The sequence below is a fragment of the Candidatus Latescibacterota bacterium genome (assembly GCA_019038625.1).
Lineage (GTDB): Bacteria > Krumholzibacteriota > Krumholzibacteriia > Krumholzibacteriales > Krumholzibacteriaceae > JAGLYV01.
In genome coordinates, this window is record JAHOYU010000012.1 from 1 (window position 1) to 41,670 (window position 41,670).

General features: G+C 51.8%; 28 protein-coding genes. 10 read left to right on the top strand and 18 right to left on the bottom strand.

What is annotated here, in order from left to right:
* The 5 genes from KOO63_00465 to KOO63_00485 all read left to right on the top strand — a co-directional run.
* Nucleotides 1–829 (top strand): S49 family peptidase (locus KOO63_00465; protein MBU8920309.1); only part of this gene is annotated, 829 nt, incomplete at its 5' end.
* A gap of 189 nt (nucleotides 830–1,018) precedes the next feature.
* A complete protein-coding gene (locus tag KOO63_00470) occupies nucleotides 1,019–3,163 on the top strand; it encodes a response regulator (protein ID MBU8920310.1) in 2,145 nt (714 codons plus the stop codon).
* A gap of 149 nt (nucleotides 3,164–3,312) precedes the next feature.
* Complete coding sequence (locus KOO63_00475; GenBank protein ID MBU8920311.1) at nucleotides 3,313–5,409, top strand: S9 family peptidase; 2,097 nt, start codon at nucleotides 3,313–3,315, stop codon at nucleotides 5,407–5,409.
* A gap of 62 nt (nucleotides 5,410–5,471) precedes the next feature.
* Nucleotides 5,472–7,217, top strand: coding sequence for a gamma-glutamyltransferase (gene ggt / locus KOO63_00480; protein ID MBU8920312.1), 1,746 nt, complete (start codon nucleotides 5,472–5,474; stop codon nucleotides 7,215–7,217).
* Between the two features lie 52 nt (nucleotides 7,218–7,269).
* Nucleotides 7,270–7,668 carry an iron-sulfur cluster assembly scaffold protein gene (locus KOO63_00485; GenBank protein ID MBU8920313.1) on the top strand — a complete coding sequence of 133 codons (399 nt, stop codon included), beginning with the start codon at nucleotides 7,270–7,272 and terminating at the stop codon, nucleotides 7,666–7,668.
* Between the two features lie 94 nt (nucleotides 7,669–7,762).
* On the opposite strand, the gene KOO63_00490 is transcribed toward KOO63_00485, so the two are convergent.
* The 14 genes from KOO63_00490 to KOO63_00555 all read right to left on the bottom strand — a co-directional run bounded on the left by KOO63_00490 (nucleotide 7,763) and on the right by KOO63_00555 (nucleotide 27,007).
* Nucleotides 7,763–8,296, bottom strand: coding sequence for a hypothetical protein (locus tag KOO63_00490; GenBank protein MBU8920314.1), 534 nt, complete (start codon nucleotides 8,294–8,296; stop codon nucleotides 7,763–7,765).
* 11 nt (nucleotides 8,297–8,307) lie between these two features.
* Nucleotides 8,308–9,804: an MFS transporter gene (locus tag KOO63_00495; GenBank protein ID MBU8920315.1), complete on the bottom strand. Its 1,497-nt coding sequence runs from the start codon at nucleotides 9,802–9,804 to the stop codon at nucleotides 8,308–8,310.
* A gap of 177 nt (nucleotides 9,805–9,981) precedes the next feature.
* Nucleotides 9,982–10,365, bottom strand: coding sequence for an FHA domain-containing protein (locus KOO63_00500; protein ID MBU8920316.1), 384 nt, complete (start codon nucleotides 10,363–10,365; stop codon nucleotides 9,982–9,984).
* Between the two features lie 363 nt (nucleotides 10,366–10,728).
* Nucleotides 10,729–12,153 carry a PEP-CTERM-box response regulator transcription factor gene (prsR, locus tag KOO63_00505; protein MBU8920317.1) on the bottom strand — a complete coding sequence of 475 codons (1,425 nt, stop codon included), beginning with the start codon at nucleotides 12,151–12,153 and terminating at the stop codon, nucleotides 10,729–10,731.
* A 12-nt stretch (nucleotides 12,154–12,165) separates the two neighbouring features.
* A complete protein-coding gene (gene prsK, locus KOO63_00510; protein ID MBU8920318.1) occupies nucleotides 12,166–14,292 on the bottom strand; it encodes a PEP-CTERM system histidine kinase PrsK in 2,127 nt (708 codons plus the stop codon).
* A complete protein-coding gene (locus tag KOO63_00515) occupies nucleotides 14,289–15,782 on the bottom strand; it encodes a tetratricopeptide repeat protein (protein ID MBU8920319.1) in 1,494 nt (497 codons plus the stop codon). The genes prsK and KOO63_00515 overlap by 4 nt, the downstream gene beginning before the upstream one ends.
* Nucleotides 15,779–16,684 (bottom strand): hypothetical protein, encoded by a 906-nt coding sequence (locus KOO63_00520; GenBank protein MBU8920320.1) that lies wholly within the window; start codon nucleotides 16,682–16,684, stop codon nucleotides 15,779–15,781. The genes KOO63_00515 and KOO63_00520 overlap by 4 nt, the downstream gene beginning before the upstream one ends.
* On the bottom strand, nucleotides 16,685–17,353 hold the full coding sequence (locus tag KOO63_00525) for an EpsI family protein (protein ID MBU8920321.1): 669 nt from the start codon (nucleotides 17,351–17,353) through the stop codon (nucleotides 16,685–16,687).
* Nucleotides 17,341–18,195 (bottom strand): exosortase/archaeosortase family protein, encoded by an 855-nt coding sequence (locus tag KOO63_00530; GenBank protein ID MBU8920322.1) that lies wholly within the window; start codon nucleotides 18,193–18,195, stop codon nucleotides 17,341–17,343. The genes KOO63_00525 and KOO63_00530 overlap by 13 nt, the downstream gene beginning before the upstream one ends.
* A 148-nt stretch (nucleotides 18,196–18,343) precedes the next feature.
* On the bottom strand, nucleotides 18,344–19,072 hold the full coding sequence (locus KOO63_00535) for a choice-of-anchor N protein (GenBank protein MBU8920323.1): 729 nt from the start codon (nucleotides 19,070–19,072) through the stop codon (nucleotides 18,344–18,346).
* Nucleotides 19,073–19,334: 262 nt separating this feature from the next.
* Nucleotides 19,335–19,943, bottom strand: a complete 609-nt coding sequence (locus KOO63_00540; GenBank protein ID MBU8920324.1) for a hypothetical protein — start codon at nucleotides 19,941–19,943, stop codon at nucleotides 19,335–19,337.
* Between the two features lie 211 nt (nucleotides 19,944–20,154).
* Nucleotides 20,155–22,824 carry a carbohydrate binding family 9 domain-containing protein gene (locus KOO63_00545; protein ID MBU8920325.1) on the bottom strand — a complete coding sequence of 890 codons (2,670 nt, stop codon included), beginning with the start codon at nucleotides 22,822–22,824 and terminating at the stop codon, nucleotides 20,155–20,157.
* A gap of 244 nt (nucleotides 22,825–23,068) precedes the next feature.
* Nucleotides 23,069–24,397, bottom strand: a complete 1,329-nt coding sequence (glnA, locus tag KOO63_00550) for a type I glutamate--ammonia ligase (protein ID MBU8920326.1) — start codon at nucleotides 24,395–24,397, stop codon at nucleotides 23,069–23,071.
* Nucleotides 24,398–24,616: 219 nt separating this feature from the next.
* Entirely contained in the window at nucleotides 24,617–27,007 is a 2,391-nt protein-coding gene (locus KOO63_00555) for a T9SS type A sorting domain-containing protein (GenBank protein MBU8920327.1), read from the bottom strand.
* A 152-nt stretch (nucleotides 27,008–27,159) separates the two neighbouring features.
* Here KOO63_00555 and KOO63_00560 point away from each other — a divergent pair, with 152 nt between their 5' ends.
* The 4 genes from KOO63_00560 to KOO63_00575 all read left to right on the top strand — a co-directional run bounded on the left by KOO63_00560 (nucleotide 27,160) and on the right by KOO63_00575 (nucleotide 31,987).
* On the top strand, nucleotides 27,160–28,527 hold the full coding sequence (locus KOO63_00560; protein ID MBU8920328.1) for an alginate export family protein: 1,368 nt from the start codon (nucleotides 27,160–27,162) through the stop codon (nucleotides 28,525–28,527).
* Between the two features lie 46 nt (nucleotides 28,528–28,573).
* The gene (locus KOO63_00565; GenBank protein ID MBU8920329.1) at nucleotides 28,574–28,717 is read left to right on the top strand and encodes a hypothetical protein; all 144 of its coding nucleotides are present in this window, start codon (nucleotides 28,574–28,576) and stop codon (nucleotides 28,715–28,717) included.
* Entirely contained in the window at nucleotides 28,714–30,153 is a 1,440-nt protein-coding gene (locus KOO63_00570) for a sodium/proline symporter (protein MBU8920330.1), read from the top strand. Before KOO63_00565 ends, KOO63_00570 begins: the two co-directional genes overlap by 4 nt.
* 112 nt (nucleotides 30,154–30,265) lie before the next feature.
* Complete coding sequence (locus tag KOO63_00575) at nucleotides 30,266–31,987, top strand: AbgT family transporter (protein MBU8920331.1); 1,722 nt, start codon at nucleotides 30,266–30,268, stop codon at nucleotides 31,985–31,987.
* 1 nt (nucleotide 31,988) lies between these two features.
* Here the strand turns inward: KOO63_00575 and KOO63_00580 are convergent, their stop codons facing one another.
* The 4 genes from KOO63_00580 to KOO63_00595 all read right to left on the bottom strand — a co-directional run bounded on the left by KOO63_00580 (nucleotide 31,989) and on the right by KOO63_00595 (nucleotide 38,774).
* Nucleotides 31,989–33,197: a glycosyltransferase family 39 protein gene (locus tag KOO63_00580; GenBank protein MBU8920332.1), complete on the bottom strand. Its 1,209-nt coding sequence runs from the start codon at nucleotides 33,195–33,197 to the stop codon at nucleotides 31,989–31,991.
* Between the two features lie 6 nt (nucleotides 33,198–33,203).
* The gene (locus KOO63_00585) at nucleotides 33,204–34,475 is read right to left on the bottom strand and encodes a glycosyltransferase family 39 protein (protein MBU8920333.1); all 1,272 of its coding nucleotides are present in this window, start codon (nucleotides 34,473–34,475) and stop codon (nucleotides 33,204–33,206) included.
* A 270-nt stretch (nucleotides 34,476–34,745) separates the two neighbouring features.
* Nucleotides 34,746–38,054, bottom strand: coding sequence for a PDZ domain-containing protein (locus KOO63_00590; GenBank protein MBU8920334.1), 3,309 nt, complete (start codon nucleotides 38,052–38,054; stop codon nucleotides 34,746–34,748).
* A 138-nt stretch (nucleotides 38,055–38,192) separates the two neighbouring features.
* Nucleotides 38,193–38,774, bottom strand: coding sequence for a hypothetical protein (locus tag KOO63_00595; GenBank protein ID MBU8920335.1), 582 nt, complete (start codon nucleotides 38,772–38,774; stop codon nucleotides 38,193–38,195).
* 155 nt (nucleotides 38,775–38,929) lie between these two features.
* Between KOO63_00595 and KOO63_00600 the strand changes: the two genes are divergently transcribed.
* On the top strand, nucleotides 38,930–41,473 hold the full coding sequence (locus KOO63_00600; GenBank protein MBU8920336.1) for a hypothetical protein: 2,544 nt from the start codon (nucleotides 38,930–38,932) through the stop codon (nucleotides 41,471–41,473).
* Nucleotides 41,474–41,670: the final 197 nt, after the last annotated feature.

Consider the following 41,670-nt stretch of genomic DNA (forward strand, 5'->3'; position numbering starts at 1 on the left):
CTATATAGGTGGCAGGAAGAACAGGGTCGATCCTATGCTCGGCCTGATGATGGGACATGAGTCGATCGTGGCTGAATTTAAAAAAGCCTTGAAGGACGATGATGTGGCAGCCATCGTATTCAGAGTGAATAGTGGTGGTGGAGAGAGCCTCGCCAGCGACCTGATGGGGCACCAGGTGGAGATTACCGTTAAGGAGAAGCCAGTCGTCGTCTCGATGGTCGATGTCGCTGCTTCGGGCGGTTACCATATAGCTTATCGCGCGACAAAGATACTTGCGGACAAGTTGACTATTACCGGGTCGATCGGATCGATAAGCGGAAAGATGAATATCGCGGGATTGCATGACAAGATCGGGATATCACATGATTTTGTAACGAAGGGGCCGAACGCCCTCTTCTATTCTCCATACAGGGATTTTACGGCTGAAGAATGGAAGCTGTTCACCGACGATCACTGGGAGGGGTTCAATAACTGGCTCAGGGACGTATCGGAACACAGGGGAATGACTTTCGAGGAGGCCGAGAAACTGGCTCACGGAAGAGTATATTTCGGCAGACAGGCGTTGGAGAACGGTCTGATCGATGAGGTCGGAGGTTTCTACCGGGCGATCGAGGTAGCAAAAGAACTGGCAGAGATACCCGCTGAAGATAATGTGACGATAGCCCATTATCCTGTTAAGAAGGGGTTTTTCGAGGAACTGGTCGGCGGGAATTTCTCGGCCGTTGCCCAGTATGTCGTCTACAGGTATATCAGGGACGATCTGTCGCAGACCTGGAACATGGTTGTGGGTTCCGGGAACGCGGTTATGGAGCCGATAAATATACGGTAGGATGCTCATCGGGAATTCGATTGCGGGGCGTCGCGCGAAAGCGTGGCGCCCTTTTTTCATATATCCGGGGCAGATTGTTTCACCCGCCTCATTTTATATAAAGAATCCTGGTAAATAGACGATAACCTTAAATGGCAGATGAGTTTATACCGAGCCAACACGGCCGGAAGGTCGGCAGATGGAGAAAGAATGCCAGAGCAGCCGAATAGAACGGTCACAGCCGAGGAATACGGATCCGTTGTAGAGGAGCGGGACAAAGCCCTGGGTGAGGTCGAACGTTCGAAGGCGATGATTGAAAAGATAAAAATCGATCGTGACAATGCGCTCAGGAAAGCAGCTTTTCTTGAAATCGAAACCCGGAAAGCCGATATCGCGAAAAGTTATTTTCTGGCGAATATGAGTCACGAGATCAGGACGCCGATGAACGGTGTCATGGGTATGACTACACTTCTGCTCGATACGGAGCTGGATCCGGATCAGAGGGAGTTTGCCGAGACGATAAGCCAGAGTGCCGAAGCTCTTCTGATGATAATCAATGATGTGCTCGATTTTTCCAGGATGGAATCGGGCAATTTCGAGCTTGAGAACGAATCATTTGATCTAAGGAGTGTGATTGACGATATCGGGGAGATGATGGGGTTGAGGGCTCACGAGAAGGGTCTTGAATACGTCAGCATCATCGATAATGAAGTCCCTTATCGGATCAGGGGCGACGCGGAACGGATGCGCCAGGTCATAATCAATCTGATCAATAACTCGATAAAGTTTACACATAAGGGAGAAGTTGTACTGAGAATCGAATCGACCGGATGTGCGGATGGCCGGATGTTAAAATTCGTGGTGACCGACACCGGCATCGGGATTCCTGCCGACAAACTCGACACCTTGTTCGAAGTGTTCACCCAGGTCGACGCGAGTACTACGAAACAGTTCGGGGGAACAGGGTTGGGCCTGTCGATCTCAAAGCAGCTTGTAAAAATGATGGGTGGGGAAATATCGGCGAGGAGTGTCGAAGGAGATGGATCGGAATTCACTTTTACCGCTTCGTTCGAATATGACGAGACGGCAGTAACCGAATCGGCCCGGAAACGAAAAACGATCCGGCCGATGAAAGTGCTGGTGGTGAATGAAAACTCTACAGTTCGCGGATGGATCAGGATGCTCCTCGAAAGCAGAGGATGTACACTTGAGGAAGCCGAAGACCTGGAAAAAGCGGACAGGATCGCAAGAGACGTTATCTCTGCCGGTGGATCTGTAGACATAGTCCTGATCGATGCTCATCTCTATCTCGATCTCGAAAAGGACCCCGCCAGGTTTATTATGGATATTTCCCAGCAGAACAATACGAATATCATATTGATATTTCCTCCGTCCAGGACGGAGGCTCTCAGGAATATCAGCGAGGAGGAGCATCCTTACTATCTTTCGAGGCCGATAAGTGAAAGAAGCCTGTTTGAATGTCTTGAAGCCATCGATGTGATTAAAGGCGAGGTCGAGGATTCAGTGACTGAAAGCGCTGAAAAATCTGAGATCCCGGCTACTGGAAGGTCGGAGCGGAGCATAGAGGATGTGAAAGACGTAAAGATACTGCTTGCTGACGACAACCTTGTCAACCAGATGGTCGCTGTGAAATTTCTCGAGAAAATCGGATATTCGGCCGATGTTGTCACAAATGGACAAGAGGCCCTCGATGCTTTGGCAGAAAAAGTCTATGACCTGGTCCTTATGGATTGCATGATGCCGGTCATGGACGGCTATATAGCAACGGAGATGATAAGAAGTGGAGAGACGCCGGTCCTCGACCCAGCAATCCCGGTGATCGCAATGACGGCCAATGCTATGGACGGTGACAGGGAAAAATGCATCGAATACGGGATGGATGACTATATCGCAAAACCGATCGATATTGAAAAACTCAGGGAAATCCTGGAAAAATGGAGTGTCGATTTAACCGAAGTTCAGCCCGAGGCCGTTTCAGGCCCTCAGGAGGAAGTCGGACAGCCTTTCAGCCGCGAGGAATTCCTGGAAAAGATAGATGGCAGTGAAGAGCTTTTCGAGAGTCTGATTCAGATCTACACAGAAGACACCAGGCGGCAGATAGATGCCATGCGCGAAGGGATGGTAGCGGGCGACGATCCGGCTGTACGCATAGAGGCGCATACACTCAAGGGCGCGTCGGGGACTATCGGTGAGGGCGTGATCCAGGGGCTCGCGTTTCAGATCGAGAAAGCCGCAAAGTCTTCCGATCTGTCGATCGTTCCACTTGTACTGGAGAAGATAGAAACAGAGTTCGAACGTTTTCTGTCCGGTCTGGGACTTACGGAAAAAGTCTGATCCTGTTTCCATCGGTATACGAACATACCAATTGTCACATTCGAAAAACCAGGCTGTTCACGAGCTGACCAAGCTGGGATTGACAGTGTACGTCGGGAAGAGTAATCTGACCTCATAGATCGATCTATCACAGCATTCAGGAGGTCAAATTGAACAGCTCTTCGACAATATTCAGAATCATTGTTTTTGCCAGTGTCCTCTTTGTGTCGGCCGGTTTCCAGCCGACAGGACTTGCTGCAGACGAGGACACGGGAATCGATACAGGACGGGGGAGAATGCCCATCACGGCGACCGACCTGTGGATGATGAAGCGGGTGGGTTCGCTGAGATTGTCCCCGGATGGAAGGCTTGCCGCCATAACGGTCATGGAGTACGATATAGACGAAAACAGCGGGCAAGGTGACATATGGCTGGTAAATACTGACGGATCGGGTTTTCGCCGTTTTACAACAGGGAACACGACGGAGAGTTCGCCAGCCTGGAGTCCTGACGGAACGCGCCTGGCCTTTATCTCGAGACGTGATGGAGAAAAATCTCAGCTTCAGGTCATATCGATGAAAGGCGGAGAGGCCATCGAATTTACCGATATGCCTCTCGGCGTTTCGGACCCTCGCTGGCTTCCCTGCGGCAGGAGGATCGTCTTTTCTTCGAAGACTCTGCCCGGACTCGGAGATGACCGGGACGCGTTGAGAGAGGAATTGAAGAAAAGAGATAAGAGCAAGGTGACAGCGAAGGTCACTGAGGATAGATATTACCGCTACTGGGACCATTGGCTGACAGACGGGTATGTCAGTCATCTATACGTGATAGATCTTGATACAGGGGAAATCACCGATCTGATGCCGGGGTGGGACAAGTATACGAGGAATTCCGGTGGGATCGAGTATGATATAGCGCCAGATGGCGGGGAGATCGCTTTTACAGCTTTCAGAGAAGGATCTCCCTACGATAAGCTTGAGACAGACATTTATCTTCTCGACGTTTCATCACCAGGAAAGGTCAGGAACCTGACGGCCGATAATCCTGCTGATGATTTTGCTCCATACTACACGCCTGACGGGAAATATATCCTGTACGGAAAGCAGCAGATACTCGGGTTCTATGGTGACAGGGTGCGGCTTGTCAGATACAACAGGCGGACTGACGGCAAGAAAGTACTTACGGAATCGTTCGATCGTTCACCTTCAGGTTGGGTGGCCGATCCGAAAAGTAAAAACATATATTTCAGCGCCGAAGACAGGGCGATGGTATCGATCTTTACAATTGGAATGGGCGGAGGAGAAGTAAGAGAGGTCTATCGTGGTGGCGCGAACAGGTCGGTCGATGTAGTTCCTGGCGGTGGCCTCATATTCCTTCACCAGAGCAGTATCGAGCCGAATACCGTTTGTGTCGTGGACAGAAATGGTGGTTCGTTTGAAAGGATCACTTCCTTCAACAATGATATCCTGGCACGTATTGAGATGGGTGTTGTAGAGGACGTCACCTTCACCGGGGCCGAGGGTGAAGATGTACAGATGTTCATCCTCTATCCACCGGGATTCGATCCGGAGATGAAGTACCCTCTCCTTGTTCTTGTGCATGGGGGCCCTCATGGCACCTTCGGTGACATATTCCACCCCAGGTGGAACACGCAGGTCTTCGCGGCGCCGGGCTATGTGACGGCGATGGTGAACTTTCACGGTTCGTCGAGTTTCGGGCAGGATTTTACCGATGCTATAACCGGAGAGAACGGCCGGAAGCCGTATATCGATGTGATGAAAGCGGTCGACTACCTGGTCGCGAAGGGTTTTGTGGCAGAGGACCGCATGGCAGTAGCGGGCGGAAGTTATGGGGGATACCTTGCAAGCTGGATCGGTACGCAGACGGACAGGTTCGCCTGTCTGATCAATCATGCCGGTGTCTTCGATCTCTGTGCCCAGTTCGGTTCGGATATCACATCCGGACGGTCCCGGGGCTATGGTGGCACTCCCTGGGATGATCTCGAGGATGTGATCAGGTGGAGTCCGGCTCACAATATGAAAGACTATGTAACGCCCACTCTCGTGATCCATGGTGAGAAGGACTACAGGGTTCCGGTCGGTAACGGTCTTGAAGCTTACGGTATGCTCAAGGCAAAGGGTGTCCCCGCGCGGTTTATATATTTTCCGGACGAGAATCACTGGGTACTTACTCCGCAGAACTCGATATTCTGGTACAAAGAGTTTCACTCGTGGCTCGACAGGTGGATCGGGACAGAGCCCGAGTGAGGACTGTCGCACGGGGCTGGTTATGGAAATGGGCTTATAAAGTCCTCTAGAGGGAAAAGAGAATGGAGACTGAAATGACGGAATATCTCAGGCATGTGATTGCCATTCTGGCTCTGCCGTTGATTATTCCCATGCTTATGGCGGTATTGCTGCCGGAAGAAGCCGAAGCATATGACCGGCCTGTCGGTGATATGAAGGTTTCGCGATCCGAGGTCGTCGGCAGACATGGCATGGTTTGCGCCGCGCAGCCCCTTGCCGCACAGATAGGGCTGGATATCCTGAAAAAGGGTGGAAACGCAATAGATGCCGCTATAGCTGTTAACGCGGCTCTGGGACTGATGGAGCCGGTATCAAATGGAATCGGTGGTGATCTTTTCGCGATCGTCTGGGACGCAAAATCGAAAAAGCTCTATGGTTTGAATGCCAGCGGCAGGAGTCCATATCTTCTCGATATTGATAAGGTCAGAGAGGCTGGTGTAGAGGCGATCCCTTACACCGGGATGCTACCGCAGACGGTGCCGGGATGTGTGGATGGCTGGTTCGAACTCCATGGGAGATTCGGATCGATGCCGATGAAGGAGATCCTGGCTCCCGCGATCAAATACGCGGAAGAAGGATTCCCCGTGACGGAAGTGATAGCGCATTACTGGGAGCTCGGTTGCAGGCGGCTTCGGGATGAGCCTAATTTTTCCGCCACTTACATGCCTGAGGGCAGGGCGCCTCGTAAGGGAGAGATCTTTCGCAATCCCGATCTGGCAGAGACTTATCGCAGGCTCGCGGCAAAGGGCAGGGACGAATTCTACCGGGGGTCCATCGCAAGGGAGATCGACAGGTTCTGTGACGCGAACGACGGATATTTAAGATTGAAAGATCTGGAGGACCATTCTTCTACGTGGGTCGAACCGGTCGGTGTCGACTACAGGGGGTACGAGGTCTGGGAACTGCCTCCAAACGGGCAGGGAATAGCAGCCCTGCAGATGCTCAACATCCTTGAGAATTACGATATAGCATCGATGGGATTCGGAAGTACTGAGTATATTCATTATCTTGTGGAAGCGAAGAAACTTGCGTTTGAGGATAGAGCGAGGTTCTATGCCGATCCCGACTTCATCGATATTCCGGTCGAAGGCCTTGTCTCGAAGGAATACGCGAGGCAGCGGATGAAGTTGATCGATTCGGGAAGAGCGCTAAGAGAGGTATCGCACGGGGACCCCATGCTGGAGAGTGGAGAGACGACCTACCTGGTCGTGGCAGACAGCGAGAGGAACTTCGTGTCGCTTATCCAGAGCAATTATGCCGGTTTCGGATCGGGGCCGGTGCCGGATGGATTGGGTTTCTGCCTCCAGGACAGGGGCGCACTGTTCAATCTCGATCCGGAACATCCCAACTCTCTTCAGCCCCATAAAAGACCGTTTCATACTATAATCCCCGCCATGGTCACAAAAGACGGCAGGCCGGTCTTCGCGTTCGGTGTGATGGGTGGGTCGATGCAACCACAGGGACATGTGCAGGTCCTCTGCAATATCATCGATTTCGGGATGGGTATCCAGGAAGCGGGCGATGCCCCGAGAGTAAGGCATTACGGATCCTCCCAGCCGACAGGGAGCGTGATGACCGATGGTGGAAAGGTGGCCTTCGAATCGGGATTCGATCTTGAGATCCTGAGGACGCTTACCGACATGGGCCATCTCCTGGTGAAGGAGAACGGCGGGTTTGGAGGGTATCAGGGGATATGGTACGATCACGTTAATGACGTGTTGATCGGTGGCACGGAATCGAGGAAAGATGGTTGCTCTCTTGGCTGGTAGAAATCGAATCGATTTCTGGGCGACCGCATGACAGGGATACAGGCAGGATGGTGTGAGGACAGGTATGGATTTTGTCGATTCAAGATTTTTCGACCACTTCATGGATCCCCGTAATGTGGGGACGATAGAAGATCCCGATGGCATGGGTATGGGTGGCGACCCTGACTGTGGCGACTGGCTCCTGGTTACTATCAGAGTCTCGGATGGGAGCATCGAGGATATCAGGTTTCAGTGCCGTGGCTGCTCGTCGGCTATAGTAACATCGAGTTCGATGACAGAGCTGGCAAAAGGCAGGAGCCTGGAGGAAGCGATGAATATATCGGCAACAGACATCGAAGATTCCGTTGGAGGCCTGAGCGATGAAAAAAGGCATTGTTCACTGCTCGGCGAGCAGGCGCTGAGAGAGGCTATAAAGGATTTCAGGGCGAGGGAGAGGCCGCAGGCCCAGTAGTAGAAAATGAAAACATGGAATCAAAGGGTGTGTCGAAATAATGATCTGTTGCTGTGTTCCGGAGAGAGCGGTTGCCGCCCTCTCCGGGGCCTGGCTATTTTATTCTTTGGTGAAGCTCGTTATGCATATACTGGATATACAATTCGGTTTCAGGGTTTTTCGTTATTCTTCTGAGTGTGATCGACATATCCGTCACCTTGAACCGGTAGGTCTTGTATGCCATCTCGGTCGTGCCATCCGGTGAGGTTGGGTTCACTCCGTAGTCTTCCTCTATCCTGTGCTTCAGAAGATTCAGCTTTGTGACGTTTGTACTCTTCATATAGGCAATGACTTCCATCAACATGTCATCGACGAAGGTCAGTCTGAGGTGGGATATTTCCCTGGAACCGTCGGCAGCTCTTGAGAACTCGTACATTTTACCCCTGTAGCCGGTCCTGGGGTTTTCTGTTTTGTTCCACGAAGTCTTGTTTCGGACCCGTTCGAAAAGATCGCCGGATTTCTCGCCCAGATAAAAACCGTAGACCGGGTCTTCCAGGACTTCGACGGTACCACCGCCCCCGCCTGTGCAGGAGGGCAGGAAAGCAATCAATGCAGCAAGGGCGACGACATATCTATTTTTGACTATCAATGCGTGTCCTCTCAATTTTCGGCTACTTTGTTGCTCTTCTTGAGAGTGTAGAGTCCTCCCATACCGATCAAGAGCATAATCGCAGACTGTATCCAGGTCTTGGGAGGAATGCCGCCACTGGTTGCATTAACGAAAATGACCATGCCGCCTGAAATGAATACTAAAAGACCGTAGATGAAGAACATGACTTTTCTGGCCTTGTTGCGGGTCTCTTCTGTGTCTTCCCCGAACAGTTTGTTGTAAATGATCAGGGCGAACATCGTCACCACTCCGAGAGCGGCGAATACAAGCCAGAAATTCCGCAATGTAGTGGAGACGTCAGGTTTGCCTACAAGAGGAGCAAGGATCGAGTGATACATCTCACCACCGACATTCGAGCCGACGAGAGAACCTATTACTCCATATAGAAAAGCATATCCCATATAGGTAGCCTTTTTGTCCTGCGGGGCTACCAGGCCGATATAGCTGTAGTACTTCGGATGACAGGTCATCTCTCCGATCGAGAATATCGCGATTCCGAGGATGAAGATCCAGGCATGCTGTGAAAACGCGAGAAAGAGGAACCCGGCCGACCCGATCAGGATACCGCCTACCATCGACGGCAGAGGCTTGAAGTTTTTTACGATCATATTCACAAAGATCTGAAGGATCACTATCGTACCCGCGTTTATCACCGTGACGTGCTCGGGGCCGAGTTTGAAGTTCATCCCCATACCGGCAAAGAAATTGTTTATCGGCGCCGGGTCGATGAAGTCCCGGAGATACCAGAGTACCGATCCGAAGTTCTGAAAATAGAGGATCCAGAAACAGGAATAGACGAAGATGAGAAGCATGAAGCGGGCATCCGAGAGTACAGTGAGGGCCCCCGAGAGCACTTCAGCAAAGCTCTTCCGATTCTTCGGTTTCGGCGGATCCCTGTATATGAAGATGGTCGGCAGAAGCATCAGAGCGCAGTAAATCGAACTGATCGTGAACACCCAGCTCCAGGAAAGGGTATCCCTTATATATCCGGCCACGAGGGGTGCTACGAGAGCGCCGAGGTTGATCATCCAGTAATAGACTCCGAACCCGAATCCCGAATTCTTTTCGTTTGTCGTTCTCGCGATTGTACCGGAGATTATCGGTTTAAACAGGCCCGAGCCTGTGGCCATTACGAGCAGTGTGACGAATATCACGCCATAACTGGAAACCTGTCCCGACATGAAGTAACCCGCGGATAGCAGAGAGAAGGCTACGAGAAGCATCTTTCTGTACCCGTACCTGTCCGCAAGGGCGCCGCCAAGGATCGGTACGATGTAAGTCAATGCGTAGACGAAACTCTGCAGGAGTCCGACCATGTCTGCGGTAAAGCCCAGCCCGCCGTTGCGGACATGTTCGGAGAGATAGATGGCCAGAAGGGCGTTCAATCCGTAATATGCTCCCCTTTCGAAGAGCACCATCACGTTCGCTACCCAGAAGGAGCGGGGGAAAGAGCCTGCTCCGGTCTTTAATTCAGGTTGGTTCTCCACTTGTGGTCTGTCCTTTCCGGGTCGATCCCTTTTGTAGAGTCTGCGTACTGTGATCGGCAGCAATACATGCCGCTAATTACTGAACTCGGGGGGGGTTCCCCACAAGATTTTACCTGGGGTTGAATCTAGCAGAAACGAAAGGTTGAATAAATATAAATTACCTGGACGCGAGCCGAATCAGTTCCGAAATCGCAGTTCGAAATTACCGATACCGATCAGATCACCTTTCTTAAGTTTGGTCTTGTGGACTTCGTTTCCGTTTATGGACGTCCCATGCCTGCTGTTAAGGTCCTCCAGGACGTAGTAGTTATCGCTCTTTGTAATCGTAGCGTGTTGATCGGAAACGAACGAGTGGTCGAGACAGACATCACACGATATATCGCTTCCTAGAACGGTAGTGTCTTTCTTCAGAGGGATCTCAAGACCGGAGAAACATCCATTGGTGATCGTGATGCCGGCGCGGCCGTTCTTATGTTTTGAACAGTTATTCCTGCCTGTTTTCGTAGAGTATTTTCTTGGTTTTGTTCCGGTCGAACCGGAACGTATGTTGTTTATTTTCATTATCGGACCTTTCTCAAAGTGAAGGATCGGACCGGATAGTTGATCCACGCGGAGTTTCGCAATTTCCGTACCATTGAGTGTCGGGGCTGGTTCGTTCCACCTTGGGGGTGTACGTGGAAGCGGCCGTTCAGGAAGGATATCGTGCAAGCTCAGGGAATTAAGGGGAACAATAAGGATCATCGGGATATGATTCGGCACAGGTCATGAAGATCAAAAGAAGTTCGGGAAACAGATAAGGATCGGTGGGAGATTAGTCCTCCGCGGTCGGTAGAGATGATCATGGAATACCTCGATGGCGTCGTAAAAAGCACGATTGAGTGGAGTGGGACTCCGTGAGGACAGGGGTGGCAACGGACCCGGGGATTATTTTTTCTTTGCAGGAGGCCTGAATTCCGCCGGGTCGATATTGTGCTTGTTCATCAGATCATGAAGGGTGGGTCGGCTGATATCGAGTTCCTGTGAGGCCGCCGAAACATTACCTGCGCATCTGAGAAGCGTGTTCAGAATCAGCCTTTCCTCGGTGTCATCCCTCGCCTCTTTCAAGGATACAAGTTTATCGGTACAGATCAGGTCAGGGCTCCCCGGAATTCTGATTTCCTCATCCCTGACATCTCCGGTTACCGGGAGATCGAGATCGGCCGGTTGAATGATCTTGCCGGTAGACATTATGACCGCCCGTTTGACCCTGTTCTCAAGTTCACGAACATTTCCCGGCCATGGGTACTTATACAGATTCATCTGTGCGGCCTGGCTGAACCCCCTGACGTTTTTCGAAAATTCGTTGCGATACTGGTACAGAAACCTCATGGCGAGAAGCAGAATATCGTCATCTCTCTCTTTCAACGGGGGAAGAGAGACCGCGATAGTGTTTATCCTGTAGAAAAGGTCTTCCCTGAAGGTCCTTTCCTCGATCATATCGGCCAGATCCCTGTTCGTGGCTGCAACTACACGCACGTCTACCTGAATGGGCTGCTGGCCGCCGACCCGCTCTATGACCTGATCCTGGAGAAATCTCAGTATCTTGACCTGGAGTGCAAGAGGAAGCTCTCCGATCTCGTCCAGAAAAAGGGTGCCGCCGTTCGCTATTTCGAACTTGCCAGGCCTGGACGAATCGGCGCCGGTAAAACTGCCCTTTTCGTGTCCGAACAGTTCGCTTTCGAGCAGGTTTTCCGGTATGGCACCGCAGTTGATAGGGATGAATGGCTTGCCTTTTCTACTGGATCGGTGGTGAATGGCTCTGGCGATCAATTCTTTTCCTGTGCCGCTTTCCCCGGTGATCAGGACCGATACGTCGGTCGTGGCGACTTTTCTGACAGTTTCAAACACCTCCAGCATCGATGGAGACATCGCGATGATTCCTTCGAAATCACCACCCGGCTTGAGGCTTTTTGTCAGCCCGGCCAGCTCGGTTTCGAGGGAATGTATATATGCAGCCCTGTTAAGTATTATCCGGAGTTCCTCGATCTCCACCGGTTTCGAGTAGAAGTCCACAGCTCCGGCTTCGAGAGCCTTCAGTGCGTTTTCACGGTCGTCATGCCCGGTGATGACGATCACCTTCAGCCCGGGTGATATATCGAGCGAATCGTTGAGTACCTGGAACCCCTCCAGGATGCCGGAGCCTGGTGTGAGGGAAAGATCCAGGATCATCAAGGCCGGCGCTTCGGTCCTTACCGTTTCTACCGCTTCTTTGGCGGACACTGCGGTAAGGATCTCATATTCCTTCTTGTATGCCCACTTGAGCTGTTTGAGGATGGCTTCTTCATCATCTACTATAAGGAGTTTCGTCACCAGGATTTCCTTTCATCGGTTTCCCGGAACAAACCGGTCAGGCTCATTTGACGGGGGGAGTATAACCGAAACCCTGGCTCCGTTTCCAGGGATATTGCCAGCGCTGATCTTTCCTCCGTGAGCCTCCACCAGTCCACGGCACAGCACGAGGCCGATTCCCAGGCCGTTCTGTTTCGTGCTGCTGAAGGGCTTGAAAAGACTGGTTTCAAGGTAGCCTGGATCGAACCCGGGCCCGGTGTCGGTCACGTCGATAAAGAGAACACCTTCGTCGTCCACCCTGGTGTCGAGATCGATCTCACCTCCGGGTGGAGTCGATTCTATGGAATTCAAAACGAGATTCTCTACGATACGCTCAAGTGCGGAAGGATCGATTTCCGCGATCTGGGCCTTGGGACAGTCGAACCGTATTTCTATGTCTCTTGCGAGTGCCACATTCGAAATCGCCGATAGTTTCCCGCGGATCACGGATGAAATGTCCGTTTTCTTCCGGACGATCGTGCCGGGTGATTTATGGGCGTTCAGGGAGTCGATCAGAGCACGCATCTTATCCACAGACCGGTTGATCGTGTCTATGGTGTCTTTCTGAAATTCCTTGTCGTCTATATTGTCTTTTGCGTTTTCGGCGGTCAGAGAGAGCATCCCCACCGTGTTTTTCAGGTCGTGGATCACGAACGACGCGAAACGGTTGAATGATTCGATCTGGCTTGATTCGAGTATCTTCTCCTCCATGAGGAGATTTTCCAGTGTTATAGTGGCCTGGTCCGAGACACTGGTCAGAAAGTCGCGGTCTTCCTCAGTGTATGATCTTCCCATATCCTTGCGTCCCAGGGCTATTACGCCACGGCATTCTTCGCCATGGCGGAGGAAGGCGACCGCCTCGACCCAGGTCGCAAGGCCGCTTCGCCTGTTGTTTTCCTCAAGCTGCAGGAGTCTTTTCAGTTCATGGTTTCGGCGTCCGAGGATGACCATCTCCCCGTCCGGTCGGTTCTCGAAAAGGGAGCGGGCCTCTTCCTCGCTCCAGTTGTCCGAAGTAAGACCGTAAGTAGAAGGTCGTTCGTTCTCGATGTCAAACCAGATAATGCCTTTTCTGACCATTACCGTTTCGCAGAGGGAACTGATCGTGTTCGAGGCAAGATCATTCACCGAACTGCTCGAGGCCATCAGCGTGGCGTAATGCCGCCACTCCTTCCTGTAGTTGTATCTTCCGACCAGGAAGTTGTCGTTCATGAATCGTCGCAATCTCCTGCGCGCGTTGCCTGACATCAACGTAGCAGCCAAAAGGAAGATCGCAAAGACCCCTGCCACGTAGAATCCAGACCGGTCGAATGAAAGTCCAGCCAGCGCTGAAATGTAATAGACGAGGGCTATGGACAGGATGTACAGTCCGGCGACTATCACGGATAGAACAGAAGAGTTCTCCGAACGCATCCTCGTTCTGATATCAAACAGCGGATACCTCAGGTCGGCATAGAGAAAAGATGCTGCGACCAGCATCATGCCGCAGGTCTCCAGGACCATCGACTGCAGGTCGACTATCGAAAGGGACAGGGCCTTCCCGATTACGAACAGATTGATGAGGGATGCGGTGAATATGCCGAGTGTCGGGTATTTCAGCGTCACCTTGGCTGGTACGTTGGCAGTCCTGTAAGTGTTTTCGATGCCATAAAGAAAAAAGACGTTGGCTATGATGAAGATCATCCCAAGTGTCTTGCCCGCTCCTGTGATGGTGACGCTCCAGAACAACATCTCCTCTGTAAACGAGATCTCTTTAATGATCATCCTTGCCGGGAGAAACAGCGCGAGCAATCCGAGAAGCAGGCCAAGGGTTATGATCCCCGGCATTCGTTTTCTGGTCGACTCCCGATCGATGCTTCTGGCGAAAAAGAAGAAAAAAGGAATGCCGAAGGTCGGGAATATCATCATCAGGCCGATCATTATCCGGAATTCCGAAAGAGCGATATCGGGCGAAGATGAACGGATCAACAGGCCCTGGGCGAGCATTATCGAGGACATCATCAGCGCAGACAGGATGTAGAAGACTTTCTGAGTGCTGAATCTGCCACGGACCGACGCAGTGAGCACGGACAGCAGGAGCATACCCGAAGCAGCAAGGGAGAAGGTCGAGGGGAGTCTGATCATCTTGAGCTCCTTATCCTCTCTATCTGTTTTTCTGCTTCGGTATCTATTCCCGTGTCCGGATATCTTTCGATGCATTCGGCGAGGATCGCTGTGGCCCTCTCCGTGTCGCCAAGTTCATTCTCGAAAATCGATGCGGCCAGCAGGTAGTTGCCCCTGAACTTGTGATAATCGGGATATTTTTCAGGCAGGCCGAGGAGGTGTTCAGCAGCTTCATTCCACTTGCCGTCTTCTGAATAGGCGCGGACGATATATTCTTCCGCCAGTATTCTTACTCCTTCGTTGTACTGTTCAGAGATGAGTTTTTTGAATTGATCCATGGCTCTGTCAAAGGCGCTTTTGGTGGCTTCTCTTTCACCCAGCTCGCGAAAATGGGTCACGATGCGGAGAGGAGCTTCCATGCCCTGTATCGTTGATGGATAGTTAGTGTATGTCAACTTGTAATGAAGCGCCGCGCTGATCCAGTCGTTTTCCGATTCGGCGATCCTGGCAAGCTGCCATGCAGCTTCAGCCGCCTGGGCTGTGGCCCCGCTGTGTTCTTCGACGATTTCGTTGTAAATGTTTTCAGCCTTCCGCAATTCTCCCTGTTTGAAATAGATGCCGGCGATATCGATCATGGCAGGAAGAGCCTGATGTGAGTCGGGATATTCATCGATGATTTCTTTAAGTAAGGGTATGGCACGCTCGGGCCTGCCCAGGCCTTCTGTCTCGGTCCTGGATTCGAGAAACAACAGGGATGGTATGTCGGAAGGGTTATTGTAAAGTCGTTTCATTCCTGCAATCGTCGTTCGGGCCTCATTCCATCTTTTTCCCTGGAGGAGGGCAGTCAGCAGGTTGTATCGCGTCTCTCTGACCAGAAGGCTGTCTGTGGATGAGGCGATCAGATTGTTAAATATCTTTTCAGCTTTTCCGAGCCACCGGCCCGACTCTATCTCGGCACCAAGCATCGAGTGGATCCCAGCTATTCGTACAGGTGTGACCAGGTAGCGATTATTCATGTGGAACGTAGCCTCAGCCTTGTCGGGGGTCAGGTATTCAGAGACGAACATCTCGAAGAATTTCAGGGAAGAGGCATGGTCGTTCATCTCCAGCGATATGTATCCGGCGGACCAGATCGCATTGGCCCTCGCCTCTGTTATCGTTTCCTTCATGTCGGCGACAACAGCGAAGTCGTCTCGGGCTTCCTCGATCATCCCGGCTCTGAATTCGAGTTCGGCGAGTTCCATCCGGGCCGAAACGACAATCAGTTCCATACCCTCTATTTCACCACGCTGAGGGTCGTATTTCTCCACTATCCCGTTGTATGCGGCCAGTGTCCTGTCGAGGAATTCCCTGTTCATCGATGCTACAACAAGTTCACGATTCAATTTTCTCGCGTTGAACAGATCTTTCTCCGCATTGTAAAGGTCGCTGTCTCCGCCGCAGGAAACACACATGATAGAAAGCATCGCCAGAATAATCGTTGTCGAGATTCCCTGTATCAGGATTTTCATCGTTTTCCCTCCATGGAAGAGGATTCGTGGACTTCTGTCGTCCTGTGGATATAGAAGATCACCGCTCCGGCCGTTATCAGGTAGGTGGCTATAGATTCCATTACAAGGGACGCGATCCTGCTGTGGATCATGAAATCGGGAGCAAGCTGGAGAGCGATCATTTCAGATTTGAGGCTGAGAAATGTCGTTGGCATAGTCACTATAAAAGGAATCAGAACAATAAGCAGTGAAGGGATCGGAAACCTCAGGGCAAACCTGACCGAACCGGGAATGACTTTCCAGAACGGCTGATCCTTGTAAATGATCAATGTGATCGCGTATAGGAACAACACCTGTATAAGAAGAGCCACGACTACGCCCGATCCGCTGATCGCTATCCTCGTCAGGCCATCGAATCCGCTGGACAGGGACCTTGCGATATTGATCGCGGCGAAGACTGCAACAGAACTGATCACGGAGATTCCGACGAGCCTGAAATAGCGACTGCCGGCGAGTCTGAAACTCGCGCCGATCGATGCGCCCTTTTTTCTGAAAGCCGACGCGATCAGCGATACTGTCGCTGCCTGGAATATTATATGGACGAAAGAGTCGAGGAAGATCTCGACCCTTCCCAATATTGGTTGCATGAGGATCAGATGACCCGGGAAATGGCCGAGAGCTTCGCTGCTTATCCCTTGCGCGAATGCGGCCCAGAATGTGGTCCAGGGCTCGGCAAGGCTGTTGACATAAGCTGCCACGAGCAATATCTGCAGCAATAGATACAGCAAGACAGGCAGGATCACCTTGAAATTCTGAAGAAGGGTCACCGAGGTGAAGAAGGCTCTGGATGCTGTCCTTAATCCGACAGAAAAATTGAATCTTTCTCTCGAGTCGGGGTCGTTCTGTATCATGGAACCTGCCATTTAACCATCTTTCCTTTCCGAGCCGGACTTTTCGCCGATCGCAGACATGATCGCCGGAGAAAGCTCCTCCATGAATGGAAGAAGACGTTTCCTGGCGGTTGCTTCCGATCCCTCAGTGATGGGAGTGGAAAACCTGATAAATGCCGCCGCCTGGGAACGCGACAGCAATGCACTTTTCATCTGGTGAAATTTCAGTGCGAACTCATCCGGGATGAATTCGCCGTTCATGCTGAACCAGTATATCACAAGTCGGCGTGATCCGCCGTCTGTGATCACCAACTCTTTCGCACGGTTCTTTTTGCTGCCGACAGCGATGATGACTCCACTTTCGGAAATTATATTCCATCCCGATCCTGGATAGCAATGTTTCGGCGAATGTATCTGCGAGTTTTCCTGCTGCCTGGCAAAATATCCGAGGAAAAGTTCGATGGTCCCTTCTTCTCCCGTATAGGAGCGTGCCAGCGTGGTGTCAGCGCCAAGGAGGCGAAGGGATTCCGGTTCGATATACTCTTCGACAGCGCTATAGCCGATTGTCTGCAGGGGGATGGCTGAGAGGTCGGGAAGTGCGGTGGTCGGTGCTTCCCTGTATCTGAGCACATATGTATAGATAGTGAGCGCGGCCAGTATTGCTGATAGAACGACAAGGCGAGATCTGTTTACTTTATCCATTTCAACACTCCGGCACATAGCATAAGCAGGAGGAGTCCTGCCAGGAAGACGATCAGTCCCGATATCTCATGGAGCGGACCATCGGCAAATCCGGCCCCGACGGTGTATGCGCCGAGAGCCGTTACGACGAGCCTGATCATATTAGCTGCGATTGCTACAGGGACCGAACAGGCGACTAGAATTATTTTTTTTGTTTTCCCAAGGGACGAGAAGTACGCGAATACCATCGAAAGGGTGATCATCGTCATCAATGACCTGAGTCCGCTGCAAGCGGCGACTACTTCCAGTGTATAACCGGGAAGCATCAGGATGTTACCCTTCCGTATGACGCTTACTCCGATCGTGCGCAGGATGACTGAGCTTAGTCTCGCGCTGAGTATCTGCATCGGGAAGGTCATCTTGAAGTATATGATATAGGGGAGGGGAACCATCATCAGCAGGAACAGGATCGGAAAAGCGATCTTTCCCGCAAATCCCCGTCCGCGTAGATACAGGGTGGTCCCGAAAATCATCAAGGGAATCGATATCCTGGTCGTGAAGAGCTCGGAGGCAGCCGTGCCCGTTATCAGGAGGCCCGCGGCAATAACGATCAGAAACAGGCCGTAGAGGTTGCCGGTATTTTTATATGACCCTGAAAGGGAATCGCGGTCACGCCAGATGATGAGGCCTGATATCAGGGGTATGAGTAGTCCGTGCCTGTAATTGGGATCCGACATCCATTGGCTGGCGAGGCCTCTGATGACAGGCAGGTACAATGCTATGGCCAGTATCACACAGGTGAGAAACAATACTTTCTTTATCACCCGGGATCCGTCTGTTGGCGTTTCGGCTGAAAGGCCCAAGATGCCCCTCCATTCCGGCAAGTTGTTATTCAGCGATACTATAAGGTTTTCACTAGTTTCGGCAAGGAGAATGAGCAGCAAAAGGGATGCCACAAAAAAAAGGCGGAAGTCGCAGGGACCTCCGCCTTGAAATCGTCTTTATCCGGGATCAACCGACCTTTTTCTTTCTCAGAAGAGGAGCTATTCCGATGAGCCCGAGCCCTAGCAGGCTCAGGGTGCCAGGTTCGGGAGTCGCGAAGTAACTCGAGTCATGGCAGTAGGAGTTGGTGTAGGTCCTGCCCTTTGAGTCGACGCCGATCGCATCGAAGTGAGCCCAGTCGAAACCGCTCACTACCACGTCCATCAATATCTCGTCACCCCATCCGGCTGCACCGATGATGCCGTGGTCGTAATGCCATGCACTGGCCTGATCGTTATCGATCCTGCCGATATTGTGAAAGTTGAACTTTCCGTACAGGGCAGGGGGTAAAGTGCTGAGGTATATGTCAGGAAATGCGCCGACAGGGACAGAGGCTCCATATGTGTAGAAAGAGTTTATCTCTACGCCATTGATCCAGACTGTGCCCGATTCGTTCCAGGGAACGCTGATTGCCAGGTAACAGTCCATATAATCGTAGGTAGGTACGCTGCTTGTGACAAAAGGAACGTATCCTCCGCCGATATCATACTCGGTCGTAGCCGAAACTCCCCAGTAGCCTACGACCTTAAGGTCGAATTCCTGCGAATGGGTGATCCACGATCTGCTGTCGATCGAACTGTACCTCTCGGCATACTCCGAGTCGACGATGTAGGTCTGCAGCCGTGGTACCGCATATGCAGAGCCGAAGGTCGCCAGGATCACGATAGCCGTAAGTGAAAGCAGTGTAATCTTTTTCATCTCATCTCCTTATATAGTGTCGAAATCCATTATAATATTCGTTGTATTGACACGTTCATACCTATGATGTGGCAATTGGTATGCCAGCCTGTGTGTTTTGCAATTCGTTGTAAAACAAGCAGATGGATGATGTATGACATGGGGGATTTTTCGCAGCTTTAATAGTGTAAGATATTCCGACAGCTTGACAAGAAAAAGGCAGAGCCGCACAGTGGCCCTGCCTTACTTCTATTCGTCTCCTGACGGCCAGGGAGGCGGCCCGTCAGCGACTCCTTCTCACGCGGGACGCTCCGAGACGTCCCGATGAGGATATAGATGACCTTCTCCGGCTGCTTCCTCCGCGCCTGGTGCCCATCCGGGGACTTTTTCTATATGTCCCTCTGCTGCCGGTACTGATACTTCTTTTGAAATTCGAGGAATTGAAAGGAGCGCGTCTTATGCCCGCCAGCCTGGCGCTTGCGGGGCTTTTCGGCATGTTCTGGCCTCTGGATGCTCCACTCCTCTCCCTCGTGCTCAGGGAAAAGTAGTTGGATCTGATTCCCTTGCGGATAAATCCGCCCGAATTGATCCGGCTGTTCCAGGTCATGGAACTGCTGCCAGGAATAAGGACCGACGACATGCCCGAAACAGTCCTCGAGCCGTAACGTCGCCTGGCTCTTGACCTTTTGCCGTAAACCGGGGTCATCATTGTGGACCGTCCACCAGAACTCCTGTTCACTGCGGTTTCCCAGTTCCTGTCCAGAGTATTCGATTGTTCGACTGCCCAGTCAAACATCTCACTGTTCGCCGTGTCGGCACGACCAGCCGCAAAAGCGGGGGCGGAAGCCGAAAAGACGAGCAGGAAAATTGAAATAGCGATGAAATAGCGCATGACCGTTTCCTTTTCAGTATCTATATATAATTTGATTATCTGCAAATTTAGCGGATTTAGACACTAGGGTCATGTTACGCAGAGAGTAGAAGAGGAGAGATTCTTCTGTTCACATAAAAAGCATAGCATATTGTCGAATCCCGTGTCAACCCCCTCCCCCCCTGATGACATCGTCTTCTCTTTGGGGGAGGGGCTTGATACGGTGTGCTGACTAGAGACTGAACCACTTGTTAATCTTGACGAGGAAGGTGTTGTCACCTGCTATGGAGAATAGCCTGCTCATATCCCTCTCAAATCCGAAGTCGCCGTATTCTTCCTCAAAATCGGTCGCCCCTCTCGACCATACGAGATATATGGTGGACCCGGGGTCGAATTCCCATCGGAAGACGAGGTTGGACCGGAACTGTTTGAAGTTGAAGTCTGGGTTGTCGCTGTAATCGTATGGCGCGAATCTGTCGTCATAGGAGTTGGCGCGTGGCTGGACGACTTCCCTGATACCGCTGAATTTTCCGGCCGAGACGAAGGGCATCCCATAGAACTGAAAAGACATCTCAGGCGAAATGGTGAAATCCAGTCTCGCAGTGATGGCGATTGTCCTTTGGTCAAGATGTCCCATAATATACTTGTCTCCGTCAGGACTTTCGATACAGTCAATATACTGCATATCGTTATTGTTGATAGTATAGGAGGGGCTCAGGTTGATGTTGAAGCGTGTCGCGGGACGAATGCGCAGCGAAGGTCTTATCTCGTATGTCCACCAGCCCTCATCGCTCCTGCTGCCCCAGCCGTTGTACCTGAAACTGAACATATTTCGGTCATCTGTATGTATACCGTGCCAGCTGTTCCATCTTCCTGGGTAGAGGATGGAGGGGCCTCCCCTTAGTAGCGTGTTGGTCGGTCTGGCGTTGTTGCGGGCCATTCCGCCCCACAGGCCCCAGTAATTCGCGAGTAGCATATAGCCGTTCATATTTCCGCCCCAGCCCAGGTAGTCTCCCCCATAGTTGGCGCTGTGCCAGTGATTGAAGTTCAAGTTCCAGTTTCTTACGATCTTTCCCGGATCATAGTCCCTGTAGCCGACCCAGATGACACCGAAAGTGTTGTCGGCATTCCTGGCAAATCCGAGGTCGTTTACTTCGAATCCGGGTGACTTTGTATTGAAGCCAAGGCCGAAGCGCCAGGGTTCTCCTGAAAACTTGCCTCCCCACAGGGTGGCCGAAATACCTTCCATGTGTGTCAGGGTCGAATCGACTCCGAGATGGCTGGCGTCTGGACGCTGGTAATAACGAACAGGTGATCTCTGAGCGGCGATCATCGCTTCTTCGCTTCCGCTGATGTGGCTTCCCATGACCCGGGCGATGATAGTGTACTTGTCGTCGTTCCATCTGTGGTTGAGGTCCAGGCCGGAAGTGATTGCTCTCGTACTGAGTGAACTTAAATCCTCGTTGGGAAGGTCGCGGTAGACACTGGTCGCCATACCTCCGATTGTACTCCTGCCTTCATTGAATTCACGGGTAGCTCTCAGTATCGTGTAGCTGGTCATCGGTTCGACCGCTACTCCGATCCGTTCTCTGCCCGGGACCTCGACCATGGCTTCTTCCTTGTCGGTGATCGCCTCGAGTAGCCCTATCGACCACCCGCCCGATGTCCTTCCTGTGACCTTGGCGGCTCCAAGGATTTTTGTGAATTGTGGGGTTTCCGTATAAAAATCATCGATTCCTGAAAGTCTTTCGGAGTCATCTGCGTAGAACTGTGGACTGCGTCCTATCCGTCTTGAGTAGAAGAGTTGTTCTCTTTCGTTATCTCCAATGCCGAGAGAGAAATTGAAGATATTCCCACCCTCAACAAAAAATGGGCGTCTTTCGTCTAAATATGTCTCGAAAGCCGTGAGATTGAATTCTGAGGGATCCTGTTCGACCTGCCCGAAATCGGGGTTGATGGTCATGTTGAGAGTGATATCACTCGAAATCCCATACTTGATATCGGCGCCGAGCCTGAAATCGGGGTTGTTTCCATCTGGAAATCCCCATTTATTCTCAAGGAAAGGATTCCCGTCAGGGTCTCCATTGTGGTCGGCATTCATGACAATGTAAGGTAGTATCTCCAGATTTCTGAGTGCAGGAAGATCTGCCAGCCCCTCAAGGATGCCGAAGCAGGAGACGACCTGGCTGACATCCTGGGGACGGGGAGACCACAGGGCGGCTTCGTTGTTTCTATTGATGTAACGTTCCACCTGGAAACCCCAGTTTTTCCTTGTGCCGTTACTGGAATATCTGAGTTGGCTGAAGGGTATGGCAAATTCTGCGCACCAACCGGTTTCATCCACTCTGGTCTTCACTTCCCATATGGCGTCCCAGTTTTCGTCATTGTTGTTTCCGTCAAACCAGAATGCGTCTCTCTTTACGCCAGCTGGATTTACACTGAACTCGAATGCTGTACGGTTGTCGTCGTAACTGTCGAAATGGACCTTGATCCAGTCGGATGGAGAATCCTCGTCTCTTCTTGTCAGGAGTCCACAGATTTCCAAAGGACAGGAATCGAAAGCCCTGACTCCCACATAGATGCACTGGTCGTCATAAACCACACGGACCATCGTCTTTTCTGTCGATGGGTCCCCATCATTGGGCTGACGTTGTATGAAACCGGAACTGGCTTGAGCCGATTGCCAGTCTTCCTCATCAAGGATGCCGTCAAGTTTTATGACGTTGGAAGAGATTTTCACAGCATAGACTGTTTTGAGCAATTCCAGAGGTTCTTCTACGGAATCGGCCACTGTAATGGTCGGCAGGTACAGTATCGAAGCGGAGAAGATCAATATCAGCAGGAATCCTGCCCCTGGGGGAACAAGGGATTTTCCTGCTGGGAAAGGATTGTTGATTTTCATTATTCCTCCCGACCGAATCTATTTGGATCCTGCTGATACCAGGGGCTGACTGGCCTTGGCAAGGCGAGGATCACTCCATTACCGTTTCAGAAGGTATCGGTTGAAATCGGGAAATCCGACCCGGTCTACCTATTGAAACGAAAGAGTGAGAGAAAGGTTTCAATAAAAAGGGCGATTCCGTGTTAATTATTTAACAGTAGGTGTAATTCGTTCGGACGCAACGGGTTGAGCTGGGCGTAATTGTTCAGCACTTGTCGATATATTTTTCGATCTCCCAGTCTGTGACGGCCACGCGGAAATCGAAGGCTTCTTTCTCCTTTGCGTCGGCATACTTGGTGAACAGTTCCTCGCCGAGGAGGTCTTTCATCAGTTTGCTCTCTCTGAAGAGGGATATGGCCTGGGAGAGCGATTGAGGCAGGATGTTTATGCCCTGTGATGCCAGTTCATCAGGGGAAACATCGTAGACGATATCTTCCATTTCGGGCATCAGCTCAAGATTGTTTCTTATGCCGACCAGTCCGGCCTTCAGTATTGAAGCAAAGAGAAGGTAGGGGTTGGCGCTTGGGTCGGGACATCTCAGTTCCGCCCTGACGGAAGATTCGCGGCCTTTCGTGAAGTGGGGTATTCTGACCAGAGATGAACGGTTCTTGCTGCCCCAGCATACATAAACGGGTGCTTCGTATCCGGAGACGAGACGCTTATACGAATTGACAGTCGGGTTTGTGATGACGCACATCTCCCTGATGTGGGCCAGAATACCGGCGATAAATTGTTTCGCGGTCCCGGAGAGCCTGTTCGGGTCGTTTTCGTCATAAAAGACCGGGCTGCCGTCCATCCCGAAGAGGGATGAGTGTACATGCATCCCTGTGCCGGCTTTGTCGAAGAGGGGTTTTGCCATGAAAGAGGCAATAAGGCCATGTTCGTGAGCGATCGATTTTATCAATTTCTTGAGGATGATCACCTTGTCGGCAGTACTCACCGGATCGCCATATCTGAATCCGACCTCATGCTGTCCGACCCCGACCTCGTGATGAGCCCTCTCTGAATCGATACCGAATATCTTGAGGGCGCACATGATCTCCTTGCGCAGATCGCTGCCGATGTCCCTGGAACTGCTGTCGAAGTAGGATCCCGTATCGAATTCGGGTGTGATGTAGCTTCCGTCTTCCAGCTTCTTGAACAGGTAGAACTCCACCTCGGGCCCGACATTGAACCTGTATCCCATCTCCTCGGCTTCCGAGACGACTTTTTTGAGTACCGCCCTCGGGTCGCCTTCGAACAGAGTCCCATCGGGAGTATATATATCGCAGATGAACCGGGCGGTCCTCCTGCTCTCGTCTTCCCCTGGGAGAACAGCATAGCTCCCGACCTCCGGGATCAGGTACATATCGCTTTCCCTGAGACGGGCGAATCCGCGGATCGAGGAACCGTCAAACCATACACCTTTTTCGAGAGCATTCTTCAGGTGTACCACAGGGATCTCGATCGATTTCAATGTACCGAATATATCGGTAAACTCGAGTTCTATGAAAACCACTCCATCGGCTTTAACTTTTTCGAGGATATCGCTCATCTTGATCGTCTCCCTTGACGTGATACTTCCGGTAATCACCAGCTGGAAACAAAATATAGCTTCCAGCCAGCCGTTAACATTGATTTTTGTGATTTTTTCAAGACCCGAGCTTGAAAATCTAACATTACAGCCGGAGCACCGATTTGTCCATAATATTTTCAACTTCAATTAATGCAATAAGATAAATGATTGGTGAAGGGATCGAGGGGCCAAGTCGGATCATCGGAGCAGAACGGCTTTTCTGCTGATCTTCGAGTCAGGTGTCCTGAGGATGTAGAAGTAGACTCCGCTCGACAGGTTTTCCGGCTGCCAGGGCACTGAATGGGGCCCGGATTCCATCTCGCGGTCCAGGATGGTCTCGACCATGCGTCCAGCAGCATCATAGACGGTCAGGCTGACCCTGCCCGAGGCTGGAAGGGAGAAGCTGATCGTCGTCACCGGGTTAAAAGGATTCGGCTGGTTCTGCCCGAGGGTCAATGGGGATGGAGTGGTGACAGAGGAAGTCGATTCGACCACATCGATGGTAGATCTGTACATCAGCCTGTCATGAGCAGTCACTGTCAGAATCAAAGAATCGATTTCCGCGCCCAGCGGACCGCCAGTCGGAATGATGAGCCTGCCGGCTTCATCAGAGAAGGAGACACCGACACAATCGTTGCCGTCATATAAAGAAGCAAGGGCACCCGGGATATCTGTTTCGGCGACCAGGAACAGTTCGTCCCTCCCTGTTTCTGCCGGATGGGTCACAGGGAGCGTGGATGGTGTCGAAGTCCAGCCGTCCATGGCCGGGTCACCGAGAAGGTTGAGACAGTAGTAGCACCAGCGGTGTGCTCCCGGCTCGTATTCATCAGGAAGGTCTACGAACGGCGCGGTCTCATCTTTAGCTCTCCCCAGGGCATCTCCGAGCATCGAAATGCCCTCGGCAAAGATTGCGTCGAAGAATTCTCTCTGAAAGTGGTGGGAGGGTCCGTTTGTCGTCCCCTCTGTAAACCATCCGTATCTTGAATGGCAGAGCAGGGCAGAGGCATATGTATCGATAGTGACCATAGTCTCACATATGCAGTCATCGGCGTCGAAAGCGCCTGCGTAACAGCCATAAGTGTAGACGATGGGGAAATTCGTCGAGATACCGTCATTGGTAAAATTGGATGTGTTGACATCGCCGACGCCCAGCCGCATCGCGTAGTATGTGTTTGAATGTCCCGCGTGGCTCAGCCAGCCTGTTCCAGCGTTTACAGCCGCGTAAAGCATAGCCGCGGACCAGCTCCCAAGGTCCCGGTCATAATATCGCGTGATATCGAAGCCTTCAGGGATGCCGTTGGTAGTGAATCCCCAGGTGCCGCATTCGCCGACCAGCTGGTCCATCTCGTCTCCGCCCCAGGTCAGAGGGCTCGAATATAGATGCTCGCCGAGCAACAGCGACTTTTCCAGATCGCCAGTGACCGGCGATTCCTGATACATGACGACCTTGTTTATAAATGCGGCGGCCTCGGCCGGAGAATCGACCGGCGCCCTGCCTACAGAGATCTCCTGGTAGAGGTCGTCCTCGCCGGGCTCGCCCCACAGGGCATCCCCGTCTGTGTTCCAGTCGCCGTCGAGTGCGGCGAAGTAAATATCGGAGGGTATATTTCCGTCCTCATATAGAGAGGAAGATTGAACGGCACAGTACAGGCCTCTGAACGGCACGCTCGCGACTCCCCCCGGGTCGCCGTCGCCGGCAAGGAGAAGGTATCCTATGCCCTGTGTCATGTACTGGTCTATTACAGCGGAACGGATCTTTTCAGCGGTATCGCTGCCAGTCCACCCCGCGTCTATATCTTCGACGGTCATTATACTGGTCCGAATCCCACGCTTCTCATAATGATCTCTAAGCGGAGTAAACTCGCCGGCCATCGAAGCTGTTGAGATGATCAGATAATCATATCCTGTGCCGGCAGCGATCGAACCACCTCTGGCATCAGTCATGGGGACGGCTGACGGGTTATCGACCAGGCTTGTCAGTCTGTCCCTGGTGATTTTATCCCACCTGATGAACCGCAATGCTTTCGCCGCCGCTGCTCCAGGGGCCGTCTCTATTACGATCTCGACTTCGCTGTACCAGCCAGCCTCAGACGTAGCGGGATTGTACGATACAGGTGAGAAACAGCCCGTGGCGATCGCATGACCCCTGAGGAAATGTGTTCTGAAATCGCTATCGGCTGGATCAGTCATCCTGTCGATCAGGTATGCCTCCTGCAAGAACAGAAATCCGTTGTTTCGTCCATCGTCGGCAGGATCCGATCCGGGCCGGACATACTGCCTTGGATGAAGTCGGATCGATTCCGATATCGGTCTCCAACCCTTCCTTATGATTTTCGAAGCTATTGCTTCTTCGCCCTCGGGGAGGAGGATCCGCACTCCGTGGAACGGGAATTCCGGCTCACCAGGTTTTCCTGCCTGGATAACGCCGGGAAAGAATATTCTCTGAAAGCCATTTCCGGCGCTTTCGATAACGGGATCTTCGAAATGACAGACCAGTCGGACTTCACCGGCGTTGACTTTAGCATGAAGGAACAGGCCTGAGGAGGCGACAATCAGCACCAGAGATGTGGCAAGAGATGATAGTTTCATGAAAACGATTATATCACATGTGACCGGTCTTTGCCAGAGAAGCCGATTCTATCCCCGGCATTATTGAAAATAAGTAGATGAAAGATCCAGCATGGGCTATTATGCCCGGGTCAAGTCATATGGGCAAAACAGAATGACGGAGGAAAAGGTTGATGAAGGCTTCAGAGAGCAGGTCCGGCGTTGGTTCCGCCCCCCACGGGGCATCGAAATGGTATCTCGTACTGGCCATCGTGGCCATTCTGCAGAGCACATTTCCATCGGGCTCGATGGCAGATGAAGGCAGTGCATTTAAGTGGGGTTTCAAGGAGCGAGTGAGGCAGGCCTACCTTCTGAACGGATTCGATCTATCAGACGATATCGATGCCGACAGAAATTATATCAGGGTCCGTTCACAGCTATGGGCCAGCTGGGCGCCTCGCGATGGCTGGAAGATCCATGCCGGGCTTAACAACGAACACAGGCACTGGTTCAAGTCGGAAAAAGGGCTCCAGGACGAGGACTTCGAGATCGATGAGCTGATAGTCGAGAACTTCTATCTGTCTGCCGAAAAGATCGGTGGTTCTCCCTTCAGCATAGTGGTGGGAAGGCAGGATATCGCGTACGGTGAAGGTTTTCTGATGATGGACGGCGGCCCTCTCGATGGTTCACGGACCAGGTATTTTGATGCTGTGAGAGTAAAAGCGGAAAGAGGCCCCAGATCTATAGAGGCTCATTTTATCACCGATTCTTTCTGGGACAAACATATGCCGGTCGTAAATCCGCTCTACAAGAAACTTATCGAATATAACGAAACGGGTGCGGGAGTCTATTACATAGACGAATCGTTAGAAGGGAATAAGCTGGAAGGCTACTACTTCTATAAGAATGAAAAAGATGAGGATGATCTGATCCCCGAAAGTGATATCCATACTTTCGGAAGCAGGGTGACTGGGAAATATGGCGATCATCTGGATTACGCGGCCGAACTGGCTTATCAGGTGGGGGACAGGGGTGAGTCGGCGCGCAAGGGCCTCGGAGGGATCGCCAGCGCCACCTGGTCGTTCGATGTAAGGATGGACCCATCGGTGAAGGCGGGGTTCGTATATATGTCGGGAGACGATCCGTCGACCGATGATTTCGAGGGCTGGAACCCCCTTTACAGCAGATTCCCAAAATGGAGCGAGATGTATATCTACACTCTTGCCGCCACAGAGAGAGGCGCGGCTTACTGGGAAAATCTCATCATCTATCACCTGAATTTTGTGATAAAACCAGTCGATGATATCACTGTCGAGACCATATTCTGTCTTCTGATGGCGCCGCAGGGAGATCTGGCTACCGATCCGGGACTCCTTACCCCAGACCCGATATTTGGAACGGGAGATAGCAGGGGTGTCGTATCGAAGGTGAAGTTGAGTTGGAGATTAAAGAAATGTTTATCCGGGCATCTGCTGTGGGAGAGGTTTGTTCCTGGCGATTACTATTTCGACGGCGCAGACACAGCGCATTTCCTCAGGTGCGAGTTGATGTTCGAATATTGAGGTAAACAGGGCAGGAGACCGGAAGTCTGAAGAAAGGTGGTTGAGAATGGGTCCTTTTAATATGCCGTGGCTGACATTTTCGGCATTCATAGTCATCGATATAAGCATCCTTGCCGCAATCATCTGGGCGGTATGGGATATCATGAAGGATCCTGAAAAGGGCGGGGAGAATGGGGAGGGACGACGATGAGTCTGCTGGCAGCCTGTATAGTGGTATTGATACTTTATGTCGGAGTCCTGGTCGGAATCGGGGTCTGGAGCAGTCGGAAGACTGCCACGGCGGAAGATTTCATTATCGGCGGGAGGAAGGTCGGGCCATGGGTGACCGCCCTTTCATTCATAGCAGTTTATTTCAGTTCGGTGCTGATCATCGGTGGCGGTGCGTTCGGATACAAGTTCGGAATGGGAACGGTCTGGATAGGCGCGATAAACGTCCTCGTCGGATGCACACTATGCTGGATAGTCCTCGGTCGCCGGGTCAGGCGCTTCACAGAGAGGATGGGCGTCAACACCATCTCCGGCTTCTTTTCGAAAAGATATAATTCGCCCGAGGCCGGAGTATTCTCGGCTCTCATCATCTTTATCTTTCTTATCATCTATAATGTCAGTGTCGTCAAGGGTATGGCTCATTCATTCGAAGTCCTGATGGGGCTTCCCTACTGGGGCGGAGTACTCATCTCAGGGATCGTCATCATCTTCTATGTTGTGCTGGGTGGATACCAGGCGGTCGTCTGGACCGGATTGATCCAGGCCTGGGTGATGATATTCAGCCTTCTCTTACTGACATTTCGGACCCTGAACGCTGTTGGAGGCCTGAGCGAAGGAATGCGAAGACTGGCCGAGATCGGTCCGGGGTATGTAAATACTCCCGGTGAATGGGGATGGGCGGGGTTGATCAGTTTCTGCCTCGTAGTCAGTCTCGGAGTATGGGGTATGCCACAGTTGCTAATCAGGTTCTACTCGATCAAGGACGCGAAGACATTCCGGCTCGGGACCGTGATAGTCACCGTAGGCGCTGCGATCGCTGTTCTTCCATATCTTAACGGCGCACTTTCGAGGTTGCTCATTCCCGACCTTCAGAATGCCGACCTTGCGATTCCCTCTCTGTCCCGGATCGTCCTTTCTCCCTGGGGAGCGGCTATACTTCTTGCCGGGGTAGTGGCGGCCGGGATGTCGACATTCGCAGGGGTCCTCATAATCATATCGAGTTCCCTTGTGCGGGACGTCTATATCAACGGGATGAAGAAGGTGATGACCGGTAAGCAGGAGATCCTTGCAAACAGGGTCATAAGTGGTGCGGTTGGTGTCATAGCCCTCCTGATAGCTCTGAAGCCGCCAGCCCTGATCCTTGTCCTCACCGGATTTTCATGGGCCGTCATCGCTTCGACCAACCTGTGGCCTCTTCTCCTGGGTCTGTACTGGAAGGGAGCCAGCAGGGCCGGAGCCTTCGCATCGATGCTGGCCGGCACGGCTACAGCCATTATCTGGACCTGGCTGGGCAAGCCTTTCGGGATCCACGGGTTTATCACGGGGACAGCCGTATCATTGATAGTCATCGTAGTGGTCAGCCTTGTGAAGAGGGCTTCATACCCTGAGGGCCATATAGAGGAGATATACGGGGACTAGGATATACGTTCCGAACCATATCGACAGGATTGAAAAAACAGATCCACTCTCGAAGGATTGACAGAAATAATTTTCTGGATTTCTGAACGCACGTACTATAGATTGTAGCACTATGGAAAAATTTCTTACGTGGGTTGAAAAAACAGGAAACAAATTACCGCATCCTTTCTGGATGTTCGTCTATATGGGTGTCCTGGTCCTGGTCCTGTCACTTATACTGGGGCTAATGGGTGTCTCTGTGGTCCACCCCGTGACCAATGAGACCATAATAGCGAAAAATCTGATATCTGAACATGGCCTTCAGATGTTTGTTCTCGAGATGGTTACGAATTTCTCTCACTTTGCTCCACTCGGCCTTGTCCTGGTGATGTTGATGGGTGTCTCTCTGTCACTTCATTCCGGGCTCATGGAAACGGCGCTGGCCCGAATGACGCGGGTCCCTGAATTTCTCATATTGCCTATGATCGTGGTCACAGGGATTATGGGCAACCTAGGCTCTGACGCAGGGATCGTCGTGGTGCCTCCACTTGCCGCTGTGGCTTTCAAAAAGATGGGAAAGAGCCCTTTGGCCGGGATCATTCTTGCCTACGCCTCCTGTACGGCAGGTTTCACAGCCACATTGATTCCCAGAGGTACAGATGTGCTGATGGCCGGCTTTACCAACTCGGCACTCGATGATCCGAACATGCACGTGGGTGCCTCGGCAAACCTGTATTTCATGATCGCCTCTGTTTTTGTTCTTGCGGGAGTAATGACCTGGGTCGCCAAACGATTTACACTTCCAGTCTGTGATGTCGTTACTGAGGATTCAGTTATCGACAATGCTGAGCCAGGGGAAAAAGAAAAAAAGGGAATGAAGTGGGCGATGGTAGCGTTGGCTCTTTATCTGGTGCTTGCCTTCATGACAGTGCTGCCTGAAAATGGGCCTCTTCGCTACGATATTTCCAGGATCCAGACAGTGAACTTCGAGAAAATGCCTGAGAATGGGGAAGTTCAGAAATTGTCCGGTAAAACGGCTTATGTTCTCGATGGGGAAACGAAAAAATTTGCCGTTGTTCAGGGCGACCAGAAACTATTCCTGGCTGATTCAGACCTGAACAATAAAAGAGAGGGTGCAAAGGTTCGCATCTATCTTCCGGAAGGTGAGACGGCCCTGTCCAGTGTTTGCTATATAGAGATCATGCCCCCCGTGATGCGAGGCCCGTTCTTCAAGGGACTCGTGGTAATTCTCTTCTTCTTCTTTGCTGTTCCCGGCGTGGTCTATGGTGTGATAGTCGGTAAGATCAAGAGCCTTTCCGATATTCCATCCATGATGGTTAAGAGTGTAAAAGGTATATCCGGTCTTGTCGTCCTGGTATTGGTCATCTCTCAGTTCGTGGCATTCTTTCAATGGTCCAATCTCGACCAGCTGATAGCGATCTCTGGAGCCAATCTACTCAACAAACTGGCATTTCAGGGCCCCATATTGTTCATTGTCACTATCCTGATAGTCATGGTCATGAATCTTTTCCTCGGGTCCAGTTCAGCAAAATGGGCGATGCTGGCCCCTATCCTTGTTCCCATGTTTCTGTTGCTGAAGACTTCGGTCTCACCGGCGCTCACCCAGCTCATATACAGGATCGGGGACTCTACCACGAACGGTATCTCCCCTCTTTATCCTTATTTCCCGCTTGCTCTCGGCTGGGTAAAGGAATACAGGAAAGACGCCGGTATCGGAACATTGATACGGCTTCTCATGCCCTACGCTATATTCACCGGGATCGCGTGGGTCGCGTTACTGCTCCTCTGGTACTTCCTGGGCATACCTATCGGCCCCGGAGAACCAATCAGGTAAGTCAGTCATCTCGCGGAGAATCCTTCAATCTATCAGGTATACTGCGGAAATATTCGACAAGTATTGTCGGGATCCTTTTCATGGATGCGAGCAATTCCTCTTTCGGCTTCTCTCTCAATATCAGGATTTTTTCTCCTGCTCCCCTGCACCATGCGATGAGGACCAGTGACGCGAATGGGATCAGCAGGAGTTCAAGGGGCAACCTGTATCTCAGGTCGAATTCGGTGAGCAGGATCGCCATCAGGATATAGCCGGCTGTAGATATTACCGGGATGAGATCTTTTCGCCTCGTCCGCGTTATCAGACCGAGCATGCCAAGCAGCATTATCGCTGTATATGAATATGCTGCCGAATACCTCATGTTCTGCCTTGCTTGATCGATCCCGACGATATCTCCCTTCCAGCCCTTTGTGAAGACGCGAGTGACCCCGTCGTACAGGTCGTCGACGATCTCCCAACCTGTCTCATCATAATAAAATTTATCCGTGTTAAGGGCGTAACCAGCGCTTCTGTAGAGAGGGATGGGTTTTCCGACTACCAGAGAGTTACGGATCGCCCATGGCAGTAGAAGTAATATCAACACGACGACAAATGTGAACCTTTTTTTGATAGTGACGAGTATGCCCGGTGCCAGGTACAGAAGAATGGGGTGAATGAGTGCCGCGATGGACAGGGTTATTGCTGCCCAGACAGCTTTTTTTCTGGAAGCCGGCATTGTGACAAGGATGGCAAAAAGAACAGCGGTCATGAGGAGGCCCGGTGAATCGGGGAATGTCTTCATATTGTAAAGGATGAAAGGAGTGTACACAGAACTTATTGCTGCTGCGATAAGACCGTTCGCCTTGCCTCCGAGGGCCCGGCCGATGACGAAGAGGGGAAAGACAACCAGTGCGGACAATATCCCCTGGACGATCGATACGGCTGTCATATTGCCGCTGCCGAAGACTGCATAAATGAATCTGAGGAAAAGTATATAGAGCGGAGGCTGGTAACTTTTAAATCCACCTTCGAGCGCGACGCTGCTGAGTCTTCCTGAATCGTCGGGAAAAGGTATGATCTCATAGTTGAGAGCAAAGAAGGTATGAACCGTCACAGACAGCGCGAAAAGAACGATCAATGTCAGCAATACTCTGGCACCGGGCCAGAACGGGAATCCTTTATCGGTTGTCGCAGTGTCGATATTCATTCCCTTGTCCACTTCCGGTTTCATTTGTCCTTACGCCTCGTTCTCTGATCCGGTCGCGGCGATTGTTCCGTCAGTCGTCTCTGCTTCATTCCGCTTGAAGAGGTCGGTAATCAGGATCGCAGCGAAAATGATCAGCATCGGTTCGATCATCAATCTGTACCTCACCTTGAAGATCGCAAGGATAGTTATGAAGACCACATAGCTGATCGTCATTCGGAATATGATAGAGTTACGGCTGTCTCTGAGTCTCAGCATACCGATCAGTCCCGCGATCATCACTGGCAGCCAGGCATATTCGATGATCTTGTGTACGTTCCTGTTCTCGGGGACAAGTCTGACCATGACGAAGCTATCCCATCCCCGGGTCACGAAAACAGCTGCCTTGTTGTAGACTATATCAAGTGTTTCCCACTTGTTCTTCTTGATGAAATCCGCTGCTCCGCGGAGATACCGTCCGCTGGACAGGTCCCTGCTTCCGAGTTTAGTCTGCCGCATCTCGTAGCTTCGCACCCCTGTCGCTTTCTCATTGTACGATTTGTACAGAGCGAGCGCTGCTCTGTTTGACACCTTGCCGGTCGCGAGTCCGACGACCATGAGCGGCAGTACGACGATTGCTGTCGCGGTGACGAACAGAAGTTTCTTCTTTACTCCTGTGAAGATTCCTGGCCAGAAATACAGGAACGGAGGCCTGAACGCGCATCCCGCGAACAGGATCAGGGCAGCGGCGACCGATCTTTTCCTCCCGGAGGAGGGATGGACCAATGCTGCCATCAGCAGAACGACGAACAACAGGCTGACAGATTCGGTCAGGGTGGTAAGGTTGTAGATGATAAAGTTCGGATAGATCGCGGCAATCGCGGCGGCGACTATGCCGGTTGCCCTGTCCCTGACGCGAGCTGTGACATAATAGATCCCGAAGACGGTCAGAGTGCTGAGAAGTGCCTGTATTAAGAAGATTGCTTTATAGTTCGACTTGCCAAAAATCCCGTACACTGTCTTCAGGAAAAGTGGATACCCTGGCGGGGGAGATACCCGCGGAGTCTCGAGGGATGTGGCGTGAGCCTTTTTCTTTGTGGAGCCGCGCGCACTTCTTTTTGCCATTGCTTTCTTGTCATATAATCTTTGTCTCGTCGCTGACTGTGTTTCGATATTCACTGCCGGGGCGTCGTCTCCGAGGGCGATCCTGTTGTATGTGGCCATATCGCTGTAATCGGGGACTGTATCACAGTCAAGCGCCGTATAGACACGTATTGCTGCCGCGGCAAGGATTGTTATGATGAGAATGGTCTTCCAGGGTCGCATCGTCCATTCCAACAGGATTGGTGTCCAGAAGGTTCCCGCCGATCAAAGTACTCGGACAGGGCGGTTCCGATAGCAGGAAATCTAAAGGAAATCGGAGGCTGTGTCAACCAGGGTACAGGATTTGATGACCTGATGGCTGTGGATCTTCAGAGCTTGTAAAAAAGGCCCCTCCATGAGTGAGGGGCCTTTCTCCGCAGGCTTCCGTTGCTGCTCAGCACGGAACCCGAGTAGCGCAGATGATCCTGCTGCCAAACTATGTATATCCAGAGCCTAACTTCTGTCAGGATCTTTCGGCGTCGAAGGATATTTTTTCGCCGGAGGATCCTTCTTTATCTGTTCCATCAGATATTCAACGGCCTTTTCGAGCTGCGGGTCGTGGCCGTCGACCACAAGGTCGGGCCGGTTGTCGACTTCGATGTCGGGAGCGACACCGATCCTCTCCACATCCCATTCACCGTCCATGTTGATGAATCCGATCGAGGGCATCGAGATAAATCCGCCGTCGAGTAGCGGGATGCCCCGGTCATATCCGACAAGGCCGCCCCAGGTCTTCATTCCAACGAGGGGACCGAGGCCCGCCTGTTTGAAATAGTAGGGGAAGGCATCTCCGCCGGAACCTGCGTATCCATTGATGATACATGCCAGATGACCCTTGACCGCAGTCACGGGAATTTCCATGGGTTTGCGATCGCGGCGCTTGAATGTGTTCGTCATCTTCTGTCCGAGCTTGTTGATGAAATAGTTCGGTATCCAGCCGCCACTGTTGTAGCGTACATCGACGACTATCCCGTCCATGCCGGCCTGCGGGAAGAAGTATTTGCCGAACTCCATCAGGCCCTGGACATTGGTGTCGGGTACGTGGAGATAGCCGATCTTTCCGCCGCTTGCCTTGAGGACCTTCTGCCTGTTCGACTCTATCCAGTCAGCGTAGCGCAGATTGGTGTCGTTGCGCAGAGGCTCGATAGTATATTCTTTCGCGTCCTCATCCGATGCGTTCTTGCCGACCTTGATCACGATCTGGTGGCCGGCGGTATTCTCAAGCAACTCGTGGACGTTTGTCGGGTAGACAAGTTCCCTGCCATTGATCTCGAGCAGGTAATCGCCCTCTGCCACATTGATCCCGGCCTGGGCCAGAGGTGCCAGGAACCGGCCGTCCCAGTTCCTTCCTGTATAGATCTTCGAGAACTTGTAGAGCCCTGTCTTCTTGTCGATCTCGAAGTCACAACCGAGATATCCACCGCCAATGAGCGGACTTCTCGGCCCGGGAGCCCTTCCGCCGCCTATGTAGGCGTGACCTACGTTCAGCTCACCCTGGAGCTCGCCGAGAACATAGTTGAGGTCGCCCCTGCTTGTAAGGTAGGGCAGGAAGACTTCATAACGTTTTTTGATCTTTTTCCAGTTGACTCCATGCATGTTTTCCACATAGAAGAAGTCGCGTTCGAGTCTCCAGGCTTCATAGAAGATCTGGCGCCATTCGGCAGCCGGATCGGTCTTCATCTGAAGATTCGTGCTTATACTTTCGTCGCCTATCTTCTTGCCTGCGGCAACGTCTATGATGCCGAAACTTCCGCCGGGACCAGCATAGAGTATCTTGTTTCCCGAGGAAGATATCGCCCATCCGTTGATTCCGGAGATAATCGTCTTTTCCTCGCGCTCTTTCAGGTCGAAGTATTTCAGTGCTCCACCGTTGGCGCCTGCGTCGGTAAAGGAGATCACTCCAGCGTTCGGAGGGAACTCTCCGTAGATGACCTTGCCGGAGATGGCAGTAAGGCCACCGAAATTACCTGATCCGATCGGAAGGGATATGGCTCGGGATTCGAGCCCTGCGATATCGATTTCGAGTTCTTTATCCTCTTTCTCTTCTTCGTCTTTTTTCTCGTCATCCTTGTCGTCTTCTTTGTCCGCTTTGTCTTTGTCTCCATCTTCCTTTTCGTCTTCCTTCACTTCGATCTCGTCACTCTCCGGGGCGAGAGGAGAGGGAGTGTCGGCCTTCAGGGTTGTGACGCAGACCGTGGTCGGTGAGACGAATTCCCATCCCATTTCGAAATTCCTGAACCTGATGTTGATTGTACGGTCGGTGAGGAAATAGAGATATTTCCCATCAGGATCGAATGATGGTGAATAATCGTTGTACAGGTCGCTCGTAGCCTGGAACTTCTCGTCTTTCGTCAGGCTGTAGAGATATACCGACGAGAAGTTGTTGTCGCCGATCTTCGAGTAGGTGATCCACTTGCTGTCGGCTGACCATGAGAAATCTCGCAGGTCACCGTACTCGTTCCGGTCGATCTTCGTGATCTTTTTTGATTCGACATCGAGGCAGTAGAGCCAGCTAAGTTGATCGAAGAAGGCTATATGCTTACTGTCAGGAGACCAGAGCATGCCCAGGGGGTAGTTCTCTCCGATTTTGGTGATCTGTTCTTCTTTGCCTGTCCCGTCAGGTTTTGTCAGATAGAGTTCGTATTCTCCGGTCCGGTCGGAGAAGTAGGCGACCCAATTGCCGTCCGGTGAAAACGCGGGGCTGCGTTCGCGGATTCCCGGAGTCTTTGTAAGATTGCGTACTTCTCCTTTTTTGGCCGGAACCGTAAAGATATCACCCCTGGCGCCGAACATGGCGCGCTTGCCCGATGAGGAGAGATCGAAACTGTTGATGAGGTTCCCAGCGTTTATATAGGCTTCCCTCTTCAGGTTGTGTTCGGAGGGGACGTTAATATTGAGCCTGGCCGTTTTTTCGGTCTTAAGGTCGAGTACATATAGATAACCGGCGTTCTCGTAAATAATGCGGTCGTCGCCAAGGCTCGGCCATTTGACGTCGTATTCGTCGTGGTCGGTGATCTTGCGTATCTGTTTCGTGTCAAGGTCGTAGCAGAAGATATTCATTGTGTGGTCGCGGTCCGATATGAAGTAAATAGTGTTTCCGTACCACATCGGGAAGGCGTCTGTGCCTTCGTATTCGGTGAGTTTTTCGGCCTTGTTCTTTTTAAAGTCGTATGTCCATATATTCTGTTCCATACCGCCACGGTATCGTTTCCATGTGCGGAACTCGCGGGACATCCGGTTGTAAGCGATCTTCTTGCCGTCAGGGGAGTAGCTGGTAAGCTGTCCCTCGAAGAGAGGCAGGACTTCCGGGTAGCCGCCCTTTGAGTCTATCGTATAGAGCCTGGCGTATCTTGGGCCCGGATTGGTCTTGGTGTCCTTGTTGCTTCTGAAAAGGACCTTTTTCCCTGAAGGATGCCAGTCGAGGACCATGTCAGCCTTGGGATGCCAGGTCAGTCGCTTCGGGACACCGCCGGCTGCGGGAATAGTATATACATCGAAGTTGCCGTCGTAACTGGCAGAAAAAGCCACGGTCTTCCCGTCAGGCGAGAATTTAGCGTATGCCTCTCCACCGATATGCGTAGTCAGGCGGGTGGCCGTCCCTCCGCTGGTGGGGGCTGTCCAGAGGTCTCCTGCATATGAGAAGACGATCATGTCCCCGTAAATGTCGGGGCGACGCATCAGACGGCTTTCGTCAGCCGCAAAGACAGTGTTTGCAACGAGTAAAAACGAAAGTGTCAGAGCGATAAGTACTCTTTTACCCATTTAAGAACTCCTTTCAGGGGTTTCAGCTAGCGTATTCTGAAAACAATGATTCGGTTGTATCCGTAGTAAGTAATACTGATTAAGGAGGAAATAGTTTCAATTATTCAGGATTGATTCACGATTTTATTAACAAATCCCTCAAATCCAGGGATACCCATCCCTTTCGACACAGATCCTGCCGCTGCTGCCCTGATAAAGTTCGATCTGAGCTTCAAGGACCTCACCACCATTATTGTAGAGTTCATCGAATACTATAGTGTAAGTGCCCGGAGTGAGACCCGATATCTCGATCATGACATCATAGAGACAGAGGCAGTCGCACGGTTGGGAATCAGGGCCTTCTTTTTCCTGGATCGTGATACTGTCTCCTTCGATGACTATATCGACTTCGATCGTCCCCGGACAGCAGTTGAGCGTCAGGTTAGAATGAGTGATCTGCAGGGTTCCTGAAGTATCGTATAGATACTCGAAACAGTCTTCCGCTGCCACGGGGGAAGTGATCGGAGTTTCGCCGGAATTGCCGGAGGCCTCTCTCAGGGCAGTCGATCCCTTGCACCCGGACGCGTGTGACAGGGTCCAGGAAGGTTCCTCTATCCACGATCCCGCCCTCTGGTCATCTCCGCATCCTGTCATGGGAACCGTAACAAGCGAGACAAGCGTGAGGCATAGGGCCATGGAGATCATCCTGTGCGCTAAGAATGGGAACTTGTGAAAATTCATCGTAATCCCCCTTGATTGTTTATTTGATATCACTCCCTGTAAAAAGATAGTCGATTTTATCGGTGCAGTCAATACGACTCGGCAGTAAAAGTTTTGATATCCAACCCCCGTTGCGATAGAGTAAGTCCCGGCTGATAACGAAAGAGGTGTTTAAGATGAAAAGTAGAAATAAGAAGGGGCTGATCGCTCTGACGGTGATAGCCGTTCTGATAATCGCGGTCAGCGTCACACTGCGCATGATGCTTTCCAGGGACAGGCTTGTCGCCCTTATTGTGCCTCGTATCGAGGAGGCTGTCGATGCGAGCATCAGCATAGGAGATATAGGAATCAGATTTCCATTCGGTTTCGGAGTGAATGTATCTGACCTGTCGTTTGAAAAGACTCTTCCTGGTTCCGGAGATCTCAGCGTCAATGCGGCGAGGACGTCGGTAAATGTCTCGTTGATGAGTCTCGTAAGGAAACGCCCGAATATAGAAAAGGTAGATGTCGAGGATGCCGTGATCGTGTTCTCGGGAACCGGGACAGATCCGGGTATCGAGCTTCATGGCGTCAGGGGTAGTTTCTCCATGCAGCCTCGAGACAGTCTGAATGTCATCAATGTAGATCTGAAGATCGGAAAAGTGACCGTCAAAGGAATCGGGGAAGATGGGGAATTCAGGATCGAGGATGTCGGGATCAAGGCAGGCATTGTGGCTCCACCCGATTTTAATTCGATAGATCTGACAGAATCTGTCATAAAGATCGGTGATAATATCAGCGCTGACCTGACAGCTGAGATAGAAGACCTGTCGGGCCAGGGACTGTTTTCATTCAGCTTGTCCGGCAGAGAGATGGATCTGCCAGCATTGATCGAGTGGGCACTCGGAACAGGAGTCCTGGAACAGGCAGGACCTGCGGGGAGAGGAATATCGATCGACACATTGCCGGTCAAGATCTCTTCCGGCACATTGGCGGTGTCGGCTGGGGGCAGTGGTTCACTTCAGAATGCTTCTGTCGCTGCGCTGAAAGGGAGCGCCGTCTTAAAGGGTCTTGCGGGGACTCACGTCGCGACGGGCCTGCCATTCAGTGTAGATGGGGAGGTAAGTTTCGCCGGAGATGAAGTGTGGGGCGATGACCTTACCCTGAAGTCAGGAAATTCCAGCATAATAAATAAGCTGAAGGTGAAGCTAGGGACTGACATGAAGCCTGTAAAGGCAGAAATCGTTTCGGAGTATATTCTCGATCTCGGCGAACTGGCTGCCGCTGTCCCGGGGGACGGTGGTATTGAGATGGCTGGAACGGCAGAAGGAAAAATCGTACTTGGCGGGAAAACTTCTACGCTGAATAATCTGTTCCCTGGCGGCCCGGGCAGACTGGACGCATCGATGATAAGAAGAGCGTGGAAAGATGTCGGCCTGGATGGACAGCTTGCTCTGAAGGGAGGCGCTATCAGGATAGAGGGCGAGGAGCTCGATCTGTCCGGAATCGGGATAGAGTGCGGGATCAGGGGGGGCAGCATCGAATCGGTGAAAGGCGCATGGATGATCGATGGAAAGGCCTGGTCTGTCAATGGATCGATGCAGGACATCTTCCCATGTCTGTCGGAGATGATGCTTCTTGCTATGGTGGCTGAGGGTAGTGGAGATGAGGATACCGCGAGTAAAGGAGCCTCCGGGGAAATCGGGTCGACGGGCGTTTTGCTGGATTCGATTCATAACAGACCTGCTGTAACCCTGGAACTGAACGGGCAATGTTTTGACGCCAGGCCGTTTCAGACGAAAGAAAAACAGGCTGTGGACACTCGAAAAGAGGCCGATGCTGGCGGGACGACAGGAGACCGCGGGGCATCGTCAGGGGAAAACAGTCTTTCGGGCGCCGCACCCTTTTTGTTGAACACTCATTTTTCTGCCACGCTTGATACATTGATAACAGAAAAGGCTGTTTTTACTTCAATCAGAACAGAGGGCAATATAGATAACGGAAGGATTCACGCGAATTCGATCGACTTGAAGTATGCCGGAGGTAGTGGGGCAGGTAAGGCTGATATCGATCTCAGGAGTGCCCCTTGCGTAAGCTCGGATTTCGACATTGATTTCAAGGAGATACAGGCAGACAGGGCACTGATGGGAATCCACAATATGGGCTCCCTGGTCAAGGGCGTATTTTCTTTTAAGGCTGCGGGTGATCTGTTGTCGGGGCCTGGAATCGATCCTGTGAAATATATTACGGTCTCTGGAGACGCTTCTTCGACGAGTGGGATGGTCGACCTGACGTCGTTTATCGCTCCACTCTCTGGTGTGGCGGCTATTGATCTGTCCCGGCTCCAGAAGGTCGATTTCAAATCCTGGACCGGAAGCTATTTCATAAGGAACGGGAGATTTGGGACAGAGGACTGGAAGATCGCTTCGAGAAGTGGAGACTGGGACATAAAGGGCTCATTCGGTTTCGATGGTTCGCTTGACTACAGGGCGCGTCTGGTCATTCCTCCCGCAGCACAGAAGGAGATGAAGGATCTCAAGAAGTACGGTGATCTCGTGGACCTGTTCATGGATGAAAGTGGCAACCTTGTGCTTGATCTTGATGTGGGAGGCTCAGCAAAATCGCCGAAGATCCGTCTTGACCAGTCCGCGGCGAAAGCGAAGGCGGGTCAGAAACTGATGGACAGCCTGAAGGATGGCACTGTCGACAAATTGAAAGACCTGTTCAAGAAAAAAAAATAGGATTGCCTGCACGAATAGAAAAAGCCCCCCGGGAGCAGCGGTCAGAACCGCGTTTCCCAAGGGGGCTTGTTTTCTTTTTCTATCTCTTCATCTATTCCGTAGGATAGTTGAGAGCAGAGCTGCGTCCATCGACCTCAATGATCGATTTGGCATCATCACAGCTAGAGATGATCGGGCGCGTGCGATCAGTATCAGGA

Excerpts from the sequence above, each read along its gene's own strand:
- KOO63_00575 (MBU8920331.1), top strand. The coding sequence starts at position 30,266 with ATGGAAAAATTTCTTACGTGGGTTGAAAAAACAGGAAACAAATTACCG.
- KOO63_00535 (MBU8920323.1), bottom strand. The coding sequence starts at position 19,072 with ATGAAAAAGATTACACTGCTTTCACTTACGGCTATCGTGATCCTGGCG.
- KOO63_00540 (MBU8920324.1), bottom strand. The coding sequence starts at position 19,943 with ATGCGCTATTTCATCGCTATTTCAATTTTCCTGCTCGTCTTTTCGGCT.
- KOO63_00525 (MBU8920321.1), bottom strand. The coding sequence starts at position 17,353 with ATGGATAAAGTAAACAGATCTCGCCTTGTCGTTCTATCAGCAATACTG.
- KOO63_00555 (MBU8920327.1), bottom strand. The coding sequence starts at position 27,007 with ATGAAACTATCATCTCTTGCCACATCTCTGGTGCTGATTGTCGCCTCC.
- KOO63_00590 (MBU8920334.1), bottom strand. The coding sequence starts at position 38,054 with ATGGGTAAAAGAGTACTTATCGCTCTGACACTTTCGTTTTTACTCGTT.
- prsK (MBU8920318.1), bottom strand. The coding sequence starts at position 14,292 with ATGATCAGACTCCCCTCGACCTTCTCCCTTGCTGCTTCGGGTATGCTC.
- KOO63_00585 (MBU8920333.1), bottom strand. The coding sequence starts at position 34,475 with ATGCGACCCTGGAAGACCATTCTCATCATAACAATCCTTGCCGCGGCA.
- KOO63_00520 (MBU8920320.1), bottom strand. The coding sequence starts at position 16,684 with ATGGCAGGTTCCATGATACAGAACGACCCCGACTCGAGAGAAAGATTC.
- KOO63_00545 (MBU8920325.1), bottom strand. The coding sequence starts at position 22,824 with ATGAAAATCAACAATCCTTTCCCAGCAGGAAAATCCCTTGTTCCCCCA.
- glnA (MBU8920326.1), bottom strand. The coding sequence starts at position 24,397 with ATGAGCGATATCCTCGAAAAAGTTAAAGCCGATGGAGTGGTTTTCATA.
- ggt (MBU8920312.1), top strand. The coding sequence starts at position 5,472 with ATGGAGACTGAAATGACGGAATATCTCAGGCATGTGATTGCCATTCTG.
- KOO63_00570 (MBU8920330.1), top strand. The coding sequence starts at position 28,714 with ATGAGTCTGCTGGCAGCCTGTATAGTGGTATTGATACTTTATGTCGGA.
- KOO63_00500 (MBU8920316.1), bottom strand. The coding sequence starts at position 10,365 with ATGAAAATAAACAACATACGTTCCGGTTCGACCGGAACAAAACCAAGA.
- KOO63_00600 (MBU8920336.1), top strand. The coding sequence starts at position 38,930 with ATGAAAAGTAGAAATAAGAAGGGGCTGATCGCTCTGACGGTGATAGCC.
- KOO63_00470 (MBU8920310.1), top strand. The coding sequence starts at position 1,019 with ATGCCAGAGCAGCCGAATAGAACGGTCACAGCCGAGGAATACGGATCC.
- KOO63_00560 (MBU8920328.1), top strand. The coding sequence starts at position 27,160 with ATGAAGGCTTCAGAGAGCAGGTCCGGCGTTGGTTCCGCCCCCCACGGG.
- KOO63_00595 (MBU8920335.1), bottom strand. The coding sequence starts at position 38,774 with ATGAATTTTCACAAGTTCCCATTCTTAGCGCACAGGATGATCTCCATG.
- KOO63_00515 (MBU8920319.1), bottom strand. The coding sequence starts at position 15,782 with ATGAAAATCCTGATACAGGGAATCTCGACAACGATTATTCTGGCGATG.
- KOO63_00565 (MBU8920329.1), top strand. The coding sequence starts at position 28,574 with ATGGGTCCTTTTAATATGCCGTGGCTGACATTTTCGGCATTCATAGTC.
- KOO63_00580 (MBU8920332.1), bottom strand. The coding sequence starts at position 33,197 with ATGAAACCGGAAGTGGACAAGGGAATGAATATCGACACTGCGACAACC.